34 protein-coding genes, 1 tRNA gene and 2 pseudogenes are annotated in these 43564 nt (G+C 70.5%); 15 read left to right on the top strand and 22 right to left on the bottom strand.

Features of this window, described 5'->3' with window-relative positions:
• Positions 1–1442: pseudogene (locus ACFV8T_RS20085) on the bottom strand (hypothetical protein); the annotation flags it as partial.
• Between the two features lie 5 nt (positions 1443–1447).
• A complete protein-coding gene (locus ACFV8T_RS20080) occupies positions 1448–2425 on the bottom strand; it encodes an SMI1/KNR4 family protein (RefSeq protein ID WP_266418322.1) in 978 nt (325 codons plus the stop codon).
• A gap of 313 nt (positions 2426–2738) precedes the next feature.
• Here ACFV8T_RS20080 and ACFV8T_RS20075 point away from each other — a divergent pair, with 313 nt between their 5' ends.
• Positions 2739–3263 carry a YwqJ-related putative deaminase gene (locus tag ACFV8T_RS20075; protein WP_385329084.1) on the top strand — a complete coding sequence of 175 codons (525 nt, stop codon included), beginning with the start codon at positions 2739–2741 and terminating at the stop codon, positions 3261–3263.
• A gap of 10 nt (positions 3264–3273) precedes the next feature.
• On the top strand, positions 3274–3807 hold the full coding sequence (locus ACFV8T_RS20070) for an SUKH-3 domain-containing protein (RefSeq protein WP_385329083.1): 534 nt from the start codon (positions 3274–3276) through the stop codon (positions 3805–3807).
• A 175-nt stretch (positions 3808–3982) separates the two neighbouring features.
• Here ACFV8T_RS20070 and ACFV8T_RS20065 read toward each other — a convergent pair whose 3' ends face one another.
• Positions 3983–5299, bottom strand: coding sequence for a sensor histidine kinase (locus ACFV8T_RS20065; RefSeq protein ID WP_385329081.1), 1317 nt, complete (start codon positions 5297–5299; stop codon positions 3983–3985).
• 155 nt (positions 5300–5454) lie between these two features.
• Here ACFV8T_RS20065 and ACFV8T_RS20060 point away from each other — a divergent pair.
• From ACFV8T_RS20060 to ACFV8T_RS20030, 7 genes and pseudogenes are all read left to right on the top strand, one after another.
• Positions 5455–6016, top strand: a pseudogene (locus ACFV8T_RS20060) (hypothetical protein); the annotation flags it as partial.
• Between the two features lie 32 nt (positions 6017–6048).
• Positions 6049–6120: transfer RNA gene (locus tag ACFV8T_RS20055), tRNA-Gln, on the top strand.
• A 109-nt stretch (positions 6121–6229) separates the two neighbouring features.
• The gene (gene glmU / locus ACFV8T_RS20050; RefSeq protein WP_385329080.1) at positions 6230–7678 is read left to right on the top strand and encodes a bifunctional UDP-N-acetylglucosamine diphosphorylase/glucosamine-1-phosphate N-acetyltransferase GlmU; all 1449 of its coding nucleotides are present in this window, start codon (positions 6230–6232) and stop codon (positions 7676–7678) included.
• A gap of 120 nt (positions 7679–7798) precedes the next feature.
• Complete coding sequence (locus tag ACFV8T_RS20045) at positions 7799–8773, top strand: ribose-phosphate diphosphokinase (RefSeq protein ID WP_030976866.1); 975 nt, start codon at positions 7799–7801, stop codon at positions 8771–8773.
• Between the two features lie 182 nt (positions 8774–8955).
• Positions 8956–9540: a 50S ribosomal protein L25/general stress protein Ctc gene (locus tag ACFV8T_RS20040; RefSeq protein ID WP_385329079.1), complete on the top strand. Its 585-nt coding sequence runs from the start codon at positions 8956–8958 to the stop codon at positions 9538–9540.
• A 119-nt stretch (positions 9541–9659) separates the two neighbouring features.
• Positions 9660–10253 carry an aminoacyl-tRNA hydrolase gene (pth, locus tag ACFV8T_RS20035; RefSeq protein WP_385329078.1) on the top strand — a complete coding sequence of 198 codons (594 nt, stop codon included), beginning with the start codon at positions 9660–9662 and terminating at the stop codon, positions 10251–10253.
• 111 nt (positions 10254–10364) lie between these two features.
• A complete protein-coding gene (locus ACFV8T_RS20030; protein ID WP_385329076.1) occupies positions 10365–10835 on the top strand; it encodes a hypothetical protein in 471 nt (156 codons plus the stop codon).
• A gap of 28 nt (positions 10836–10863) precedes the next feature.
• On the opposite strand, the gene ppc is transcribed toward ACFV8T_RS20030, so the two are convergent.
• Positions 10864–13593 (bottom strand): phosphoenolpyruvate carboxylase, encoded by a 2730-nt coding sequence (gene ppc / locus ACFV8T_RS20025; protein ID WP_385329075.1) that lies wholly within the window; start codon positions 13591–13593, stop codon positions 10864–10866.
• Positions 13594–13916: 323 nt separating this feature from the next.
• Between ppc and ACFV8T_RS20020 the strand changes: the two genes are divergently transcribed.
• The 3 genes from ACFV8T_RS20020 to ACFV8T_RS20010 all read left to right on the top strand — a co-directional run bounded on the left by ACFV8T_RS20020 (position 13917) and on the right by ACFV8T_RS20010 (position 16209).
• Complete coding sequence (locus tag ACFV8T_RS20020) at positions 13917–14918, top strand: acyl-CoA desaturase (protein ID WP_385329074.1); 1002 nt, start codon at positions 13917–13919, stop codon at positions 14916–14918.
• Positions 14915–15601 (top strand): TetR family transcriptional regulator, encoded by a 687-nt coding sequence (locus tag ACFV8T_RS20015; RefSeq protein WP_384750292.1) that lies wholly within the window; start codon positions 14915–14917, stop codon positions 15599–15601. Before ACFV8T_RS20020 ends, ACFV8T_RS20015 begins: the two co-directional genes overlap by 4 nt.
• 305 nt (positions 15602–15906) lie before the next feature.
• On the top strand, positions 15907–16209 hold the full coding sequence (locus ACFV8T_RS20010) for a transposase (protein ID WP_385329275.1): 303 nt from the start codon (positions 15907–15909) through the stop codon (positions 16207–16209).
• Positions 16210–17810: 1601 nt separating this feature from the next.
• Here the strand turns inward: ACFV8T_RS20010 and ACFV8T_RS20005 are convergent.
• From ACFV8T_RS20005 to ACFV8T_RS19995, 3 genes are all read right to left on the bottom strand, one after another.
• Positions 17811–19661, bottom strand: coding sequence for an RHS repeat-associated core domain-containing protein (locus tag ACFV8T_RS20005; protein ID WP_385329072.1), 1851 nt, complete (start codon positions 19659–19661; stop codon positions 17811–17813).
• A gap of 65 nt (positions 19662–19726) precedes the next feature.
• Positions 19727–20089 (bottom strand): VOC family protein, encoded by a 363-nt coding sequence (locus ACFV8T_RS20000; RefSeq protein WP_385329071.1) that lies wholly within the window; start codon positions 20087–20089, stop codon positions 19727–19729.
• Entirely contained in the window at positions 20089–20886 is a 798-nt protein-coding gene (locus tag ACFV8T_RS19995; RefSeq protein WP_385329070.1) for a trans-aconitate 2-methyltransferase, read from the bottom strand. The genes ACFV8T_RS20000 and ACFV8T_RS19995 overlap by 1 nt, the downstream gene beginning before the upstream one ends.
• Positions 20887–20974: 88 nt before the next feature.
• On the opposite strand from ACFV8T_RS19995, the gene ACFV8T_RS19990 reads away from it, so the two are divergent.
• On the top strand, positions 20975–21472 hold the full coding sequence (locus tag ACFV8T_RS19990) for a MarR family winged helix-turn-helix transcriptional regulator (protein WP_385329068.1): 498 nt from the start codon (positions 20975–20977) through the stop codon (positions 21470–21472).
• Here the strand turns inward: ACFV8T_RS19990 and ACFV8T_RS19985 are convergent.
• Positions 21431–22231, bottom strand: coding sequence for a LuxR C-terminal-related transcriptional regulator (locus ACFV8T_RS19985; RefSeq protein ID WP_385329066.1), 801 nt, complete (start codon positions 22229–22231; stop codon positions 21431–21433). The genes ACFV8T_RS19990 and ACFV8T_RS19985 overlap by 42 nt on opposite strands.
• Before the next feature lie 268 nt (positions 22232–22499).
• On the opposite strand from ACFV8T_RS19985, the gene ACFV8T_RS19980 reads away from it, so the two are divergent.
• Positions 22500–22943 carry a GNAT family N-acetyltransferase gene (locus ACFV8T_RS19980; RefSeq protein WP_385329065.1) on the top strand — a complete coding sequence of 148 codons (444 nt, stop codon included), beginning with the start codon at positions 22500–22502 and terminating at the stop codon, positions 22941–22943.
• Here ACFV8T_RS19980 and galK read toward each other — a convergent pair.
• The 14 genes from galK to rsmI form a co-directional block, all read right to left on the bottom strand.
• Positions 22918–24144 carry a galactokinase gene (galK, locus tag ACFV8T_RS19975; protein WP_385329063.1) on the bottom strand — a complete coding sequence of 409 codons (1227 nt, stop codon included), beginning with the start codon at positions 24142–24144 and terminating at the stop codon, positions 22918–22920. The genes ACFV8T_RS19980 and galK overlap by 26 nt on opposite strands.
• Positions 24141–25121, bottom strand: a complete 981-nt coding sequence (gene galE, locus ACFV8T_RS19970) for a UDP-glucose 4-epimerase GalE (RefSeq protein WP_385329061.1) — start codon at positions 25119–25121, stop codon at positions 24141–24143. The genes galK and galE overlap by 4 nt, the downstream gene beginning before the upstream one ends.
• Complete coding sequence (gene galT / locus ACFV8T_RS19965) at positions 25118–26161, bottom strand: galactose-1-phosphate uridylyltransferase (RefSeq protein WP_385329060.1); 1044 nt, start codon at positions 26159–26161, stop codon at positions 25118–25120. Before galT ends, galE begins: the two co-directional genes overlap by 4 nt.
• Positions 26162–26396: 235 nt before the next feature.
• Positions 26397–27098 (bottom strand): LuxR C-terminal-related transcriptional regulator, encoded by a 702-nt coding sequence (locus tag ACFV8T_RS19960; protein WP_385329058.1) that lies wholly within the window; start codon positions 27096–27098, stop codon positions 26397–26399.
• 312 nt (positions 27099–27410) lie between these two features.
• On the bottom strand, positions 27411–29309 hold the full coding sequence (locus ACFV8T_RS19955; protein WP_385329056.1) for a PQQ-binding-like beta-propeller repeat protein: 1899 nt from the start codon (positions 29307–29309) through the stop codon (positions 27411–27413).
• Between the two features lie 133 nt (positions 29310–29442).
• Positions 29443–31287 carry a PQQ-binding-like beta-propeller repeat protein gene (locus ACFV8T_RS19950; protein WP_385329055.1) on the bottom strand — a complete coding sequence of 615 codons (1845 nt, stop codon included), beginning with the start codon at positions 31285–31287 and terminating at the stop codon, positions 29443–29445.
• Positions 31288–31534: 247 nt separating this feature from the next.
• Positions 31535–33307 (bottom strand): PQQ-binding-like beta-propeller repeat protein, encoded by a 1773-nt coding sequence (locus ACFV8T_RS19945; protein ID WP_385329053.1) that lies wholly within the window; start codon positions 33305–33307, stop codon positions 31535–31537.
• Between the two features lie 279 nt (positions 33308–33586).
• Positions 33587–35287 carry a PQQ-binding-like beta-propeller repeat protein gene (locus tag ACFV8T_RS19940; protein WP_385329051.1) on the bottom strand — a complete coding sequence of 567 codons (1701 nt, stop codon included), beginning with the start codon at positions 35285–35287 and terminating at the stop codon, positions 33587–33589.
• A 60-nt stretch (positions 35288–35347) separates the two neighbouring features.
• Positions 35348–37165 carry an ABC-F family ATP-binding cassette domain-containing protein gene (locus tag ACFV8T_RS19935; protein ID WP_385329049.1) on the bottom strand — a complete coding sequence of 606 codons (1818 nt, stop codon included), beginning with the start codon at positions 37163–37165 and terminating at the stop codon, positions 35348–35350.
• Between the two features lie 101 nt (positions 37166–37266).
• Positions 37267–38160 carry a 4-(cytidine 5'-diphospho)-2-C-methyl-D-erythritol kinase gene (locus tag ACFV8T_RS19930; protein ID WP_385329048.1) on the bottom strand — a complete coding sequence of 298 codons (894 nt, stop codon included), beginning with the start codon at positions 38158–38160 and terminating at the stop codon, positions 37267–37269.
• The gene (gene rsmA / locus ACFV8T_RS19925; RefSeq protein WP_385329046.1) at positions 38157–39032 is read right to left on the bottom strand and encodes a 16S rRNA (adenine(1518)-N(6)/adenine(1519)-N(6))-dimethyltransferase RsmA; all 876 of its coding nucleotides are present in this window, start codon (positions 39030–39032) and stop codon (positions 38157–38159) included. The genes ACFV8T_RS19930 and rsmA overlap by 4 nt, the downstream gene beginning before the upstream one ends.
• A gap of 47 nt (positions 39033–39079) precedes the next feature.
• The gene (locus ACFV8T_RS19920) at positions 39080–39946 is read right to left on the bottom strand and encodes a TatD family hydrolase (RefSeq protein WP_385329045.1); all 867 of its coding nucleotides are present in this window, start codon (positions 39944–39946) and stop codon (positions 39080–39082) included.
• Between the two features lie 57 nt (positions 39947–40003).
• Positions 40004–40375, bottom strand: a complete 372-nt coding sequence (locus ACFV8T_RS19915) for a hypothetical protein (RefSeq protein WP_385329044.1) — start codon at positions 40373–40375, stop codon at positions 40004–40006.
• A 180-nt stretch (positions 40376–40555) separates the two neighbouring features.
• Entirely contained in the window at positions 40556–41443 is an 888-nt protein-coding gene (rsmI, locus tag ACFV8T_RS19910; protein WP_385329042.1) for a 16S rRNA (cytidine(1402)-2'-O)-methyltransferase, read from the bottom strand.
• A 215-nt stretch (positions 41444–41658) separates the two neighbouring features.
• On the opposite strand from rsmI, the gene ACFV8T_RS19905 reads away from it, so the two are divergent.
• Positions 41659–43425, top strand: a complete 1767-nt coding sequence (locus ACFV8T_RS19905) for a dolichyl-phosphate-mannose--protein mannosyltransferase (RefSeq protein ID WP_385329040.1) — start codon at positions 41659–41661, stop codon at positions 43423–43425.
• The last annotated feature ends 139 nt before the right edge of the window (positions 43426–43564 follow it).

Below are 43564 nucleotides of genomic sequence, written 5' to 3'. Positions count from 1 at the left end.
GGATCGGCCAGCATCGTCGCCGCGTGATGCACCCCACCACCGGGCGGCGGCGTCGAACCAGGCGGCGGAGGCGGCACCGGAGCACCAGGCACACCGGGAGCAACCGGAGCACCGGGAGCAACCGGAGCACCAGGCGCACCAGGCGCACCAGGAGGACCCGGCGGCCGCAGCCCACCCGGACCACCCATGCTCGGATCGGCCAGCATCGTCGCCGCGTGATGCACCCCACCACCGGGCGGCGGCGTCGAACCAGGCGGCGGAGGCGGCACCGGAGCACCAGGCACACCCGGCGCACCGGGCGGACCCGGAGGCGGCAGCGGCGCACCGGGCGGACCCGCCTGAGGGGCGAGCTGGGTCGGCAGGTACCCGCCCGCCGGAGCACCGGGCGCACCCGGTCCCGAGGGCGGCGGCACGGGCGGACCCGGCCTGGCACCCGGGGTTCCGGGGGCACCGGGCGGCGGCGGGGTCGACGGACCGCCACCACGCGCACCACGCGGCGGCACCACGGCCTTGCTGGTGGCCGCGTCGGCGATGTCACCGGCACCCGGACCCGGAGCGTTCAGACCCGGAGCACCCGGACCCGGAGCACCCGCGCCCGGAGCACCCTGAGGAACACCCGGGGCGCCGCCCTGCGGGGGCAGACCGGGCACGATCGCCGTCCGGGGCAGCTGACTGCCGCCCGACATCAGGGCGGTCGGCGCATCGGCCGGAACGACCGGCGGCGGGGTGCCGTCGTCGTCGGCACCCGAGAGCGGCGGCGCGAACACCGTGGCCGGGAGCGGCACCGCCCCGTCGTCGGAACCCGCGTTCGTGTCCGTGCCGGCCCAGGGGGTGGACCCGACGGGCACGTTCGGCGGGGATACCGGGACACCGTCGTTGGCCGTGGGCTCGTACGCGACCTGCCCGCCGTGCGAACCCGGCGACGCCTGACCGACAGGCGCGGCAGGGGAGGCGGGCGAAACAGGAGAGACGGGCGGCTCAGGCGTGACGGGCGGCGCAGGAGAGACCGGAGGGGCCGAGGGCGCCGCCGGAGGCGCCGCGTCCTGGCCCCGGTTCTCCCGGCGGTCCGGGATGCCCAGCTTGTCGGCCGCTTCCTGGAGCCACTCCGGGGGGCTCAACAGGAACGACGTCTGATTGAGGTCGATGCGCTGCGGCGGCTCCGGAGCGGCCGCGGCCGCCGCGTGGGCGCCGTACTCCTCCTCGTACCGCCGGATCACCTCGCCCACCGGCAGCCCCGGCCACAAGGTGGCCTCACCGCTGTCCCTGGCGATCACCAGCCGCTGCCTGCCGCCGTCCGAGACCGGGCCCTCGGCGCGGTCCTCGCCCCACACCACGAAGCCCAGCTCGAACTCCCGCACCCGCACCTCACGGTGCTGGTACGCGGGCACATCGCCGTTGATCCACTCGTCCGCGCGCTCCTGCGCCTGCGCAAAGGTCACCATCGCGCTCACCCCTCCACCGGGACGGCCCGCGCGAAGCCGCCGTCCACCATCAGGTTCGCCACGGTCTCCAGCTCCGGGGGATTGCCCGCCAGACGCTGCAGGAAGGCATCGAAGTCACCGCCGCACGGCAGCAACAGCCGGTCCACCCGCTCCTGCACGTTCCAGCCGTCCTGGTCCCGGGCGTCGTCGTACGCGCAGAACCAGACCGAGCCGACACCGTTGCCCTTCACCTTCACCGCGATGATGCCGCCCTGGACGAAACCGACGCCCAGGAAGTCCTTGGTGAGGTGATCGCGCAAGCACTTGTTGATGTACACCAGGTCGTTCGCGGCGGCCTGCTCGCGCACCGTGAAGAACGGCTGGTCGACCAGAAGCCCCAACTCCGCGTCGAGCGCAGCGCCGACCGGCGCCGAACCACCCGCCGCCTTGAGGAACGAACGGTAGGCACCCGGCAGCCGATAGCCGAGGTCCTCCTCGACACCCAGCACCTGGGCCTCGGTCACCGCCACGGCACCCTTCGGCAGCCGGAAATGCGCGGGCCGGGTCTCCTGCAACGGGCGGGTCCCCCGCTTGTTGTGGTCGACCGCCGTGGCGGCAAGGCCACCGTGATGTCTGAGCAGCGCCTTCACCTCGACCGGGACCAGCTCCATCCGCCGGCCACCGGGCACGTGGTGCCACGTCCAGCCGTGCGGAGTGGCGACCGCCGGGATCGTGTCCCACAGCTCATGGCCGCTCGCCGCCAGCGCCGCATTGGCCGACACGTAATCGGTGAGCCGCAGCTCATCGACGCCGAAGCCCTGCGGAGGCTCGGCGATCTCGGCGGCGGCACGCGCGTACGGTGCGAAGTCCGGGCTGCCGTTCTCGTCCATGCGCACACCACCGGGGTGGCGGGACGCCCGGACCGGGTCCGGGAAATGCACGAGCTGCCCGGCGTAGGCCGCGTTCGGTGGCGCGGCTTGCTGCCCGAGCCGACCTGTCGTCATGGCGGTTGCCCCCTGCTGCGTCTGGCTGGTGAGGACCGGCCTGCCCAAGGGGGACGGTCCGGGCACAGCCTATGCGGTGGCGCAAGGGCGGGTCTCGCCCATGTGACCTGTCCTACGCCTCCCCCTCCGCATCCGTCACGAACCGTCACACCGGCGTGACGGACGAGCGACGCCCCCGCCACGGACGGGCGACACCGAGACACGTTTCACTGCCCCAGCTTCCCCACCAGCCGGGACATTTGGCAGGCTGTCACCGCAACTCGGGGGCGTGCACACCGCGCAGCTACCGCTGCGGCACGGGAGGGAAAGCGCCATGCACACCACACAATCAGTCACATCCGGGGATCCGCGCCTCAGCTGGAGCAGCACCGATGCCGGCCGCACGCCCCGCCTGCACCACCGCCGCGACGGCATCCTGCCCGCAGTCGCGGCGGCCCTGTCCGTACGCGGCGAGACACTCACCTGCACCGCGGGCAAGGGCGACCAGCCCCCCGTACTGCACCCACTCGTCCAGGACTTCCTCGACACTCTCCCCAGCAGCCGGCGCGAACGCTTCACCGGCCGCTGCCCCGAGGCGATACTGCTCTCCCGGCAGCTCACCGCGGCGGAGTCGAACCGCTCCAAGCGCGCCCAGCGCAAGCCGCTGACCAACGGCGAGGCCCGGCGCGCCCTCAAGCACTCGCGGCTCACCGCACGACGCATCCGTGAGGACGGAGACCCGATGCACGGCAGCTACGCGCCGCCGTGCCGCTCCTGCGCGGCGATGCTCGCCCACTTCGGCGTACGTCCCGTCGACCTCACGACCACCGGGGCGGCGACCACCGCCGAGAAGGGCTGACCGCACGCCGATGCACGACCGAACCGACCTACCCGAACAAACGAGCCCCGCGGACCGCGACCGGAACGCCTCCACCCGCTTCCCCGTCGCCGTCGACGCCGCCCTGCGCGCCGCGGGCTGGCAGCCCGGCCGCTGGGACATCCGGCAGGCCGAGGAATGGGCCGACGCACTGCGCTCGCACGCCTCGCCCGCCGGCCACCAGCACGCGGTCTTCCCCGCGGCCGTGGAGGCCTGGGCCGAATTCGGCGGACTCCACATCACCGCGTCCGCGCCGGGCCGCCAGATCGCACCCGCCCCGGTACGCATCGACCCGCTGAGCGGACTCCACCTCGCCCGCACCCTCGGCGACCTCGGCCGGGCACTGGAGACCGAGGTCAGCCCCCTGGGCGAAGAAGGGGACGGACAGGCGGTCCTGGCGATCGACACCGAAGGCCGCGTCTACAGCGTCGACCACACCGGCGACTGGTACCTCGGCCCGGACATCGACCGGGCGCTGGCGACCCTGATCGCGGGCATCCAGCCGGAGCGCCTCGTCTCGGGTTAGTCCTGTCGTCAGACGCCGCGCGGCAGACGGCAGTTTGACGACAGGGCCTGGGGCCCGGCGGATCGGGGTCGGACAGGGCGCGGCGGCTGATGCGGTGCATCGCAGGGCGCGGGCCCCGAACCCGCGCACCGCCCCCCGCAGGACCGGCCGGGCCCCGCCCCGCCGGTCCCACGGATCAGGCCGCCGCCCCCTGAGCCGGCAGCACCGCCGACACCCGGAAGCCGCCCGCATCCGTCGGACCCGAGACGAAGACACCGCCGAGCCCCAGCACCCGCTCCCGCATACCGACCAGGCCATTGCCCCCGCTCGGCAGCCCCGCGTCCGCCGTCGCCGCGTCCGACGGTCCGTTCTCCACCTGCATCGCGACCTCCGCGTCCCGGTGCGCCAGCCGCACCCACGTCTTCGCGCCCGCCGCATGCTTGTGCACGTTCGTCAGAGCCTCCTGCACCACCCGGTACGCCGTCTGCTCGACCTCGGGCGGATACGCGCGCGCCTCACCGTCCACCGACAGCTCCACCGTCATCCCCGCCGCCCTGGACTCCCCCACCAGGACCTCCACCTCATGCAGCCGCGGCCCGTCCTCCGTGGCGGCGGCAGCCGCGGCGGCAGCCGCCTGACCGACCGAGGCCAGCGGCACCGAGGCCGGCCGGGCCGTCACCGACTCCCCCGCCCGCAGCACCCCGAGCATCTCCCGCAGCTCCGTCAGCGCCTGCCGGCCCATGTCGCCGACCAGCGCCGCGTTGCGCACCGCCTTCGCCGGATCCTTCGGCGCGACGGCCTGGAGCGCGGCGGCGTGCACGACCATCAGACTCACCCGGTGGGCGACCACGTCGTGCATCTCGCGGGCGATCCGGTGGCGTTCCTCCGTACGCGCCCACTCGGCCCGCTCCTCCGCCCGGTCGGCGAGCAGCGACAACTCCCGCTCCAGCGAGTCCGCCCGCTCCCGCAGGCTCTCCATCAGCCGCCGCCGGGCCCCTATGTAGAGGCCGAACAGCACGGGCGGCGCGGTGAGCCCGAGCGACATGAAGAGCGAGATCAGCGGTACGTACCAGTCGCCCGGCCCGAAATCGTCCTGCTGGGAGACGCTCTGCCGCAGCCGTACGTACGTGACGATGAGCGTCCCCGCGAAGGACATCCCCATCAGCACCGCGGTGATCCTTCGCGGCACGTCGGAGGCGGCCAGCGTGTAGAGGCCGACCAGGCCCATCAGGAAGCCCATCTCGGCCGGTGTGGTCGCGACCGCCACCAGCACCACCGCGATCGGCCAGCGCCGCCGCAACACCAGGACCGACCCCGCGAGCAGCCCGAACAGCACACCCACCGGCACCGGCAACCCGGTGTCCCTGGCGAACTCCACCCCCTCCAGCGCACACTCCAGCGCCGACAGGAGCGCGAGCCCCACATCCAGGGCGACACTGCGCCGCCGCTCCCACCACCAGTAGCCGCGGGTGGTCGACCCCGCCGCTTCCCGGTCTGCCCCCGTTGCGGTCATGCCGTCCACCCTACGGGCGACCGCACCTCATTTTCGGACGACCTGGACAGCACGTGCGTCCGCCGAACAGAGACGGAACAACCACTTATCGCTTGAAATGGCGAAGCGAGCAGCCTTTCGCACCGGACGTCCGCATTCCGGACGACGCCCGTCGCATGACGGAAATCACGAGCAAGTACGCCAACTTCGAAGACCTGCGCGAGCAGGTCGTCGCTCTGCGCAGGGAGGGCCTCGGCCTCCGGCAGAGCCGCGACCGGTTACCCATCCACAACAACGACATCCTGGGCCGCCCGGTCAAAGGCGAACCGGCTCCGGAGTGGACGAAACGCCCGCGCGCCAAGGACGACCTCCGAGAGAAGGCGCGGGAGCTGCGCAGCCAGGCATGACGTACGACCGGATCCAGGCCCCAACGTGATCACGCTGTACCTACGCCGGCTCGAACCGCTTGAGGTCCCACGGGAACACATGCGCCTCCGGGTCAGCATCCACGAGTCGGGGGGATGCCGTCGGAGCCGAGCAATTCCGGGCCGAGCCCGCAGGCGTCCCCGCCTCCTCGTTCCAGAAGGCGACCCTGAAGAGGCACAACCCCAGGACCACTCGCAAGAACACCACCGTGACCTACCGCGGCTGCCTGATCATCTACGTCACCAAGAGCGCGGACTTTATCGTCGCGTAGAAGGCACTTGGTACGGCATAGTGTTGGGTGCCGGTGCAGCGACCGGACGACATGTCCGGATAGTCGGCCTTGTTCCCCTGTGGTGTAATTGGCAGCACAGTAGCTTTTGGTGCTATTTGTCCGGGTTCGAGTCCTGGCAGGGGAGCCTCCGTGTGCGGGCCCCGACCTCCGAGGTCGGGGCCCGCACCCATGCCTGCCCCATACCCCCCCGGTATCCTTCGGGTGTCCACCACCCGAAGCCGAAGGGCATTTCTGTGAGCTCCGAACGCCCGGCAGCCGTCGTCGTCCTCGCAGCGGGTGAGGGCACCCGCATGAAGTCGAAGACCCCCAAGGTCCTGCACGAGATCTCCGGGCGCTCGCTCGTCGGACATGTCGTCGCCGCCTCCCGCGAGCTGGACCCCGAGCACCTGGTCGTGGTCGTCGGCCACGGCAGCGAACAGGTCACCGCGCACCTCGACGCCGTCGACGACCGACTGCGGACCGCCCACCAGACCGAGCAGAAGGGCACCGGCAACGCCGTGCGTGTCGGTCTCGACGAGCTGGGCGGCACCGTCGACGGCACCGTGATCGTCGTCTGCGGCGACACCCCGCTGCTCTCCGGCGAGACGCTCGTCGCGCTCGCCGCCACTCACACGGCCGACTCCAACGCCGTCACCGTGCTGACCGCCGAGGTCCCGGACTCCACCGGCTACGGCCGCATCGTCCGCGACCCGGCCGACGGCGCGGTCACCGAGATCGTCGAACACAAGGACGCCACCGACGCCCAGCGCGAGATCCGGGAGATCAACTCCGGGGTCTTCGCCTTCGACGGCCGGCTGCTCGCCGACGCCCTCGGCAAGGTCCGTACCGACAACAGCCAGGGCGAGGAGTACCTCACCGACGTCCTCTCCATCCTGCGCGAGGCCGGGCACCGGGTCGGCGCCTCGGTGGCCGGGGACCACCGCGAGATCCTCGGCATCAACAACCGGGTCCAGCTGGCCGAGGCCCGGCGGCTGCTGAACCAGCGGCTGCTGGAGCGGGCCATGCTGGCCGGTGTGACCGTCGTGGACCCGGCGTCCACGCTGATCGACGCCACCGTCACCTACGAGCGGGACGCGATCGTGCACCCGGGCACCCAGCTGCTCGGCACCACGCATCTCGGCGAGGACGCCGAGGTCGGCCCCAACACCCGGCTCACGGACACCGTCGTCCGCGCGGGCGCGCGCGTGGACAACACGGTCGCGGACCGGGCCGAGGTCGGCGAGGGCGCGACGGTCGGTCCGTACGCCTATCTGCGGCCCGGCACCACGCTCGGCACGAAGGCCAAGGCCGGTACGTACGTGGAGATGAAGAACGCCACGATCGGCGAGGGCACCAAGGTCCCGCACCTGAGCTACGTCGGCGACGCGACGATCGGCGACCACACCAACATCGGTGCCGCCAGCGTCTTCGTGAACTACGACGGCGTGGCCAAGCACCACACCACGATCGGCTCCCACTGCCGTACCGGGTCGGACAATATGTTTGTGGCGCCCGTCACGGTCGGGGACGGCGCCTACACCGCGGCCGGCTCGGTCATCACCAAGGACGTACCGCCCGGTTCGCTGGCCGTCGCCCGCGGCCAGCAAAGGAATATCGAGGGTTGGGTGGCCCGCAAGCGTCCGGGAAGCGGCGCCGCACAGGCGGCTCAGGCCGCCGCATCGGAGCGCGACAGCGAAAGCTGACCGGAAACAGGTGCGCCGCGCACGGCGTACCGTGATAGATGCTCACCCCATTTCGGCTGGCTCGTTGCGCATCGGGACACATGCGCGCAGCGCCAGGAACACGTCTGAGGAGACTGTGCTGTGACCGGGATCAAGACGACCGGCGAGAAGAAACTGATGCTCTTCTCCGGCCGCGCCCACCCCGAGCTGGCCGAGGAGGTTGCGCACCAGCTGGGTGTCGGCCTCGTGCCGACGAAGGCCTTCGATTTCGCCAATGGTGAGATCTACGTCCGCTTCCAGGAATCGGCCCGCGGCGCCGACTGCTTCCTGATCCAGAGCCACACCGCTCCGATCAACAAGTGGATCATGGAGCAGCTCATCATGCTGGACGCGCTGAAGCGCGCCTCGGCCCGTTCCATCACGGTGATCGTGCCGTTCTACGGCTACGCCCGCCAGGACAAGAAGCACCGCGGTCGCGAGCCGATCTCGGCCCGTCTGGTCGCCGACCTGATGAAGACGGCGGGTGCCGACCGCATCCTCACCGTCGACCTGCACACGGACCAGATCCAGGGCTTCTTCGACGGCCCGGTGGACCACCTCTTCGCGCTGCCGATCCTGGCCGACTACGTCGGCGCCAAGGTCGACCGCTCGAAGCTGACGATCGTCTCCCCGGACGCCGGCCGGGTGCGGGTCGCCGACCGCTGGTGCGACCGTCTGGACGCCCCGCTCGCCATCGTGCACAAGCGCCGGGACAAGGACGTCGCCAACCAGGTGACGGTCCACGAGGTCGTCGGCAACGTGAAGGGCCGGGTCTGCGTCCTGGTCGACGACATGATCGACACCGGTGGCACCATCTGCGCCGCCGCCGACGCCCTGTTCGCGCACGGCGCCGAGGACGTCATAGTGACGGCGACGCACGGTGTGCTCTCGGGCCCGGCCGCGGACCGGCTGAAGAACTCCAAGGTCAGCGAGTTCGTGTTCACGGACACCCTGCCGACCCCGGGCGAGCTGGAGCTCGACAAGATCACGGTGCTGTCGATCGCCCCGACGATCGCGCGTGCGGTGCGTGAGGTCTTCGAGGACGGCTCGGTCACCAGCCTCTTCGAGGAGCAGTAGGAACAGCGGTACCGAAGATCCACTTTGGGGGCGGCCTCCCCGCCGGGTAGACTCAGCGAGTTGCTCGGCGAGGGAGGCCGTACTCATGTGTACGGCGGTCCGTTATCGACGCGCTCTTCGTAGCAGGCCTGTCGTGGGCCGGGTGACCGTCCGATTTTCGTCACCTTACGAGGAGTGCAGTCATGGCTGAGGTCAAGCTCGCCGCCCAGGTCCGTACCGAGTTCGGCAAGGGTGCCGCCCGTCGCACCCGCCGCGCCAACCTGGTTCCCGCGGTCGTCTACGGCCACGGTGCCGAGCCGGTTCACGTCACCCTGCCGGGTCACGAGCTGATGATGGCGCTCAAGACCGCCAACGTCCTGATCGGTCTGGAGATCGAGGGCAAGGACGCGCTGGTCATCCCGAAGGCCGTGCAGCGCAACCCGCTCAAGGGCGACATCGAGCACGTCGACCTGCTGACCGTCAAGCGCGGCGAGAAGGTCAACGTCGAGATCGCCGTGCACGTCGAGGGCGACCTGGCCCCGGGCGGCAACCTCCTGGAGTACGTGCAGAACACCCTGCTCGTCGAGGCCGAGGCCACCCACATCCCCGAGTCCGTCACGGTCTCCGTCGCGGGCCTGGACGCCGGTGCGTCCGTCCTCGCCAAGGACATCCCGCTGCCGAAGGGCTCCGTGCTGGCCGGTGACGAGGACGCCGTCGTGCTCCAGGTCGTCGCCGCGCAGGCCGAGGAGCCGACTGCCGAGTCCGCCGAAGCGGGCGCCGAGGCCTGAGCCTCGCCCGCACTGCTCGACTGACGGGGCGGCGGTTCCTTGTTCGAGGACCCGCCGCCCCGTTTCCCTGTGATCAGCCCCCTGCAACCAGCCGTCGCACGCGAGGAGACCGAGCAGAGATGTCCGACGCCACTGATCCCTGGCTCATCGTGGGCCTCGGCAATCCCGGTCCCGAGTACGCGGCGAACCGGCACAATGTCGGCTTCATGGTGGCCGATCTCCTGGCCGAGCGGATCGGCGGGAAGTTCAAGCGGGCGCAGAAGGCGCAGGCGCAGGTCGTGGAGGGCCGCATGGGCCCGCCCGGCCCGGCGAGCCGACGGGTGATCCTGGCCAAGCCGATGTCGTACATGAACCTGTCGGGCGGTCCCGTCACGGCGCTGCGCGACTTCTACAAGGTGCCGACCGACCACATCGTGGCGATCCACGACGAGCTGGACATCGACTACGGAACACTCCGGCTGAAGCTGGGTGGCGGCGACAACGGGCACAACGGGCTGAAGTCGATGACCAAGTCGATGGGTGCGGACTATCACCGGATCCGGTTCGGGATCGGGCGGCCGCCGGGGCGGATGCAGGTCGCGGATTTCGTGCTGAAGGACTTCTCGTCCACCGAGCGCAAGGAGCTCGCGTACATGGTGGACCGGGCTGCGGACTCCGTGGAGTGTCTGCTGGCGGAGGGCCTGGAGCGCGCGCAGAGCGCGTACAACTCCTGACGCCCGCGGCAACGGCGGTGGCGCGCACAACTCTGACATTCCTGCCGGTACCCCGGCGATTTTCGGCCACGAGTTGACCGGTGGTGCCGGTCTGCCCAAGGATCGCTCCCCATGAAGCGGAGCTCCTCCCACCGCGCCCTGGTCTACGCCCGCAACGCCGCCATGGGCTGTGTCGTCCTGCTGCTGCTGGTGGCAGGTGTGCTGTCGTCCTGGAACGAGGCGCACCACATAGTTCTGTCCAAAGGCCGTGAGCACGGCACGATGACCGTGACGGGTTGCGGAGCCGATGTCTGTACCGGTCCGTTCGCGCCGTCGGGGCAGGCCGCCGCGCGTTCCCGGGTGACGATCGACAGGTCCGTCGCGGCGAGGAGGGGCGACCGGTTCCCCGTCGTGGTGAAGCCGGGCACGGATGATGTGGTGCGTGCCGGTACACCGGGCTTTCTGCACGCCTGGGTGCCGCTGGGCGGTGCCCTGTTGCTGTCGGGGCTGGTGATCGGTGGTGGCCTGCGGCTGTCCCGGACCGGCTGGTGCACGGGGATCGCGGGTGCGGCCCTGCTCGTGGCGACATTCTTCGCACTGTGAGCGGGGCCGCACCCGTGTCCGGGTGGAATCAGCCGGTGTTGCGCAGGCCCGCGGCGACACCGTTCACGGTGAGCAGCAGGGCCCTGGCGAGCAGCGGGTCGGGCTCTTCGCCGCGTGCCGCGGCTTCGCGCTGGCGGGCCAGCAGCGAGACCTGGAGGTAGGAGATCGGGTCCAGGTAGGCGTCGCGGATGGCGAAGGTCTGCTGGAGCACGGGGCTGGTGCCGAGCAGTTCGGTGCCGCCGGTGACCTTGAGGACTTCCTGCACGGTGAGTGCGTGCTCGGCCTCGATGTCGGCGAAGACGTGCTTCAGTTCGTCGGGGACGAGCGTGTCGACGTAGTGCCGGGCGATGCGCAGGTCGGTCTTGGCGAGGGTCATCTCGACGTTGGAGATGAAGTTCCGGAAGAAGTGCCAGTGTTCGTGCATTTCGTCCAGGACGGTGTCCAGGCCGGCTTCGCGCAGTGCCTTGAGGCCGGAGCCGACGCCGTACCAGCCGGGCACGATCTGGCGGGACTGGGTCCAGCCGAAGACCCACGGGATGGCCCGCAGTCCGTCAAGTCCGGCGCCCGAGTCGGGGCGGCGGGACGGGCGGGAGCCCAGGTGGAGGTCGGCGAGCTGGTCGACCGGGGTGGCCGCGAAGAAGTACGCGGGCAGGTCCGGGTCCTCGACGAGCTTGCGGTAGGCCGCGTGCGCCGCGTCGGAGACCGTGTCCATCGCGGCGTCCCAGCGGGCGAGGGCCTCGTCGGACTGGCGGGGCGCGGTGTGCAGCGCGGAGGCCTGGAGGGTGGCCGCGACGGTCAGCTCCAGGTTCTCCCGGGCGAGCGCGGGGATGAGGTACTTGTCGGAGATGACCTCGCCCTGCTCGGTCACCTTGATCTCGCCCTCCAGCGTGCCCCACGGCTGCGCGAGGATCGCGTCGTGCGAGGGGCCGCCGCCGCGGCCGACGGTGCCGCCGCGGCCGTGGAAGAGCCGCAGCCGTACGCCGTAGCGGTGGGCGACGTCGCGAAGGCGGCGCTGGGCGCGGTGGATCTCCCACTGGGAGGTGGTGATGCCGCCGAACTTGGAGGAGTCGGAGTAGCCGAGCATGACCTCCTGCACGTCTCCGCGCAGCGAGACCAGACGGCGGTACGACGGGTCGGCGAGCATCTCGTCGAGGATGACGTCGGCGGCGCGCAGCTCGTCGGTGGTCTCCAGGAGCGGCACGATGCCGATCTTGGCCCAGCCACCGTGCAGGTCGATCAGGCCGGCCTCGCGGGCGAGTACGGCGGCGGCGAAGACGTCGTCGGCGCCCTGGCACATCGAGATGATGTAGGACTCGATGACTTCGGGGCCGAAGCGCTCGAAGGCTTCCTTGACAGTGTGGAAGACGCCGAGGGTCTTCTCGCCGGCGGCGTCGAGCGGGGCCGGGGTCGGGGCGAGCGGGCGACGGGAGCGGAGTTCCTTGGCGAGGAGCTTCTGCCGGTAGTCGCGGGGCATGTCGGCGTAGCGCCAGGATTCCTCGCCGAGCCGGTCGAAGAGCTGGCCCAGCGCGTGGTGGTGGGCGTCGGCGTGTTCACGGACGTCCATGGTGGCGAGCTGGAGGCCGAAGGCGGCCAGGGTGCGAATGGTGCGGTCCATCCGCCCGTCGGCGAAGAGTCCGCCGCGGTGCTCGCGCAGTGAGGTCTGGATGAGTTCCAGGTCGGCGAGGAGCTCGGCGGTGCCGAGGTAGTCGCAGCCGGGGCGGTGCGGGGTGCCGGTGGCAAGGCGCTCGCGGGTGTTGACGAGCTTCTGCCGGATGCAGGTGGCCTTGAGGCGGTAGGGCTCCTCGGCGTTCAGCCGCTTGTAGCGCGGGCTGATCTCGGGGAGGCGTTCCAGGTCGGCTTCGAGCGAGGTCAGCAGTTCGTCGGTGGCACCGGTGTAGCGGATGGAGTTGGAGAGCAGTCCGCGCAGGTGGTCGATGAGTTCGAGGGCGTCGGTGATGCCGTGTTCGTGCTGGAGGATCAGCACTTCCCAGGTGACGGCGGGCGTCACGTTGGGGTTGCCGTCGCGGTCGCCGCCGATCCAGGTGCCGAAGGTGAGCGGGCGGGTGCCCGCGGGCAGTTCGACGCCGACGCGTCCGAGTTCGGCGGCCAGGTCCTCAAGTACGTCGCCGACGGCGTTGGCGTGCAGTTCGTCGAGGTAGTAGATGGCGTTGCGGGCTTCGTCGGCGGGCTCGGGGCGGACCACGCGCAGTTCGTCGGTCTGCCAGATGAGGTCGATGTTCTCGGCGAGCCGGAGGTCCTGGCGGCGCCGGTCGGCGTCGACGACGGGCGTCTCCAGGAGCGCGGCGATGCGGCGGAGCTTGTTCAGCACGGAGCGCCGGGCGGCCTCGGTCGGGTGTGCGGTGAAGACGGGTCGTACGTTGAGGTTCTTGACGGTCTCGCGCAGGTGGACGGGGTCGGCGTCCTTGAGCCGGTCGGCGGTGCGGGCGAGGAGCCCGCCCTCGGCGGCGCGGCGGTCGCGCATCTCGTGGGCGCGGTGGACCTGCTCGGTGACGTTGGCGAGGTGGAAGTAGGTGGAGAAGGCGCGCACGAGCTGCGCGGCGGTCTCCAGGTCCGTGTCGCCGAGGAGCTGGGCCGCGGCTTCGCCGTCGGTGCGGGTCAGGGCGCGGACGCGCTCGACGAGGTCGAGGAGTTCCTGGCCCTCCTGGCGTACGAGGGTCTCGCCCAGCAGGTCGCCGAGGCGGCGGATGTCGGCGCGCAGCTCGGGGCTGGCGGCGGGGGTCTGGTCGGCACTGCTCACAGTGTGCGGCTCCTTGCAGTGGTTGAGCACGGGGGTTCTCCGGGGCCGCGGCAGGCAGCGGCCACAGGGGTCTCCGGGGCCACGACCGGCAGCGGTGCTGACGCCACCCCGGGAAAGCAGAGTGCGGACCGCGCTGTCCGACCCCACCAGGATAGGTGTCCACTTCGTCGGCGCCGCTCGCGGCCCGATCGGGTTTCCCCTTCTTGGGCGGCCCGTCGCGCTCTCGTGCAGCGGGCCTCCGCGCTGCCATACTTACGTTGCCGTAGGTTACGGAACCGTAGCCAGAGCTATCCGTCGTATTCCTCATCCCCAGGGGACTCCCCATGAACACCAGCCCCGCTGCGATCGACGACGCCCAGCCACCGGCGGCTGACGGCCAGACCCTTCCCTCCGCCACGCTCGGCGGGGACAACAAGCGGTCGATCGAGCAGATCGCCCTTCTGCTGTTCATCGTGGTGCCGTTCGTGGCGCTGGTCGCGGCGGTGCCGCTGGCCTGGGGCCGTGGCGTGAGCTGGCTCGATCTGGGCCTGCTCGTGACGATGTACTTCATCGGCTGCCACGGCATCACGATCGGTTTCCACCGCTATTTCACGCATGGCTCCTTCAAGGCGAAGCGCCCGCTCCGCATCGCTCTCGCGGTCGCCGGTTCGCTGGCCGTGGAGGGCCCGCTGGTGCGCTGGGTGGCCGACCACCGCAAGCATCACCGTTTCTCCGACGCGGAGGGCGACCCGCACTCGCCGTGGCGCTTCGGTGAGAGTCTGCCCGCCCTGATGAAGGGCCTGTGGTGGGCCCATATCGGCTGGATGTTCGACGAGGAGCAGACTTCGCAGCAGAAGTACGCCCCGGACCTGGTCAAGGACCCGGCGCTCCGTGGCATCTCCCGCCACTTCATGACCTTCACGGCCCTGTCGCTGGCGTTCCCGCCGCTGGTCGGCGGTCTGGTGACGATGTCGTGGTGGGGGGCGGCGACGGCCTTCTTCTGGGGCTCGCTGGTCCGGGTGGCCCTGCTGCACCACGTCACCTGGTCGATCAACTCGATCTGCCACGCGGTCGGCAAGCGGCCCTTCAAGTCGCGCGACCGGTCCGGGAACGTGTGGTGGCTGGCGGTCCTGTCCTGCGGGGAGTCGTGGCACAACCTGCACCACGCCGATCCGACGAGCGCCCGGCACGGTGTGATGAGGGGGCAGATCGATTCGAGTGCCCGGTTGATCCGCTGGTTCGAGAAGCTGGACTGGGCGCGTGACGTGCGCTGGCCGGACGCCGCCCGGATCGAGTCCCGCCGTATCGACTCCCGGCGCGTCCCCGAGCGCGCCGACGCGGCATGATTGACGACGTGGCGACCGACTCCAGTACCAGCAGCGAGAAAAACCGTCCCTCCTCCCCCCGGCGTACCCGCAGGGTGCGGATGACCGGCAAGGAACGCCGCGAGCAGTTGCTGGACATCGGTCGCACGCTCTTCGCCGACAAGGGCTTCGAGGGCACCTCGGTCGAGGAGATCGCCTCCCGCGCCGGTGTCTCCAAGCCGGTCGTGTACGAGCACTTCGGCGGCAAGGAGGGCCTGTACGCCGTCGTGGTCGACCGCGAGATGCGCCAGCTCCTGGACATGGTCACCAGCGCGCTGACCGCGGGCCACCCCCGCGAGCTCCTGGAGCAGGCGGCGTTCGCCCTGCTCGACTACATCGAGACGTACACCGACGGCTTCCGCATCCTGGTCCGCGACTCCCCCGTGGCCCAGTCGACCGGCACCTTCGCCTCCTTGATCAGCGACATCGCCACCCAGGTGGAGGACATCCTGGGCCTGGAGTTCAAGGCCCGCGGCTTCGACCCGAAGCTGGCCCCCCTGTACGCACAGGCGCTGGTCGGCATGGTCGCCCTGACCGGCCAGTGGTGGGTCAACGCCCGCAAGCCGAAGAAGTCGGAGGTAGCCGCCCACCTGGTGAACCTGGCCTGGCACGGCCTGGAGAACCTGGAGGCGAAGCCGAGGCTGATAGGGCACCGCAAGAGCTGAACGGGGGGGCCGGCCACCCGTTCAGCTCTTTCACCTCGAACGGGGCAGGTGGAGCACTGTTCCCGGCCTCCTCGGCCTGTTCCTGTCAGGGGCCACACATGCTTCTGGCCCCAGGTCGGCCGTCGCTGCAACAACCACCGCCGGACCATCACACACCGCGTCTATCACGTTGCCGAGAAGGACTCACTGGATGATCTGCAGATTCCAGGTGTCCACCACCGGACTGCGCCGATAGAAGACATTCGTCTGAACAGGGTCACACGCGCGGCACCGGCCACGGCCGCCACGAGATCCGCCGCATTAAGGTGGTCACCGTCAACAACCTGCTCTTCCCCAGCACCCGCCAGGCCGTCCAGATCAAGCGCCGCCGCACCGACCGCAAAACCGGCAAGACCACCATCACCACTGTCTACGCCGTCACCAGCCTGACCACCGAGCAGGCCACCCCCGCCCAGCTCGCGACGCTAATCCGCGACCACTGGAAGATCGAAGCCCTGCACGATGCGAGGGACACCACCTTCGGCGAGGGCGCTTCCCAGTTGCGGACCGGCAACGCGCCCCCACCATGGCGACCTGCCGCAACCTCACCATCGGCGCCCTGCGGCTGAGCGGCGTCAAGAGCATCGCGGCCCGCCTTCGCCGCAATGCGCGCGACGCCCCGCCGACCCCTCGGTATCGCGTGATCACAAAACGGCCCCCGCCGACTGCGCCGAAGCTCTGCTCCCGAGGCCGATTCGCAGGTCTTGAGCATGGCTCAGCGACGCCTACTGTCGGTCGGTCCTACTCGGCTCCGTTCCTGCTCAGGGCAGTGAGTACGTGATCCAACTCATTCGGCATCACGGCAATGAGAACAGCACCTTCGGAGGAGGTGCACTCAACGATCCTGGACCCACCATTGATCTTCATTGCTTCGCGCAGCAAAGGTGAACGCAGGCCGACCTGCCGCACCCCTGCCGGAAGTGATACTGCCGCACCGGCCCTAGTGCGGGGCTCCCAAGCCATCGTGGAAGGGCCAATCAACATCCGCCCCCGGAGCCATCGGCCTTCAAGCGAGGGATGCCTGAACATACAGGGAACCTTGATCACATTTCCCTGAGTCGCACTGTCTGCACGTTGCTTCACCTTCCGGCGAAACAGCCACGTCGTCAACCCTGCCGCTACGAGGAGACCCACTAGTTCGATCACTGGAGCATTCAAGCAGCGCTCAACCCGAGTGCCCACCCCCTCAACGCCTTTTGTGATCCCGTTGCGAAATGAGAACCCGGTCGACAAGCACAAATGCAGGCAGGTAGGAGGCCAAGGCGAGACGGGCGCTGTTGCGGCTGGCCAGGCCAGCGAAGCCATGACGCCGGAGCAGTAGGCTGAGGTACTCGTCACGGAGCGGCAGCACCCCGTCGACGACGAGCAGATCGCATGCTTATCGACATCGGGTCGCTGGCGTGCTGCGCAGTTCGTCGAACTGCTGGACGCCCGGCTTCTCGCCTGTGCACGTGAGCGGGTTCAGCAGATCGTCGGCCCAGTCGCGCAACGGCCGATAGACCACACTGTGCGGCCGCCAGGTACCGGCCAGGGCTCGGTACCTGGCCAGCAGGGTGGGCTAAGCAGTGTCTCCTCGTTGCCCCCAGTCGCTGGGCCAACCGGGCTTTGAGAAAGCCCCGCGAGTACGTGCGTTTGCGGCAGATGCCTTGCTGCTCGAGCCGCACCCGAGGCAGGTGCACCGTTGCCCGATGTTCAGGAGATGTAGTCCGCCATCCGAAGGGTCCCCGAAACGGACCTCAGTGCACTACACCTCATTGTGTGCCCCTTCAACCCATTCAGAAGGAAAGATATAAGACACAGGGCAGCAAACAAAACTGCAATAACTGTCGCAGCTTTCCAGCTCAACAAGATTCCGATGATTACCGCTATCGCCACCCAAAGAATTAGAGGCACGCGACACCCGCCCAAAACTCCCCAAAAGGAAATGCGACCATTCACGCCATTCGCGGATCCAACGCGATCCAAATCTACGTGATGACGCGTCGAGCAATGCACTTTATTCATTCTTGACCCTAATTCACTCGCGGATGCAGGAACTCCAATGCGGGAGCACGGCAGGCGCAAAGCCGTAGCGGCTTTGCGCCTGTCGCTTTGAAGGCGACGAATACCTAAGGAAGGAATCCACCACGATTCCACAGAAGCGGCAATCCACCCTTCCTGGGACCAGTAACTATGCTGCGGCCTGCGCCCGGTACTGCGCCGCCTTGTTCGCCCGCTGCTTCGCGTAGTAGTCGTTGATCAGGTAGCCGCTGGTGTTCTGGCGGTACGCAGCGTAGAGGAACTGGGATTCCGGGTCCTTCTTGGGTGTCTGGTGCCAGACCCACTTGCTGCCCTTCAGGGTGTAGCCGGCGTTCATGCCGCGGTCCCGTGCCCAGGCATCGTCGTTGTACGAAGCACCTCCCGCCGGGCCGTCGGGGCGGAGACCATCCGGGTCGGACTTGGTGAGGGGGCTGTTGTGGGCGTAGCTGTACGCGTTCATCTGCGCCGGGTCGTTGATGTCGATGACGGGGTCGACGGAGAGGAAGCGGCCGAGGGTGGGGTCGTATTCACGGGCGCCGAGGTGGGTGAGGCCGGTGGGGTCGTTGGTGCCGCCGACGAAGCCTCGGGTTCCGAACGCTGCCGACTGAGTGGTGCGGAGCTGTCCGAAGGGGAGCTGCTTGCGGCGGGTGAGGGCGAGAGTTCCGACCGTGATGGCGGTCATCGCCGTGCCCTGGTGGTCGCTGATGAGGTACGAGGTGGTCGCCCCCGTGCGGACGGCCACGGATTCGCCGTTGTGCGCGTAGTAGCGAGTGCCGGTCTTGGTGCCGTTGGCGGCCACGGTGAGTTCGTTGCCCTGGGGCAGCGTGAGGGTGCTGGAGCCGTCTGCGTTCTTGGCGATGAGCCGGTTGCCGTCGGCGTCGTAGACGTAACTGCTGGTCTTGCCGGCCTCGGTGAGGGTCGCGAGGTGGCCCTCGGCGTCCCACTTCAGGTCCTGGACATTTGAGCCGGTGGTGCGCTTGGTGGTGTTGCCGTTGTTGTCGTACTCGAAGGAGGTGGTGCGACCGTTGTCGGGGCCACCGGTGACTTTGGTCTGCTGGACCGCGTGGGGGCGCTTCGAGCTGGAAGCGGGGTGGGTGTAGTCGGTGGTCATATCCGTACCGGCGGTGTCGGTGGCGTGGTCGGTCTGGCTGGTGCGGTTGCCGAGCTTGTCGTAGCCGTAGCTCTGCCAGTACGCGTCGGGGCCTCCGATCGCGGTCGCGGTCGGACCGGTGGGGGCACAGTCGGCCTTCGCTGTCCATGCCTCAGTGAGGCGGCCCAGCGGGTCGGTGGTGAAGCACTGGGTGTCCACGGACTTCTGGGCGTCCCGGCCGCTGGCGGTGGTAACTCCGGTGACGTTGCCGGCCGGGTCGTACGCAAAGGTGGTGTCGTCCACACGTTGCGGCGCCAGGTCACGGTCGGTCGTCTGCTGTACCACCCGGCCCGTGTGCTCGTCGTACGCCAGGGATTTGTAGGCCTTCTTACCGAGGGTCGCGCCGTACTCCAGACGGGAAGGGCGGTTGAACACGTCGTAGAGGGTGTTGCCGACCAGGGCCCCGTTCTGTCCACTGGTACGGAAGGGCTGGTCGTCACTGTTGTAGTTGGTGATGACCCGTTCCGAAGGAACGTTGCCGACGGCAGGGTTAAGCGTCCAGAGCAGGGCGCCCGTCTCGGCCTTGTAGCCGTACGTCCAGGTGTACGTGCCAGCGGTGTTGCCGGCCTGGGACGGAACGGTGACGGTGGTGGAGATGGGCTGGTAGCGGTCGTTGAACTCGTCGGTCGCCGTGGTGTAGGCGGCACCGTCACCGGGGGCACCGTGAGCGCACAGCCCGACAACCCGTACTGACCGCTGATCCCCATGCCTGAGCTCACGCCCGACGCCTTGCGGGCTGCGGTCGCCCGGATCGCTCCCAGCCGCATTCCCGCGCTCACTCAGCATCTTTTCGAGGCCACGACGAACGCGCAGCAGACGCAGCGCCTCGCTCCGCTGAGGGTGTTCATCCACTCCTGGGCCGTGTTCGTGGCGATCGAGCAGCAACGTCACCTGGTACGACTGAGCCCGGCTGCTCGTCAGGCGACCCGCTCCAGGAACTCCAGCCGGTTCCCCACCGGGTCGTGGCTGAAGAAGCGCCGGTGTCCCGGCAGGTCGCCGTCCCAGTGCACCTCGGCGCCCCGCTCCGCCAGCCGGGCCGCGTACGCCTCGATGTCCGTGACGCGCAGCCCGGGGTGGGCCTTCCGGGCCGGGCGGAAGTCCTGCTCGATGCCCAGGTGGAGCTGGACCGGGCCCGCCTGGAACCAGCAGCCGCCGCGGGCCGCGAGGGCCGGGGGCTTGGGGATCTCCGTCATGCCGAGGGTGTCGGCGTAGTAGGCACGAAGGGCACCCTCGGAACCCTCCGGGGCGGCGAGCTGTACGTGGTCGAGGGCGGCGATCATCACTTCTCCTTGCGGGCCACGGCGAAGATGCGGCGGAACGGGAAGACGGTGCCGTGCGGGCCCCGGGGGTAGGCGGTGCGCAGCAGGTCGCGGTATTCGGCGAGGAACGCGTCGCGGGCCTCGGGGTCGTCGGCCAGGGCGGTCAGGACGGGGCGCAGGCCGGTGCCCTTGACCCAGTCGAGCACCGGGTCCTCGCCGGGCAGCAGGTGCAGGTAGGTGGTCTCCCAGACGTCCGCCGTGATGCCGGGGGCGGTCAGCGCGTCGAGGTAGGCGGTGGGGGCGAGCACGGCGTCGGCATGGCGCAGCTCGCCGGCCAGGCGGTCGCGCCAGCGCGGGGAGCCGGCGAGTTCCCGCATCAGGACGTGGCTGGGCTGGTCGAAGTTGCCGGGGACCTGGAAGGCGAACGTGCCGCCGGGGGTGATCGCGTCCAGCCAGTCCGGGAAGCGGTCGGCGTGGTCGGGGACCCACTGGAGCAGGGCGTTGGAGACGATCAGGTCGTGACGCTCGGCGGGGGTCCAGGTCGTGGCGTCGGCCTCGGCGAAGTCCAGGCGGGGGCCGGCGTGGGCGCGGGCCCGTTCGAGCATCTGCGGGGAGTTGTCGTAGCCGGTGATCCGGGCCTCGGGCCAGCGGTCGGCGAGCAGGGCGGTGACGTTGCCCGCTCCGCAGCCGAGGTCGGCGATACGGGGTGCGGGGGCGGCCGGGAGGTCGGCGATGCGGGCGAGGAGGTCGAGGAAGGGGCGGGTGCGGTGGTCGGCGTGGCGCAGGTACTGCTGCGGGTCCCAGGTGGGTGAGGTCATGGAGTCAGGATCACGGCAGAAATATCTTGATGTCAAGACACTTGAATTCAAGAGACTTCATGTCGACAGACCCTCTACACTGATCCACATGGAGGACGAGGTCGACCGACTGGTCGCTGCATGGCGCCGCGAGCGCCCCGACCTCGACGTGGAACCACTCGAGGTGCTCAGCCGCGTCTCCCGCCTGGCCCGCCATCTGGACCGGGCCCGCCGGATCGCCTTCGCCGAGCACAATCTGGAGCCCTGGGAGTTCGACGTACTGACGTCCCTGCGTCGCGCCGGCGCCCCTTACCAGCTCTCCCCCGGCCAGCTCCTCACCCAGACCCTGGTCACCTCCGGCACGATGACCAACCGCATCGACCGGCTGACCAAGAAGAACCTCGTCGAGCGCCTCCCCGACCCCAGCGACCGCCGTGGCGTGCTCGTCCGGCTCACCGCCGAGGGCCGCGACAAGGCCGACCAGTCACTGGCCGGACTGCTCGCCCAGGAGCGCGCCATTCTGAGCGAGCTCTCCACCCAGCAGCGGGGCGAACTGGCCGGACTGCTACGCCAGTTGACCGCCCCGTTCGACAACATTCCCGGCTAGGGCCTGTCCGGCCGGATCGGCCGGGCCGACGCCCGCGCGTCGGGCCAGGGCGACCGCGGCCAGGGTGGAGTGCACGCCCAGCTTCCCCAGCACGTTCTGCATATGGGTACGGACCGTGTGCGGGGAGAGGAAGAGCCGCTCGGCCACCGCCTTGCGGCCCAGGCCCGCGACCATGCAGCGCAGCACCTCGCGTTCGCGCGGGGTCAGGGACTCGACCAGCTGCTCGCTCTCGGTGCGGTGCTTGCGCGCCGAGGTCAGCTCCCGCAGCACGCCGGTGAGCAGCGCCGGGGGCAGATGTGTCTCGTCCCGCAGCACCCCGCGGATGACCGTGAGCAGCCGTTGCAGGGAGCAGTCCTTGGCGACCCAGCCGAAGGCACCGGCCTGCAGTGCCAGCGCGGCCCGGCGCGGGTCGTCCTTCTCGGCGAGCACCACCGTGCGCACGGACGGCCGGCCCGAACGGACCCCGGCCACCAGGGAGATGCCGTCCACCGGGGTGTTCTCCCCGTCGGCGGGGACCGGGACCGGTGCCCGGCGGTCTCCCGCCGTGCCCAGGATGCCCAGTTCCGCATCGACCAGCATCACGTCGTAGCCGCGCCCCTCGGCGGCGGCCCGCTCCAGGCACCGCAGCGCGGCCGGGCCGCTGCCCGCCGCCGCCACCTCTACGTCCGGCTCGGCCGCCAGTGCCGCTGCGAGCGACTCGGCGAAAATACGGTGGTCGTCCACCACGAGAACCCGGATACGAACCACAGGCACCCCCATGCCGCGTCTGTTCCCGGGCCACCCCCGGGCCCGCCGAAAGGGATCGATCAGCGCGGGTACGACGCCCGGATCGGGGAGATGGATCATGGTTCCACGGCCGCCGCCGTGTCCCGACCGCCACCCGCCCCGGGCGCCGCACCCGACTGTCTCGTACCCCTGAATCAGCACCGGCCCCCACCGGTGCTGTGCATCAGGGTAAGGCCGGCGGGCCGTGGCGGAAGGCGATTCGCAGAACTGACCGGCTCCGGGCGGTTCTAAGGTGTGGTCCATGTTTCGTCTTGAGACAGAAGTGGACAAAGGGCGGCGTACCTTGCTGGGCCGGCGGCTGCGTGACGACAACACGGCCGGCTCCCCGGAGCTGCGCGCGCTGCGCACCGGCCCCGCCGGGCGGGAACTCCCGCTGGAGGTATGGGCGCTGGACATCGAGGGCGCCGTCGCCGGTGGGCTGACCGGCCGCACCTGGGCGTACTGGCTCCATGTGGACCAGCTCTGGGTCGATGCCCGCCACCGCGGCCGGGGCCTGGGCTCGCTGCTGCTCGCGGAGGCGGAGCGGGTGGCCGGGGCGGACCGGGCCTGCACCCGCTCCCGGCTGGAGACCTGGGGTTTCCAGGCGCCGGACTTCTACCGGGAACGGGGCTACGAGGTGAGCGGGCGGGTCGAGAACTACCCGCCCGGGGTCACCGAGTTCACCCTGACGAAGGAGCTCGGCTGAGCCGGCGGGCACCCGCCGAGGGCACGGCCGGGAAGATCCGCGGCGTCGCGTGACCCGCCGCGGCGAACGCCTCCAGCACGGACTTGGAGACCGTGTCCGCCTGCTCCTCCGCCACCAGCACGATCGCCGAGCCGCCGAAGCCGCCGCCGGTCATCCGGGCACCGAGCGCCCCGGCCTCGCCGGCCGCCGACACCACCAGGTCCAGCTCCGGGCAGGAGACCCGCAGATCGTCGCGGAGTGAGGCGTGCCCCGCGTCGAGGACCGGGCCCACGGCCCGCACGTCACCCGCGTCGAGCAGCGCGATGACCTGCTCCACCCGCTGGTTGTCGCTGACCACATGGCGTACGTAGCGCACCACGGACTCGTCGACGTCGGCCATGGCCAGGGTGTCCAGGGCCGCGCCGAGGCCGTCGTACGGCACCTCGCGCAGCGTCCGTACGCCGAGCGCCGCCGCGCCCGCCTCGCAGCCGGCCCGCCGCTCCGCGTACGCGCCGTCGCCCAGCGCGTGCTTGACCTGGGTGTCGACCACGAGCAGCCGCAGTCCGCTCGCGGCCAGGTCGAAGGGGACCTGGCGCCGGGTGAGGTCGCGGGTGTCCAGGTGGAGGGCGTGGCCCTCGGTGCAGCAGGCGGAGGCCATCTGGTCCATGACCCCGCACGGCACGCCGACGAAGGCGTTCTCGGCGCGCTGGCCGAGAACCGCCAGCTCCGATGCGGAGAGCCCGAATCCGAAGAGGTCGTTCAGGGCGAGCGCGGTGACGACCTCCAGCGCGGCGGAGGAGGACAGGCCCGCGCCGGTGGGGACGGTGGAGGTGAGCTGGATGTCCGCCCCGGTGACCGGATGGCCGGCCTCGCGCAGCGCCCAGACGACCCCGGCCGGGTACGCCGCCCAGCCGTGCCCCTGGTTCGGGGCCAGTTCGTCGATCCGGAGCCGGACGACGCCGCCGGGTACGTCGGTCGAGTGGAGCCGCAGTTCGCCGTCGGTGCGGCGGGCGACGGCCGCGCGTGCGGTGTGCGGCAGGGCGAGCGGCATCACGAAGCCGTCGTTGAAGTCGGTGTACTCACCGATCAGGTTGACCCGTCCGGGGGCCGCCCAGATCCCTTCGGGCGCACGCCCGTACAACTCGGTGAAGGAGGTGGTCAGCTCGGTGAGGGAGGCGGTCGGCTCGGTGAGGGAGGCGGTCGGCTCACTGTTCTCGGTCATGGGGCGGTGGGCTCCTCTCGGCGGGCGAACGTCCAGGCGTCGGTGACGATTCCGGTCAGGTCGGCGCGGGACGGCGACCAGCCGAGCCGCTCCCTGGCGGTGGCGGCGGAGGCGACCAGCACGGCGGGGTCACCGGCGCGGCGGGGGGCCGCGGTCTCCGGGACGGGGTGGCCGGTGACCTCGCGGACGGTCTCGATGACCTCGCGCACCGAGAAGCCGTTGCCGTTGCCGAGGTTGCAGATCAGGTGCTCGCCCGCGGTGGCCGCGTCCAGGGCCAGCAGGTGGGCCTCGGCGAGGTCGGCGACATGGATGTAGTCGCGGACGCAGGTGCCGTCGGGGGTCGGGTAGTCCTCGCCGTACACGGAGATCGACTCGCGTCGGCCGAGAGCGACCTGGAGGACCAGCGGGATGAGGTGCGACTCGGGGCTGTGCCGCTCCCCGCAACTGCCGTACGCGCCCGCCACGTTGAAGTAGCGCAGCGAGACCGCGGCCAGTCCGTGCGCGGCCGCCTCACCGGTGATCATGTGGTCGACGGCGAGTTTGGTGGCGCCGTAGGGGTTGGTGGGCGCGGTCGCGTCGGACTCGGTGATGGGGGTGGTGACGGGTTCGCCGTAGGTGGCGGCGGTGGAGGAGAAGACCAGGGTGCGCACTCCGGCGTCCCGCATCGCGGCGAGCAGCGCGAGGGACCCGCCGACGTTGTTCACCCAGTACTTCTCCGGGTCCGTGACGGACTCGCCGACCTGGGAGTACGCGGCGAAGTGCAGCACCCCGTCGTAGGAGGGGTCCAGCCACTTCGCCGCGTCCTGGACGCGGCCCTCGATGAACTCGGCCCCGGCCGGGACGCCCTCCCGGAACCCGGTCGAGAGGTCGTCGAGAACGGTGACCGCGTGCCCGGCCTCCAGCAGGTGCTGGGCGACCACGCTGCCGACATATCCCGCGCCGCCCGTGACCAGGTACTTCTTCTGGGGCTTGCTCACTCGCTCGCTACCTCTCGCAGTCGCTGGGCCGCGGCCTCCGGCGGCACATCGTTGATGAACACGTTCATGCCGGATTCGGAACCCGCGAGGAACTTCAGCTTGCCGGAGGTACGTCGGATGGTGAAAAGCTCCAGATGGAGCCCGAAGTCCTCCCGTCCGGGGACACCGAACGGGGCCTGGTGCCAGGCCGAGATGTACGGGGTCGGCGGCTCGCCGGGGCCGAAGATCCGGTCGAATCGCCTCAAGAGTTCCAGATAGACCTGTGGGAACTCCGTGCGCGCGCCCTCGTCGAGTTCCCGCAGGTCGGGGACGCGGCGGCGCGGGTGGAGGTGGACCTCGTACGGCCAGTGCGCGGCGTAGGGCACGAAGGCGACCCAGTGCTCGCCGTCGATGACGATCCGGGAGCCGTCCGCCTCCTCGCGGGCCACCACGTCGTCGAAGAGATTGCCGCCGGTCTCGACGCGGTGGGCCGCCATCGAGCGGAACATCAGCTCGGTGCGCGGGGTGACGAAGGGGTACGCGTAGATCTGGCCGTGCGGGTGGCCGAGCGTGACACCGATCTCGGCGCCCCGGTTCTCGAAGCAGAACACCTGCTTGACCTGCGGGAGTTCGGCGAGTTCGGCGGTGCGGTCGGTCCATGCCTCCAGGACCAGGGCGGCCTGGTCCTCGGTGAGGTCGGCGAAGGACGCGTCGTGGTCGGAGGTGAAGCAGACGACCTCGCAGCGGCCGGAGTCACCGGCGAGCGAGGGGAAGCGGTTCTCGAAGACGGCGACGTCGTAGTCGGCCTCGGGGATCTCGCTCTGCCGGCCGTCCCGCGAGGGGCAGAGCGGGCACTCGTCGGCCGGCGGGTGGTAGATGCGGCCCTGGCGGTGCGAGGCGATGGCGACGCCGTCGCCGAGGAACGGGTCACGACGGATCTCGGACGAGGTCGATACGGCGTCGAGGGGGCGCCGGTCGACGGCGTCGCGCACGACATCGTCGCGGCCGTCGTAGTAGAGCAGCTCCCGGCCGTCGGCGAGCGTCGTAACCGTCTTCTTCACCAGGTTCCTCCAAACATAACCAAACACAATGAACCACAACTCAACAAAGGCGTCAATGAGTGGCCCACGCCGGATGGCACGGGCCAGCGGTCCGGTATTCGGGCGTGCGTGGATGGCTGTGCGTGGATGGGCGTGCGTGGATGGGCGTGCGTGGATGGCTGAAGAGCGTGGACGGGTCTGCGCGGATGGCTGTGCGTGGCGCGGAGAAGGCCGGGCGAGCGGGGCGGGGCGCGACTCAGCGGTTCGACCGGTCCGGCCGGTCCGACCGGCCGACCGGTGCCGCGCGGTCCAGCAGTCCCGTGCGGGCCGCGAGTGCCGCGGCCTCCAGACGGGAGCCGACGCCCAGCTTCATCAGCACCCGCTGCACATGCGTACGCGCGGTGCTCGGCGCGATCCGCATCCCGGCCGCGATCAGCCGGGTGTCCTCCCCCTCGGCGACCCGCACCAGGACCTCGACCTCGCGCGGGGTGAGCATCTGCAGCAGCCGCTGCCCCTCGTCGTCCGGCGCCGCGGCGGGATTGAGCAGTTCGGCGAAGGCGCCCTGGAGGAGTTGCGGCGCCACCGCCGCCTCGCCGGCCCGCGCCTTGACCATCGCCCGTTCGACGCCCTCCATGCGCTCATCGTGGCGTACGTATCCCGCGGCCCCCGCGGCGAACGCCGCCGCGATCCCGCGCGGGCTGGGCACCGGTCCGAGCACCACGACGGCCACCTGCGGGCGCTCGCGGCGGATCCGTACGATCGGGTCGAAGGCGCCGGGTTCGGCGGGTGCCGCGGTGCCGAACAGGCAGACCTCCGGGGCCCTGCTGACCACCAGTTCCGCCGCCCCCGAAGTCGGCGCGGCCGCCGCGAGGACGCGATGGCCCCGCAGCTTCAGCGCCGAGGCGAGCGCCTCGGCGAGCAGTCTGTGATCATCGACCACCATGAGCCGCACGCCCATCGAGCACACCCCCGTAGCACCGGCACACCGGTCCCCCCGGCCTTCCTGACCCGGCAAGCTACACGCTTGTTCGACGCCAGGGGCGTCTTACCGGCCAAAAGGCTCCAGAACGCCGAATCGGCGTGCGTTCAAGACCGGTTGATGGTGCGCCATGTCCGACTGGTCACCGTTGTCATCGGCCTGCCGACCATTACGGATCGCTTCCCGGGGGACCCCTGCGGGCGAAAAGGACCGGCCCGCATCTGCTCCCGAACGTGCGCGGGGGTGGTGCCCGACGAACGGACACCACCCCCGCGCGCATGCGCCCTGCTGCTAGTCCCTGCTGAAGCTGACCACCAGGCGGCGGCTCGCGTCCAGCGAGCCGCTCGGCTTGCTGACCATCGTGCTGGACAGATACAGGTGCCCGTCGTTGTAGCGGAACTCGGAGTAGTCCGGCGTGAAGCTGGTCTCCGCGTCACGGATGGACTCGTCGCTCGGGTTCTCCATCAGCACCGTCTGCTTGAACGTGGCGCCGTCGATGGAGACGACCTGGCCACCCTTGTCGTACGGGGGGACCCGGTACGCGATGATGTTGCCGCCGTCCATGCGGATCGGGAACATCGTGTAGCGGTCGCCCGCGTCGGCCCGGTCGCTGGTCGGCTTGCCGGTGGTGAGGTCGAAGGAGACGATCTCGTTGGTGTCGCCGTACTCGCCGGTGCCCTCGTGGTCCTCGGTCGGCACGTAGATCCGGTTGTTGCCCACGGCCAGCTGGCTGCAGCTCTCGACCTTGGTGGAGGCGCAGCGCGCGGCGTACTTCTCGCCGTCCGCCGCGATCCGGGTGAGCAGCTTGCCGGTGGAGGCGTCGATGGAGAAGAAGTCCGAAATGCCGCTGCCGTCACCGGCGGTGTCACCGACATCGGCCGCGACGACCAGCGGCTTGGTGGAGACGATGCTCGCGTAGTCGACACCGGGCGGCATCTTGTACGAGGAGATCGGGGCCCCGGTGGTGGGGTTCAGCGCCTGGATGACAAGCTGCGGGTCGTCGTACGAACCGCACTTGCGGACCACCGCGAGTGCTTCGCCGCCGCCGTATCCCCTGTCGGAGCAGCCGTCGGTGGTGGCCTTGGGCTTCCAGCGCTCGGCGCCGGTGTTCAGGTCGAAGGCGGCGCCGCCCTCGGATCCGCCTGCGGCGACCGTGGTACCGCTGAGCGTGACCTCTTCGAACCTGACCGCCGCGTCACCGCTGGTGGCGGCGGTCACCGACTTGCTCCACATCAGCTTGCCGGTGCTCAGGTCGATCGCGCCGACCTGGTTGCACGGCGGGTACTTGGTCGCCTTGGTCGGCTTGCTCTGCTCGAAGGCGATGGCGGTCTTGTAATCCTTGGACATGTGCCGCGAGGCGGCACAGACCTGGCCCGCGAGCGGGATGGACCAGAGCTTGGTGCCCTTGGCCAGGTCGTAGGCGACGATCTCGTTGAGACCGGTCTTCACGTACGCCTTGTCGGTCAGCCAGGAACCGTCGACCTTGGTGATGTCGGTGACCTTCGGCAGCGGCAGCTGGAAGGCGACCTTGGACTTGGGGTCCGCGGGTGCCTTCTCCTTGCCGGGGCCATCGGCGGCGGCGCCCTTGTTCTCGCCGCTCTTGCCCTCGGTGGAGCCGCTGGACTGGGACGCCTTGTCCTTCTTGTCGTCGTCACCGCTGCCGGAGGAGTACCAGATGCCGCCGACGACGATCAGCACCACGGCGACCGAGGCGGCGACGATGATCTGCATCTGGGTGGAAAGCTTCTTGCCGTTCCCGTTCGGCTGCGGCGGCTGCGGGGGCTGCTGCATCGGCGTGGTCGGGTAGCCGTACCCCTGCTGCGGCGGCTGGCCGGGCGGCATGCCCTGCGGGAATCCGTAACCCTGCTGCGGCTGGCCGGGCACGGGTGCCTGCGGGTAGCCGTAACCGGGCTGCGGGGGCTGGCCCTGCGGGTAGCCGTAGCCCGGCTGCTGGCCCTGCGGGTAGCCGTAACCGGGGCCCGGCTGGTGCGGGCCCCCGGCGGGCGGCTGGGCGGCGGCGGGCGGCGGGGTCGGGGCACCGAATCCGCCTGCGGGCGGGGGGGCCGGCTGCTTGCCGAACGGGTCGGCGGGCGGCGGGGTCGGGGCGCCGAATCCATCCGGCGGGGGATCCTGCGGGGCGCCGAATCCGCCCTGGGGCGGATCGTTGGGCGGCTGGGGCGGCTGCGTCATGGCGTACGTACCTCTGGGGAAAGGGAGTCGGTGGGACGGGACCGGCGGCGGTCGGTTGTACTCCGGCCGCCGCCGGTCGTGAGCCGTGGGGCTCCGACGGCCGGGAGCTGCCGCCGAAAGGCTTCGTGAGCCGTCAGTTGCCGAAGGCCATCATGGTCTTCGTCTCCAGCTCTTCCTTGTCGTTCCTGGCGCTGACCCGGCCACTCGCGATGAAGGAGCGGCCGCCCGCGTAGACGATCTTCGAGCTGTAGAAGTCGTTCTCGATCTCGGCCGTCGACGCGGGGTGCTTCAGCAGCATCTGCGGGGTGCCGCCGGTCGGTGCGAGGGTGGCGATGCCGCCGCCCTTCTCGTAGCCGGCCTCCACGTAGAGCAGCACGTTGCCGCCCTCCATGCGCAGCGGCTTCACCGTGCGCTCGGCCGGGGCCGCGGCCTTCCACTTGGGCTTGCCGGTGTTCAGGTCGAACGCCACGACCTTGTTCGTACGCGCGACACCGCTGGAGTCCGGCGAGGTCGACATGTAGAAGGTGTTGGCGTCGGCGGCGACTCCGGTGCAGCCGTCGAGGGACTTGCCGAAGATGGCGAAACTGCTGCCGCAGTCCGGTGCGAACCTGTCGCCCTTGTCGCTGACGATGCCGGAGCGGAAGGATCCATTCTGCTTCAGCGAGAGGATGCTCCACTGCTTGTCCTTCTTCAGCGAGACCACCAGCGGGTTCACCGAGTAGACCCGGTCGATCTCCCAGCCGCGCTTGGGCCGGTACGTCCACCGGGGCTTGCCCGTGACCGGGTCGAGCTCCTGGAGCTGTTGCTGCGGAGTTTCGGAGTTGCTGGTGCGGCAGCTGGAGGCGGCGATGAGCTTGGACCCGCCGGCGAAGGCGAACGGCTGGCAGATGCCCGACGGCTTGCCGAACAGTTCCTTGCCGTCGCTGACCCGGTAGGCGTTGGAGTTCCCGGTGCGCCCGACCGTCACGGTGTCGCCGCTGATGGCCAGCGAGATGTCCGAAAGGAAGTCCCAGGTGCCGTTCTGCTTGATCGCCTTCTTCCAGCCGGCCTTGCCGGTGTTCAGGTCGATCATCTGGAGATCCGCGCAGTCCGCCTTGTCGGTGGTGCCGTTCTTGACCCCGATGACGATCTTGCCGTCGGCCGCGGGCTGCGAGGGCGCCGCACACAGATCGGCGGGCAGCGTGAGGGTCCACTTCTGCTTGCCGTCGGCCACGGAGTAGCCGGAGACCGAGCGGTACATGCCCTTGACGATCGTGTCGCCAATCACCCAGGGGCCGTACACATCGGCGCCGTTGCGCGGCAGGTCGATGTCGTTCTTCTGCAGCCAGAGGACCTTCGCCTCGCCGGACTTGCGCCCGGCGTTGAGGTCGCCGTCGGCGCCGCGGCCCTCGCCGTCGCCGTTGCCGTTGCCCTCGTTGACGGAGGGCGAGGTGCTCGGCTTGGCGTCCCCGCTCTCCTTCGCGATCGGCTTCTTGTCGTCGTCGCCCCCGCTCGTGGCGACGAAGATGCCGCCACCGATCACCAGGAGCGCGGCGGCTGCGGCGCCGATGATGATCGCGGGCTTGCGCTTGGAGGAGCCGCCACCGCCCGGACCGACGGGGGCCGGTGCGCCGGGGTACTGCTGCTGCGGGTAGCCGTAACCGGGCTGCTGCCCGTACGGACCCGGCTGCTGCTGCCCGTACGGACCCGGCTGCTGCTGCCCGTACGGACCCGGCTGCTGGGCATAGGGGCCGGGCTGCTGGGCGTACGGGCCCGGCTGCTGGGCGTACGGGCCCGGCTGCTGGGCCGGCTGCTGCGGGTAGCCGTAGCCGGGGGCCTGGCCCGGAGGCTGAGCGGGTGCCTGCGGGTAGCCGTAGCCCGGCTGGGCGGGCGGCGGGGTCTGCGGCGGGCCCTGGGGCGGCTGAGGACTTCCCGGCGGCGGCTCCTGCGGCGCGCCGAAGCCTCCCTGCGGCGGTTCCTGGCTGGGCGGCTGGGTCATCAGCACGTCCCCCTTCGTGCGGTCCGGTGCCCGGTCCGTTCTCCCCCGCGATTCCGCGGAGCACCACGGGGGCGAAACCCCCCTGAACTTCCCGGAAAGGAGCGAATCAGGCATGGATCCCGCGGCGTTACGTCAGTCGAGCGGGGCTTCTTTGTACCACCCGCAAGTCCTCGGGCACCGGGTCGGTCCGCCCCCTGTTCCCAAGGGAGAACCGCCCCGTGATGCCTCCGTTACGCCTCATTGTCCGTCAGCTGCCGAAGGCCGCCATCGACTTCGCCCGTATCTCGTCCCCGTCCTCGATCCCGGTGATGCTCGTGCTCAGAAGGAGGGAGCGGCCGTTCAGGTAGGCGACCCGGGTTTCGAAGAGATCGCGTTCGGCCTCCGCCCCCGAGGCCGGGTGCCTCAGCAGCATCTGCGGTGTGCCGCCGGTCGGCGGGAGGGACGCGATGCCGCCGCCCTTGTTCTTCGCCGGCGACAGGTACATCAGCACCTTGCCGCCCTCCACCCGCATCGGCATCAGGATCTGCCCGGCGGGGGCCGCGGCCTTCCACTTGGTTTGACCGCTGGCCAGATCGAAGGCGACGACCTTGTTGGTGGGGGCGGGGTCGGACTCGTCGGGCTTGGTCGCCAGGTAGACCGTCCTGTCGTCGGCCGCCACCCCGAGGCAGTTGTCGAGGTTCTTGCCGACGGACACGACGTCGGTGTCGCACTGCGTCTTGTAGTTCTCGGTGCCGCCGACCAGTTGGGAGCGGTAGGTACCGTCCGCGTTGAGCATGATGATGGCCCAGTCCTGCCCCTTCTTCAGCGACACGACCAGCGGGCTGACCGAGTAGAACTGCGCGACCTCCCAGCCCTTCTTGACCTTGTACGTCCACTGGACCTTGCCGGTCGCGGGGTCGATCCGCTCCACCAGCTGTTCCTTGTGGTCGTCGGCCGCCGTCTGGCAGCTGGCCGCGGCGACCGCCACGGGGCCGCTCGCGAAGCCGAACGGCTGGCAGTTGCCCGGCAGTTTCCCGAAGAGCACCTTGCCGTCGCCGACCCGGAAGGCATCCGTCCTGGTCTTGCGCCCGACGGTCACGGTGTCGCCGTTGATCGCCATCGCGGGGTCGGAGAGCAGGTCCCAGGCGCCCTGCCGCTTGTACGTCCGGTGCCAGCCGGCCTTGCCGGTCGTGAGGTCGACCATCTGGAGCCCGTTGCAGAGCGCCTGGTCGCCGTGACCGGTCTCGATCCCTAGGACGATCTTGCCGTCGGCGGTGGCCTGCGAGGGGGCCGCGCACATGGCGGACGGCAGGCGCAGGCTCCACTTCTGGCTGCCGTCGGCGACCGAATAGCCGGAGACGGTGTGGAACATCGCCTTGACGACGGTGTCGCCGACGAACCAGGGGCCGTACACGTCCGAGCCGCTGCGCGGCAGGTCGACGCCGCCCTCCTGGAGCCAGAGGACCTTCGCCTCGCCCGGCTTGCGCTTGGCGTTGATCCCGTCGACCTCCGGGCGGAGATCGCGCGGCCCCTGGTCCTTCTTCTTGTCCGTGCCCTTGGACTTGCCGTCGCCGGTGGGCGAAGGGCCCGGCCCGGGGGCGGTGCTCTTCTTCGCCGTGGGCTGCGTCCCGTCGTCGCCGCTCGTGGCCAGCCAGACGCCACCGCCCGCCAGCAGCGCCACCGCGAGCACGGCACCGACGACCTTCCCGCGCCCGCCCCGGAAGAATCCGCCGCCACCGCTTCCCGCGGGACCGGGCTGCGGCTGCATGCCGTACGGGCCGGGCTGGGTCGGCGCATGGTACGGACCCGGCTGCGGTGGCGCGCCGTACGGGCCGGGCTGCGTGGGTGCAGCGTACGGACCGGGCTGCGGTGGCGCGCCGTACGGGCCGGGCGGCTGCGTGCCGTACGGGCCCGGCTGCGCGGGGGTGCCGTACGGACCCGCGGCCTGACCGGGTGGCTGGGTCCCGTACGGACCCGACGGGGGATCGTACGGAGCCCCGAAGCCTCCCTGCGGCGGTTGCTGGCCGGGCGGCTGGGTCATCAGCACGTCCCCCTTCGTGCGGTCCGGTGCCCGGTCCGTTCTCCCCCGCGATCCCACGGAGTCGGAAAGGGGCGGGCAAACCCCCTGGGCTCCATGGGAAGGAGCGGATCGGGCATGGATCCCGCGGTGTCACGACTGTCGAGCGGGGCTTCTTTGTACCACCCGCAAGACCTCGGGCACGGGGTCGGTCCGCACCCTGTCCCCAACGGAGAACAGCCCCGTGATGCCCCCGTTACACCCGACCGGACCTGACCACCGGTCAGCCGGCCAATCAGTCGGTCAGCCGCCGAAAGAGATCATGGTCTTCATCGCGATCTCCTCCTCGTCGGTGACTCCGCTGACGAAGGCATGCATGAGCAGGGAGCGCCCGTTCACGTAGGCGACCCGGGGAGTGGAGAAGCCACGCTCCACCTCGGCCGCCGACGCCGGATGCCGCAGGACCGGCTGGAGGGTGCCGCCCGTCGGGGCGAGCGACATGATGCCGCCCCCCTTGCCCTTGGTCGCGCCCATGTAGATCAGCACCTTGCCGCCCTCCATCCGCATCGGCATCAGGGTCTGCCCGGCAGGTGCCGCGACCTTCCACTTGGACTTGCCGGTGCCCAGATCGAAGGCGACGACCGCGTTGGTCATGTCGGAGCCGACGTACTCGGGCTTCGTCGCCATGTAGAAGGTGTTCGCGTCCGCCGCGACCCCCAGGCAGTTGTCGACGTTCTTGCCCCGGGTGAGCAGGTCACTGCCGCACCGCGTCTCGTAGTCGTCGGTGCCGCCTGCCAGCTGGGACCGGTACGTGCCGTCGGAGTTGAGCACCGCGATGGCCCAGTTCTTCTCCCCTTTCCTCAGGGAGACGACCAGTGGACTGAGCGAGTAGAACTGGTCGACCTGCCAGCCCTTCTTGACCTTGTACGTCCACCGGACCTTCCCGCTGACCGGGTCGATCCGCTCCACCAGCTGTTCCTTGTGGTCGTCGGCCTCGGTCTGGCAGCTGGCCGCGGCGATCCCCAGCGGGCCGCTCGCGAAGCCGAACGGCTGGCAGTTGCCCGGCAGTTTGCCCCACAGTGCCTTGCCGTCACTGACCCGGAAGGCGTCCGTCCGGCTGGTCCGTCCCACGGTCAGAACGTCTCCGTTGATCGCCATCGCCACGTCGGAGAGCCCGTCCCAGAGACCCGGCCGCTCGTACGACGTGCGCCAGCCCGCCTTCCCCGAGGCGAGGTCGATCATCTGAAGGCTTTCGCAGGGCGCGTCGCTCGCGGTGCCGCGCCCGATCCCGATCACGATCTTGCCGTCGGCGGTCGGCTGCGTGGGGGCGGCGCAGACGTCGGACGGCAGACGCAGACTCCACTTCCGCGTACCGTCCACGGCCGAATAGCCGGACACCGTCCGGTACATGGCCTTGACCACGATGTCCCCGACGATCCAGGGACCGTATGCGTCGGAGCCGTTGCGGGGCAGGTCGACACCGTTCTTCTGGATCCAGAGGACCTTCGCCTCGCCGGACTTGCGCCCGGCGTTGAGCTTCTCGGCGGTGTCGCGGTCCACGACCGCCTTGCCCTTGCCCTTGCCCTCGCCCTTGCCCTCATCGGCGGGGGGCGAGGAGCTCGGCCGCCCGGCGACGGGCTTCTTCTCGCGGTCGCCGTCGCCCTTGCTCGTGGCGAACCAGACGCCGCCGCCCACGATCAGGCAGCCGGCAAGCACGGCGGCGACCACAACCGCGGGCTTCCCCTTGAAACGCCCGCCACGACCGGGCCCGCCGGGAGGCTGCGGGTGTGGCTGCGGCTGCGGTTGTGGCTGCGGATAGCCGTATCCGGGCCCGCCGTAACCCCCCGGCGCCTGCTGCCCGTACGACTGCGGGGGCTGCCCGTACTGGCCGGGTTGCGGCTCGTACGGAGCCCCGAAGCCCCCCTGCGGCGGTTGCTGGCCGGGCGGCTGGGTCACCAGCACGTCCCCCTTCGTGCGGACCGTTCCGGCTTCTGCGCCGGGCAAGGTTCCTTTCTATCACCCGCCCCACGAGCCCCAACGGTCACACCTGACGCACCGTAGCGATCAGGCGTCCTCGGCCAGTTCCAGCCAGCGCATCTCCAACTCGTCCCGCTCGGCGACCAGTTCACGCAGCTCCGCGTCGAGCTCGGCCACCTTCTCGAAGTCCGTGGCGTGCTCCGCGATCTGTGCGTGCAGCGTGGTCTCCCGGGTCGACATCTTGTCGAGCTGCCGCTCGACCTTCTGGAGCTCCTTCTTCGCCGCACGGGCCGCCTGCGGGGAGACCGCCGCGGTCGGCGCGGCCTTCTCCTTGGCCGCCGCGGGTGCGGCGGAGGGCGTGGCCGCCTCCTCCATCCGCTGCCTGCGCTCCAGGTACTCGTCGATCCCGCGCGGCAGCATCCGCAGCGTGCGGTCGCCGAGCAGCGCCATCACCCGGTCCGTGGTCCGCTCGATGAAGAACCGGTCGTGGGAGATCACGATCATCGATCCGGGCCAGCCGTCGAGGAGGTCCTCCAGCTGGGTCAGGGTCTCGATGTCGAGGTCGTTGGTGGGCTCGTCGAGGAAGAGGACGTTCGGCTCGTCCATCAGCAGGCGCAGGATCTGGAGCCGGCGCCGCTCACCGCCCGAGAGGTCGCCGACCGGGGTCCACTGCTTCTCCTTCGAGAAGCCGAACTGCTCGCAGAGCTGGCCCGCGGTCATCTCGCGGCCCTTGCCGAGGTCGACCCGGTCCCGTACCTGCTGCACCGCTTCGAGCACCCGCAGGTTCGGGTTCAGCTCGTGGACCTCCTGGGAGAGGTAGGCCAGCCTGACGGTCTTGCCGACGACGACCTTCCCGGCGGCGGGCTGTGCGTCGCCCTGGGTGCGGGCCGCCTCGGCGAGCGCCCGCAGCAGCGAAGTCTTGCCCGCGCCGTTGACCCCGACCAGGCCGATCCGGTCACCGGGGCCGAGCTGCCAGGTGAGGTGGGTGAGCAGCGTCTTGGGGCCCGCCTGGACGGTCACGTCCTCCAGGTCGAAGACGGTCTTGCCGAGCCGGGCGTTGGCGAACTTCATCAGCTCGCTGGTGTCGCGCGGCGGCGGCACGTCGGCGATCAGTTCGTTGGCCGCCTCGATGCGGTAGCGCGGCTTGGAGGTGCGGGCGGGGGCGCCGCGGCGCAGCCAGGCCAGCTCCTTGCGCATCAGGTTCTGCCGCTTGGACTCCTCGGTCGCGGCGATCCGCTCCCGCTCGGCCCGTGCGAAGACGTAGTCGCTGTAGCCGCCCTCGTACTCGTGGACCGTGCCGCGCTGGACGTCCCACATGCGCGTGCAGACCTGGTCGAGGAACCAGCGGTCGTGGGTGACGCAGACGAGTGCGGAGCGGCGGGCGCGCAGATGTCCGGCCAGCCAGGAGATGCCCTCGACGTCGAGGTGGTTGGTGGGCTCGTCGAGGACGATCAGGTCCTGCTCGGCGATGAGCAGCTTGGCCAGCGCGATCCGGCGCCGCTCGCCGCCGGAGAGCGGGGCGATGACGGTGTCCAGGCCGTGCTCGAAGCCCGGCAGGGCGAGCCCGCCGAAGAGCCCGGTGAGAACGTCGCGGATCTTGGCGCTGCCCGCCCACTCGTGGTCGGCGAGGTCGCCGATCACCTCGTGGCGGATGGTCGCCTGCGGATCGAGCGAGTCGTGCTGGGTGAGGACGCCGAGCCGCAGCCCGCCGTTGTGGGTGACGCGTCCGCTGTCCGCCTCCTCCAGCCGGGCGAGCATCCGGATGAGCGTCGTCTTGCCGTCGCCGTTGCGGCCCACGACACCGATCCGGTCTCCCTCGGACACCCCGAGGGACACACCGTCGAGCAGGGCACGGGTGCCGTACACCTTGCTGACCTGCTCGACATTGACCAGATTGACGGCCATTTCACTCCTGCCCGGGGGGATCGATCGGCTTCCCAGGGTACGGGGCGGCGGCGGTGCGATGCCCGCTCGCCCTTGCCGCCCCTCCGTGGTGGCAGGCGCGGTCAGACGACGGCCGCGCCCGGTGCCGGGGACACCGCGGCCCGCGCGTTCCGGCAGGTGCCCGAGGTGAGCAGGGCCTCGGCCACCTTCTGCGCCGACTCCGCGTCCGCCACCAGGAACGCGGTGGTCGGCCCGGAGCCCGAGACCAGGGCGGCCAGGGCACCGGCCGCGGTGCCCGCGGCGAGGGTGTCGGCGAGCGAGGGGCGCAGGGAGAGCGCGGCGGGCTGGAGGTCGTTGGAGAGCGCCTCGGCGAGCGCGGCGGGGTCGCCGGCGCGCAGGGCGTCGAGGAGCGCCGGGGAGGCTTCCGGTACGGGGACGTCGGTGCCCGCCGTCAGCCGGTCGAACTCGCCGTAGACGGCCGGGGTGGAGAGCCCGCCGTCGGCGACCGCGAAGACCCAGTGGAAGGTGGAGCCGACGTCGACCGGGGTCAGCCGCTCGCCGCGTCCGGTGCCGAGGGCGGCGCCGCCGACCAGGCTGAACGGGACGTCGCTGCCCAGTTCCGCGCAGATGGCGAGCAGCTCGTCCCGGGTGGCGCCGGTGGACCAGAGGGCGTCGCAGGCCAGCAGCGCGGCCGCGCCGTCGGCGCTGCCGCCCGCCATGCCGCCCGCGACGGGGATGTCCTTGGCGATGTGGATGTGCACATCGGGCGCGATGCCGTGCCGCTCGGCCAGCGCGATGGCGGCGCGGGCGGCGAGGTTCGTCGCGTCCAGCGGGACCTGGGCGGCGTCCGGGCCGGAGCAGGTGATGCGCAGCTCGTCGGCGGGGGTGACGGTGACCTCGTCGTACAGGCCGACGGCGAGGAAGACATTGGCCAGGTCGTGGAAGCCGTCGGGGCGCGGGGCGCCGACCGCGAGCTGGACGTTGACCTTGGCGGGTACCCGGACGGTGACGCTCACTCGCCACTCCCGGTGGGCTTGTTCTCGGCGATGGCGGCGAACTCCTCGACCGTCAGCGCCTCGCCGCGGGCCTGCGGCGAGATCCCGGCGGCGACCAGGGCCGCCTCGGCGGCGGGGGCGGAGCCCGCCCAGCCGGCCAGGGCCGCCCGCAGCGTCTTGCGGCGCTGGGCGAAGGCCGCGTCGACGACCGCGAAGACCTCGGCCCTGCTCGCGCTCGTCGCGATCGGCTCCGTGCGCCGGACCAGGGACACCAGACCGGAGTCGACGTTCGGGGCGGGCCAGAAGACGTTGCGGCCGATGGAGCCGGCCCGCTTGACGTCCGCGTACCAGTTGGCCTTCACGGACGGCACGCCGTAGACCTTGTTGCCCGGCCGCGCGGCCAGCCGGTCGGCGACCTCGGCCTGGACCATGACGAGGGTGCGCTCGATGGACGGGAAGCGCTCCAGCATGGTCAGCAGGACCGGCACGGCGACGTTGTACGGCAGGTTCGCGACCAGCGCGGTGGGCGCCGGGCCGGGCAGCTCCCGGACCAGCATCGCGTCGGAGTGCACCAGGGCGAACCGGTCGGCGCGCCCCGGCAGCCGGGCGGCGACGGTGGACGGCAGCGCGCCCGCCAGCACGTCGTCGATCTCGACGGCGACGACCCGGTCCGCCGCCTCCAGCAGCGCCAGGGTCAACGAGCCGAGCCCCGGACCGACTTCGACGACGACGTCGTCCGGGCGGACTTCCGCCGTCCGCACGATCCGGCGGACCGTATTGGCGTCGATGACGAAGTTCTGACCGCGCTGCTTGGTCGGGCGTACGCCCAGCGCGGCGGCCAGCTCGCGGATGTCTGCGGGGCCCAGGAGGGCATCGGGCTCAGTGGTGCTCACCTGTAAAGCGTAAGGCGCCTCGCGGTTCGCGCCCGCCGCCCTGCCGCTCAGTAGTCGAAGGCCCGTGCCGTGTTGTCCGCGATTGCCGCCGCCATGGTGTCCTCGTCGACCCCCTTCACCTCGGCCATCGCACGGAGCGTGACCGGGATGAGATACGGCGCGTTGGGCCGGCCGCGGTACGGGGCGGGCGTCAGGAACGGCGCGTCCGTCTCGACCAGGACCAGCTCCGTCGGGGCGACGGCCAGGGCGTCCCGCAGCGGCTGGGCGTTCTTGAAGGTGACATTGCCCGCGAAGGACATGAAGTACCCGGCGTCCGCGCAGATCCGGGCCATGTCGGCGTCGCCGGAGTAGCAGTGGAACACGGTCCGTTCGGGGGCGCCCGCGTCGGCGAGGACGCGCAGCACGTCCGCGTGCGCCTCGCGATCGTGGATGACCAGCGCCTTGCCGTGCCGTTTGGCGATCTCGATGTGGGCCCGGAAGGACTCCTCCTGGGCGGCCATGCCCTCGGGGCCCGTACGGAAGTAGTCCAGTCCGGTCTCGCCGACGCCCCGTACGTGGTCGAGCGCGGCCAGCGCGTCGATCTCCGCGAGCGCCTCGTGCAGCGCCACCTGTCCGCCCGCTTCGCGCGCCCCCTGGCGCGAGGTGCCGTCGGGGTCGCCGTGCACGATGCGCGGTGCCTCGTTGGGGTGCAGGGCGACCGCCGCGTGCACGTTCGCGTGTGCGGCGGCCGTCTCGGCGGCCCAGCGCGAGCCGGCCACGTCGCACCCCACCTGGATCACGGTGGTCACATTGACCGCCGCGGCCCTGGCCAGGCCTTCCTCGACGGTCGCGTCCTGCATGTCCAGGTGGGTGTGCGAATCGGCGACCGGTACCCGGAGGGGTTCGGGCAGCGGCGGGGCTTCGGTACGGCTCATGACGACGATCGTACGAGGACGCGCCGGTGGGCCCCGCTCGCGGTGGAGCCGGTGGGCCTACTTCCGGTGGAAGGGGTGCAGCAGATCGGACAGGTGCCAGTGGTGTCCGGTGCCCGCGGGTGCGGCGGCCACGGCCTCGTCGCCCTGGTTCGCCGGCCGTGCCGGCCGGGGGTTGTTGTGGAGCAGCTGCTGGACGGTCGAGACCCGGCCGGACCGCATGATCCGGACCACGTGTGCGCCGCAGTTCGCGCAGCTGGGCCGGGACAAGGGGGAGGGAACCCGCTCCCCGTCCGCCTTGTATATGACGAAGGCCTTGTTGGAACCGTCGACGTGGTGCTCTATCTCGTAGGCCTGCTCCCAGCCGTGTCCGCACCTCATGCAAGCGAAGGCGTATGCCTCGTGCGCGGTGGTTGCTGCGATGTCGCTCATGCCCGCTCCTTTGTCCGCCGGACAGGCACTCCGGGCAAGCGCCCCGGAGATTGCGTCCCTGGACCAGTGGACGCCTTTACTGGCAGGAACGCATCGGGTCCTGTCGACTGTTGGAGCGCTTTTGGCGTTCTCGTGACAGAAAGGCTCGTTGCGCGGCTCTCGCTTTGCTTTTTACGATGGTCATTTGCCCTTCGCGGGTACGGTTCGCGCCGCATTCTTTGCCGCGACGACCGCGTCGAACACTTCGCGCTTGGGCAGCCCCGCGTCGGCGGCGACGGCGGCGATGGCCTCCTTGCGTCGCTCCCCCGCCTCCTCGCGCACCCGCACCCGGCGTACCAGCTCCTCGGCGTCCAGTTCCTCGGGCCCGGATTCGGCCGCGCCCTCGACGACGACGGTGATCTCGCCGCGTACTCCTTCGGCCGCCCAGACCGCCAGCTCGCCCAGCGGGCCGCGCTTCACTTCCTCGTACGTCTTGGTCAGCTCCCGGCACACGGCGGCCCTGCGGTCGGCGCCGAAGACCTCGGCCATCGCGGCGAGGGTGTCGTCGAGCCGGTGCGGGGCCTCGAAGAAGACCATGGTCCGGCGCTCGTCGGCGACCTCGCGCAGCCGGCCGAGCCGTTCGCCCGCCTTGCGGGGCAGGAAGCCCTCGAAGCAGAAGCGGTCGACGGGCAGCGCGGACAGGGCGAGCGCCGTCAGCACGGCGGACGGGCCGGGGACCGCGGTGACCTTGATGTCCTTCTCCACGGCGGCGGCCACGAGCCGGTAGCCGGGGTCGGAGACGGACGGCATGCCGGCGTCCGTGACCAGCAGGACGCGGGCGCCGCCGGTCAGCGCCTCGACGAGTTCGGGCGTACGGGCCGACTCGTTGCCCTCGAAGTAGGAGACGACCCGCCCCGTGGTGTGGATGCCGAGCGCCTGAGTGAGGCGGCGCAGCCGCCGGGTGTCCTCGGCGGCGACGACGTCCGCCGTCTCCAGTTCGGCGGCGAGGCGTGGCGGGGCGTCCGCCACATCGCCGATGGGGGTTCCTGCGAGTACCAGCGTTCCAGTCGTTCCAGTCACAGGAGCCATCCTCCCAGCACGGGCGACGGCGCTGGTGCCGTGACCGGCGACGCTTGCCGGAAGGAGCGTCGTCCGGTGCGTGTGATCGCAAGGCGGCCGAGGGCCCTGGTAGCGGCGCCACCAGGGCTTTCGGCCAACGACGCGAGCGTGCGTGCGGGGCGGCGCGACGGGGCGGGACCTGCCGGGAAGGGCACCCGCACAGAAGCGTTCCCTACGATGGCGCGGTGACGAGTACTGCGCCCGAAGCCCGACCGGGCCAAGACGCCGGGGAACCGCACGGCGAAGAACCGGCCTCCTGGCAGCAGCGGCTGCGCCGCTTCGGCCATTCGCCCCGGCCCGGGATCGGGCTGCGCGAGCGGCTTGTCCCGCCGTTCACCAGGCCCGGCGCCCAGCTGTGGGCGGTGCTCGGGATCCCCCCGCCGATGGCCGAGCGCCTGGTGCGGTGGTCGGCCTGGGGCGGGCCGCTGCTGGTGGCGCTGGTCGCCGGGGTGCTGCGGTTCTGGAAGCTGGGCAGCCCGCACGCGCTGATATTCGACGAGACGTACTACGCCAAGGACTCCTGGGCCCTGATCAACCAGGGGTACGAGGGCGACTGGCCCAAGGACATCGACAAGCTGATCCTCGAAGACCCGTCGAAGGTGCACGTCCCGGTGGACCCGGGCTATGTGGTGCACCCGCCGGTCGGCAAGTGGATCATCGGGCTCGGTGAGCACTTCTTCGGGTTCACGCCGTTCGGCTGGCGGTTCATGGTGGCGGTGCTCGGCACGCTGTCGGTGCTGATGCTGTGCCGGATCGGGCGGCGGCTGTTCCGCTCGACGTTCCTGGGCTGTCTGGCGGGCACCCTGCTCGCCGTCGACGGTCTGCATTTCGTGATGAGCCGCACCGCGCTGCTCGACCTGGTGCTGATGTTCTTCGTGCTGGCGGCGTTCGGCGCGCTGCTGATCGACCGCGACTGGGCGCGGCGCAGACTCGCCGCGGCGCTGCCGGTCGACGCGGAGGGGGTGCTGCGCCCCGACGCGGGGGTCGCGGAGCACCTGCGGCTCGGCTGGCGTCCCTGGCGGATCACCGCGGGCCTGATGCTGGGGCTGGCCTTCGCCACCAAGTGGAACGGCCTGTACATCATGGTCGGCTTCGGCCTGATGACGGTGCTGTGGGATGTGGGCGCGCGCCGGACCGCGGGTGCGGTCCGTCCGTACCTGGCGGTGCTGAAGCGGGATCTGCTGCCCGCGTTCGTCTCGACGGTCCCGGTCGCGATCCTCACGTATCTCGTCTCCTGGACCGGCTGGATCGTCACCGGCAAGGGCTACTACCGGAACTGGGCGCAGACCGACGGCCGGGGCGGCAACTGGACATGGCTGCCGGACTGGCTGCGCAGCCTGTGGCACTACGAGTACCAGGTCTACGAATTCCATGTGAACCTGACGTCCGGCCACACCTACCAGTCCAATCCCTGGAGCTGGATCGTGCTCGGCCGGCCCGTCTCGTACTTCTGGAAGGAGCAGCCGGGCTGCAAGGCGTCGGAGACCGGCAAGTGCGCGCGCGAGGTACTGGCGATCGGGACGCCGCTGCTGTGGTGGGCGGCGTGCTTCGCCCTGGTGTACGTGCTGTGGCGGTGGTTCTTCCGGCGCGACTGGCGGGCGGGTGCGATCGTCTGCGGTGTGGCGGCGGGCTGGCTGCCCTGGTTCCTCTACCAGGAGCGGACGATCTTCCTCTTCTACGCGGTCGTGTTCGTGCCGTTCCTGTGTCTCGCGGTGACGATGATGATCGGCGCGATGCTGGGCCCGGCGGCCGGGACCGGGCCGAAACAGGAGCTGGGCCTGATGACCGGCGATCCCTCGGGCGAGCGCCGGCGGACGCTGGGCGCGATTGCAGCGGGCGTCCTGGTCCTGCTGATCATCTGGAACTTCATCTATTTCTGGCCGATCTACACGGGCACGCCGATCCCGGACGGGTCGTGGCGGGACCGGATGTGGCTGGACACCTGGATCTAGGGTCTTTCGTCTGGATCATGCCGGGCAGAACCGTCGAGGGGGACCAGACGTTTACCACGGGCCCCCTACAGTTTTCGGCCGTCCCCGGTGTTCCTGGGTTTTCTCCCATGCACCCCCCCTGGAACCAAGGGCCCTCCTC

Origin of the sequence: Streptomyces sp. NPDC059832 (assembly GCF_042731715.1) — a bacterium.
Classification (GTDB): Bacteria; Actinomycetota; Actinomycetes; order Streptomycetales; family Streptomycetaceae; genus Streptomyces.
Note: the sequence above shows the minus strand (reverse complement) of the source record. Positions and strands in the feature narration are given on the sequence as shown.

Coding starts and splice junctions, on each gene's coding strand:
- ACFV8T_RS19915 (WP_385329044.1), bottom strand. CDS start 40,375: ATGAGCGACATCGCAGCAACCACCGCGCACGAGGCATACGCCTTCGCT.
- ACFV8T_RS19960 (WP_385329058.1), bottom strand. CDS start 27,098: ATGGGCGTGCGGCTCATGGTGGTCGATGATCACAGACTGCTCGCCGAG.
- ACFV8T_RS19920 (WP_385329045.1), bottom strand. CDS start 39,946: ATGAGCCGTACCGAAGCCCCGCCGCTGCCCGAACCCCTCCGGGTACCG.
- ACFV8T_RS20070 (WP_385329083.1), top strand. CDS start 3,274: ATGCACGACCGAACCGACCTACCCGAACAAACGAGCCCCGCGGACCGC.
- ACFV8T_RS19985 (WP_385329066.1), bottom strand. CDS start 22,231: ATGGGGGTGCCTGTGGTTCGTATCCGGGTTCTCGTGGTGGACGACCAC.
- ACFV8T_RS20065 (WP_385329081.1), bottom strand. CDS start 5,299: ATGACCGCAACGGGGGCAGACCGGGAAGCGGCGGGGTCGACCACCCGC.
- ACFV8T_RS20075 (WP_385329084.1), top strand. CDS start 2,739: ATGCACACCACACAATCAGTCACATCCGGGGATCCGCGCCTCAGCTGG.
- rsmI (WP_385329042.1), bottom strand. CDS start 41,443: ATGGCTCCTGTGACTGGAACGACTGGAACGCTGGTACTCGCAGGAACC.
- ACFV8T_RS19950 (WP_385329055.1), bottom strand. CDS start 31,287: ATGACCCAGCCGCCCAGCCAGGAACCGCCGCAGGGAGGCTTCGGCGCG.
- pth (WP_385329078.1), top strand. CDS start 9,660: ATGTCCGACGCCACTGATCCCTGGCTCATCGTGGGCCTCGGCAATCCC.
- ACFV8T_RS20020 (WP_385329074.1), top strand. CDS start 13,917: ATGAACACCAGCCCCGCTGCGATCGACGACGCCCAGCCACCGGCGGCT.
- ACFV8T_RS20000 (WP_385329071.1), bottom strand. CDS start 20,089: ATGATCGCCGCCCTCGACCACGTACAGCTCGCCGCCCCGGAGGGTTCC.
- ACFV8T_RS19935 (WP_385329049.1), bottom strand. CDS start 37,165: ATGGCCGTCAATCTGGTCAATGTCGAGCAGGTCAGCAAGGTGTACGGC.
- galK (WP_385329063.1), bottom strand. CDS start 24,144: ATGACCGAGAACAGTGAGCCGACCGCCTCCCTCACCGAGCCGACCGCC.
- ACFV8T_RS19995 (WP_385329070.1), bottom strand. CDS start 20,886: ATGACCTCACCCACCTGGGACCCGCAGCAGTACCTGCGCCACGCCGAC.
- ACFV8T_RS19945 (WP_385329053.1), bottom strand. CDS start 33,307: ATGACCCAGCCGCCCGGCCAGCAACCGCCGCAGGGAGGCTTCGGGGCT.
- ACFV8T_RS20080 (WP_266418322.1), bottom strand. CDS start 2,425: ATGACGACAGGTCGGCTCGGGCAGCAAGCCGCGCCACCGAACGCGGCC.
- ACFV8T_RS19980 (WP_385329065.1), top strand. CDS start 22,500: ATGTTTCGTCTTGAGACAGAAGTGGACAAAGGGCGGCGTACCTTGCTG.
- ACFV8T_RS20015 (WP_384750292.1), top strand. CDS start 14,915: ATGATTGACGACGTGGCGACCGACTCCAGTACCAGCAGCGAGAAAAAC.
- ACFV8T_RS20040 (WP_385329079.1), top strand. CDS start 8,956: ATGGCTGAGGTCAAGCTCGCCGCCCAGGTCCGTACCGAGTTCGGCAAG.
- ACFV8T_RS20030 (WP_385329076.1), top strand. CDS start 10,365: ATGAAGCGGAGCTCCTCCCACCGCGCCCTGGTCTACGCCCGCAACGCC.
- ACFV8T_RS19990 (WP_385329068.1), top strand. CDS start 20,975: ATGGAGGACGAGGTCGACCGACTGGTCGCTGCATGGCGCCGCGAGCGC.
- ACFV8T_RS19955 (WP_385329056.1), bottom strand. CDS start 29,309: ATGACGCAGCCGCCCCAGCCGCCCAACGATCCGCCCCAGGGCGGATTC.